Genomic DNA, 56,218 nt, shown 5'->3' on the forward strand with positions numbered 1-56,218 from the left:
GCCGGCGCGCCCGCCCGGCGTGGCAAGGTGCACCCCCTGGTCCCGCTCCTGATGCTCACCCTCTCGCTGCCCTTCATGATGGTCTTCCCCGACCTCCCCGGGCCGCAGATCGGCGTCCTGTTCCGCGTCGTCGGCGCGATACTCCTCTGCACCTCGGTGCACTGGGCCGCCGTTCAGAAGACCACCGGCGTGCTGCTTGCCGCCGTCCTGCCGAGTGCTGTCATCGCCACCTGGAACCTGTCCAGCGGAGGCCCGGCGGGTGACACTCCGGCCCTTCTGGCCAACCTGGCGATGCTCGCTCTGCTCGTCGGCACGGCGGCATGGCTCTGGCGGGTCCGTCGCGTCTGAGGCGCGTTGGACCGGGCTGGGGGACAACTGCTGAGGATCCACGACCTGTTGGCCTCGCGGTCCGCCGCGTGTGCGCGGCAGCGGATTTGGGACCATGCCTGCCATGGACGAAGCGTTGAGGACCCTGGAGCACGAGTTCCGCAGCGAGCCGGGCAGTTTCCTGATGCAGCTGCGAGGTGACCTCCGCTGGGACCGCGACGCCTTTTCGCGGCTCGAGCGCTCCCTGCGTGAGGTCTGTGAGCGCACGCAGGCCGCCGAGGACCTTCCCCGGTGGCTTGCCGAGGGGTACTACCAGGTGGCGACCGAGGTGCCTGACTGGACGAGCCATCCCGACTTTCCCCGGCCGGAGCCCGGTGAGTACTACGCCGCGTGCATCGAACGGTTGTCGGACCTTGCCGACTGGTTCTTCCGTGGGTGGCACGCCTACATCGAGCCGCACACCTGGCCGGAGTTGTAGGCACGAAGCCCGCCCTGCCGAGCGCGGGGTCGCGATAATGCGCTGATGGCGGGGAAGCGGAAGCGGCGGGAGCAGGAGCGGGAGCGGGGGCGGCGGGATGCCGTTCGGTTCGGGCCCGGGGCGGGGCGGTGGGACGTGCTCCTGGAGACCCGGGATCAGGCGGAACTGCGCGCCCACATGCAGCGCCTGCGGGCCGAGCGGCAGATCGACCGGTCGGCCGTCCGGGTGGACACGCTGTGCGGGCGGCTGGAGCGGCCGACGACCTATCGGCTGAGCCTGTTCGTCCCGGCGGATGTGCCGCCGGGACGTCAGTGATCGGTGGCGTCGTAGGTCAGGCGGGCCTGTTCGACCTTGGGCAGGTTGGTGGTCGCCCAGGTGGCCAGGGTGGCGAACAGGGGGGCCAGACTGCGGCCCAGTTCGGTGATCTCGTATTCCACCCGGGGCGGGACCTCGGGGTAGTACGTGCGCTCCACGAGGCCGTCGCGTTCCAGCTGGCGCAGGCGCTGGGTCAGCACCTTGGGGGTGATCGTGCCGATGCGGCGTTCCAGCTCGACGAAGCGCTGGCGGCCGTACTCGTTCAGGTTCAGGAGGATCGGTGTGGTCCAGCGGCTGAACACGATGTCGATGACGGGTCCCACGGGGCAGCTGAGGGGGCGTACCGCCGCGGGTGAAGGCTGCGCCTCGTCCACGGTCATGCGTCGTCTCCTTCGTGTCGCAGGGTGACCCAGTGGATGCTCTCGCCGTCCAGCAGGTAGCGCTCGAACTCGACGAACCCGTGCTTCCGCGCGAAGCGCAGACCGTCCGTGTTGGAGGCCAGGACGACCGTCTCGAAGGTTTGGGCGCCGAGGGTCCGTGCCTGGGCCAGACCTCGTGCGTACAGCTCCGCGCCGTATCCCCGGCCGCGGTGGGAGGCGAGTACGCGGGCGATCACCGTGGCCGTGGAGGAGTCGCTCTCCGGCGGGCGGACCGTCGTGCAGCCCACGAGGACGTCGTCGAGGTAGGCGACCTCCAGGTGGTTGCGCCGGACGCGCTCGCGGACGTCGTCGAGCGAGAGGAAGTGGGTCGGGACGGTCACGTTGTGGACGTGCTGCCAGTCCGTGAGCATGGCGTCGCCGACAGGCTGTTCGATACGGAGACCGGTCATCGCACCAGGATGCACCACCCGCGGCGCCCTTACCGTGGGTGCTCCGAAGTCGATCCGTGGAGTGCGGGGGGATGCGTGTGGGATGGCGGTGCACCGGTCTGCGGTGGCCCGACGAAGGGCCCGAGCTGGGGTGGCGCAGGGGCGGGGCTGCGGATGTCCGGCGGGTGAGTGTCCTCTCGTACGGGAAGGAGCTCGGTTTCCGGGCCCTCGGGGAGCGGACCTGCGTCGGGGCGCGGGGCAACGTGTGTCCGGTGGCTGCCGTGGTGCCGGCGCGCAGTACGGGGGCACGCTGTCCGGAGTGCGCGCGGCTGGACCGGGCGCATTCGGTGGCGGCCGACACGATCGCCGACGACCCCCGCACGTACCGCGTCTACCTCGCCTGGTTCGGGCCCGGGATGGTCAAGGTCGGGATCACCGCCGAGGAGCGGGGTGCGGCGCGGCTGCGGGAGCAGGGGGCCGTGGTGTTCAGCTGGCTGGGGCGCGGGCCGTTGATGGCCGCCCGGCGCACGGAGGAAGTGCTGCGGGCCGCGCTCGGGGTGCCGGACCGGATTCCGTACGCCAGGAAGCGGGCGGTGCGGGGGATGCTGCCGGGAGTCGGGGAGCGGGCCGCCGAGGTGGCCGAGTCGTACGGGCGGGCCGCGGCGCTCGAAGGGGGCGGGTGGCCGGACTCCTTGGAGCGCCTGCCGTTCGAGGCCGTCGACCACGGGGAGCTGTTCGGGCTCGGCGGGACGGAGGTGGCACGGGCGGTGACGGGGCTGGTCGACGGGGGTGTGGTGGCTGGGCGGCTGGTGGCGGCGGCGGGGCCCGATCTGCATCTGGAGACCGGTGCGGGCGGTGTCGTGGTGCTGGACACCCGGCTGGTCACCGGGTGGGATCTCACGGGGGCCGACGCGCGGGCGGGGGTCGGGGTGCCCGTCGTCGATATCGGGGGCGGCGGGGTGCAGGACGGGCTGTTCTGAGAGGGTCGGAACGCTGCGGGACGGGCTGGTGCGAGAGAGGTGGCGGACGTGGGCGGGGTTGCGGGCGTGACGGGTGACAGCGCGGATGTCGTGCGGTTCTGGGAGCGGCTCGGGCTTCCCGGGATCATCGACGTCCATACGCACTTCATGCCGGAGCAGGTGCTTCGCAAGGTGTGGGCGTACTTCGACTCGGTGGGGCCGCTGACCGGCATGGAGTGGCCGATCGCCTACCGGCACGACGAGGACGAACGGCTCGCCCTGCTGCGGTCGTTCGGGGTGCTCCGCTTCACCTCGATGATCTATCCGCACCGGGCCGGTATGGCGGCCTGGCTGAACGGCTGGTCGGCCGAGTTCGCGGAGCGGGTGCCCGACTGTCTGCACACGGCGACCTTCTTCCCTGAGGAGGGCGTGGAGGGATACGTGCGCAAGGCCGTCGAGGCGGGCGCCCGGGTGTTCAAGTCGCACCTCCAGGTCGGCGCCTACGACGCGAACGACCCCCTGCTGGAGCCCGTGTGGGGACTGCTCGCGGAAGCCGGGATTCCGGTGGTGATCCACTGCGGGTCCGGTCCCGCGCCCGGTCTGTACACCGGGCCGGAACCGGTGGGCCGGCTGCTGGCACGGCATCCGCGGCTGCGGCTCGTGGTGGCGCACATGGGGATGCCGGAGTACGCGGACTTCCTGGCGCTGGCGGAGACGTACCCCGAGGTGCGGCTCGACACGACGATGGCGTTCACGGACTTCAGTGAGGAGTTCACCCCCTTCCCCGTCGGGGAACGGGGGCGGCTCGCGGATCTGGGGGACCGGATTCTGCTGGGCACGGACTTCCCGAACATCCCCTATCCGTACGTCCACCAACTGCACGCTCTGGAGCGCCTGGAGCTGGGCGACGCGTGGTTGCGGGCCGTGTGCCACGGGAACGCGGACGCCTTGTTCGGCTGAGAAACGGGCGTACGGGCCGGGATCCCGTGACCCGTTCGTTTCTCAGGGAATTCACAGGAACGCGCAAGAGGTCTCTCAGGGGCACCTCGCAGGGTGGGGCCATGACGACGACGACCTCGCCCCAGGGGCGTACCGAACTGCTCAGGCCGGACCGCAACCCGGTCCGCGTACTCGTGGTGGACGACGAGGCTCCGCTCGCCGAGCTGCTCTCCATGGCCCTGCGGTACGAGGGCTGGGACGTGCGCAGCGCAGGGGACGGCGCAGCCGCCGTGCGCGCGGCGCGCGACTTCCGGCCCGACGCGGTGGTTCTCGACGTGATGCTGCCCGACATGGACGGGCTCGCCGTCCTCGGCAGGATGCGCCGGGAGCTCTCCGACGTGCCGGTGCTGTTCCTGACGGCGCGCGACTCGGTCGAGGACCGCATCGCCGGGCTCACCGCTGGGGGCGACGACTACGTCACCAAGCCGTTCAGCCTGGAGGAGGTCGTGGCACGGCTGCGCGGGCTGATCCGCCGGTCGGGCACGGCCGCCGCGGCGCGGAGCGATTCCACGCTCGTGGTCGGTGACCTGGTGCTCAACGAGGACAGTCACGAGGTCAGCCGGGGCGAGCAGTCGATCCATCTCACGGCGACGGAGTTCGAGCTGCTGCGCTTCCTGATGCGCAACCCGCGCCGGGTGCTGAGCAAGGCGCAGATCCTGGACCGGGTGTGGAACTACGACTTCGGGGGTCAGGCGAACGTCGTCGAGCTCTACATCTCGTACCTCCGCAAGAAGATCGACGCGGGGCGTTCCCCGATGATCCACACCCGCCGCGGGGCCGGGTATCTCATCAAGCCTGGTGAGTAGGCGCGTGCGGGTGGCCGGCCGGGTACGGAAGCCGTGGACCCTGCGGACCCGGCTCGTCGTGTCCGCCGTGTCGCTCATCGCGGTCGTGGCCGCCGTCATCGGCTCGGTGACCGCCATCGCGTTCCAGAGCTATATGTACGGCAAGCTGGACGACCAGCTGCACTCCATCGCCGTACGGGCCGAACGGCCGCCCGGTGCGCCCGCCCCCGCGGGGATCAAGGACACCGGGCCGCTGGGCTTCGTCGGGATGGGCGGCCAGCCCTTCGGCACGGTCGGCGCCGTGGTCGACGAGGGCTCGGTCACCGAGTCGAAGGTGGTCGAGTACCAGGGGCAGCGCGCGCAGGAGAACACGAGGACGCTGACCGGCGCCGAGTCTTTGGCGCTGGAGAGCGCCGGGGCCGAGGTGGGTTCCGGGGTGCACGACGTCGATCTGCCGGGCCTCGGCAGCTACCGCGTGGAGGCCGTCGGTACGTCCGACGGGGGCACGCTTCTCGTCGGCATCCCCGCCGACGAGGTGCGCAGCGATCTCACCGCCCTGATCCTCGTGGAGGTCTGCGTCACCGCGGCCGGACTCGTCGCCGCCGCCATCGCCGGCCCCGCCATGGTCGGCGTCGCCCTGCGCCCGCTGCGCCGGGTGGCCGCGACCGCGACCCGGGTCTCCGAACTCCCCCTGCACAGCGGTGAGGTGGACCTCGCCGAGCGGGTGCCGGACGCCGAGGCCGATCCGCGCACCGAGGTCGGGCAGGTCGGCGCCGCCCTCAACCGGATGCTGGGGCACGTCGGTTCGGCGCTGGAGGTGCGTCAGGAGAGCGAGACGCGGGTCCGGCAGTTCGTCGCCGACGCCAGCCACGAACTGCGTACTCCCCTGGCCTCGATACGCGGCTACGCCGAACTGACCCGGCGCGGACGCGAGGACGCCGGCCCCGACACCCGGCACGCGCTGGGGCGGATCGAGTCGGAGGCGCAGCGGATGACCGGGATGGTGGAGGACCTGCTGCTCCTGGCCCGGCTCGACGCGGGGCGTCCGCTCTCGTACGAGAGCACCGATCTGTCGCCGCTCGTCGTCGACGCGGTGAGCGACGCGCGTGTCGCCCGGCGGGCCGGGGAGAGCGGTGCGCGGGAGGAGGAGCATCACTGGCGTCTTGAGCTGCCGGAGGTTCCCGCGTCCGTGCGGGCCGATCCGACCCGGCTCCATCAGGTGCTGATCAACCTCCTGGCGAACGCCCGCACCCACACCCCACCCGGGACCACGGTCACCGTGCGCGTCCGCTCGGCGGGCGCCGGCCACCCCTGGGTGACGCTCGAAGTGCAGGACGACGGGCCGGGCATCGCGGCGGAGCTGCTGCCGCACGTCTTCGAACGGTTCGCGCGGGGCGACGCCTCGCGCTCGCGCAACGCGGGCTCCACCGGTCTCGGGCTCGCCATCGTGCAGGCCGTCGTCGCCGCGCACGACGGGCGGGTGGAGGTGCGGTCGGTGCCGGGGAACACGGTGTTCGCGGTCCGGCTCCCGGCCGATCCGGTGTACGCGGGTAGGTAGTACGGCGGGTCCGGGGGAGTCCGGACCCGCCGCGGCTCACAGCACCGGCACAGGCTCAGCACACCGGCGTGACAGCGCGGTCGACGAGCGTCGAGGGCATGCGAACCGACACCCCCTGGAGTACCTTGCCGGCCCGGGAGCACCTCCTGGCCGGAGCGGTCGACGCGGCCGGTGCACCCGTACTCGACGTCGTGGTCCCCGTCTTCAACGAGGAGAAGGATCTCGAAACCTGTGTGCGCAGGCTGCACGAGCACCTCGAGCGGACCTTCCCGTACCCCTTCCGGATCACCGTCGCCGACAACGCGAGCACCGACAGCACGCCCCAGGTGGCGGCGCGGCTCGCGGCGACCGTCCCGGAAGTGCGCTCGTACCGGCTGGAGGAGAAGGGCCGGGGGCGTGCGCTGCGCACCGTCTGGTCCCACTCGGACGCGCCGGTCCTCGCCTACATGGACGTCGATCTCTCGACCGACCTCAACGCGCTGCTGCCGCTGGTCGCGCCCCTGATCTCGGGCCACTCCGACCTCGCCATCGGCTCCCGGCTCGCGCGCAGTTCGCGGGTGGTGCGCGGCTCGAAGCGGGAGTTCATCTCGCGGGCCTACAACCTCATCCTGCGCTCCTCGCTGGCTGCCCGCTTCAGTGACGCCCAGTGCGGATTCAAGGCGATACGGCGTGAGGTGGCCCAGCGGCTGCTGCCGATGGTCGAGGACACCGGCTGGTTCTTCGACACCGAGATGCTGGTCCTCGCCGAGCGCGCCGGGCTGCGCATCCACGAGGTGCCGGTCGACTGGGTCGACGACCCCGACTCCACGGTGCACATCGTGCGGACGGCGACCGAGGACCTCAAGGGTGTGTGGCGGGTGGGGCGGGCGCTGGCCGTCGGCGCCCTGCCGCTCGACCGGCTCGCCCGGCCCTTCGGGGACGATCCGCGCGACCGCGCGCTGCCCGGGGTGCCGGGCGGGCTGGCCCGCCAGCTGGTCGGGTTCTGTGTCGTGGGCGCCCTCTCCACGCTCTTCTACCTCCTCCTGTACTCGCTGTTCCGGTCGGGCTTCGGGCCGCAGTTCGCCAACGGCGGCGCACTGCTGGTGTCGGCCGTCGCCAATACGGCAGCCAACCGGAGGCTCACCTTCCGAGTGCGGGGACGGGGCGGCGCCGTGCGCCACCAGGCGCAGGGGCTCGTCGTCTTCGCCATCGGTCTCGCCCTGACGAGCGGCTCGCTCGCCGCACTCGGCGCGGCGTCCGGCGCGCCCTCGCACGGCACGGAACTCGCCGTCCTGATCACGGCCAACCTCGCGGCGACGGTGCTGCGGTTTCTGCTCTTCCGCGCCTGGGTCTTCCCGGACCGGAGCGCCTCCGAACACGAACTGAGGAACGTCCGATGACCACCCTGTACCCCGACCATCTCCCCGCCCCGCCGCCGGGCGTCTCCGCGGGACACGGGCGTCCCCGGGCGCCGTTCCTGCGCCGCGCCCTGCGGGGCAGGGAGGACGACCCGCGCTGGGTGCGGCCCGCCGTGTTCGGCATGCTGCTCGTCGTGGGACTGGCCTACCTCTGGAACCTCAGCGCCTCCGGATACGCCAACTCCTTCTACTCCGCGGCCGTACAGGCCGGCAGCCAGAGCTGGAAGGCGTTCTTCTTCGGCTCGCTCGACTCCGCCAACGCCATCACCGTGGACAAGCCCCCGGCCACGCTCTGGCCGATGGCCCTCTCGGTGCGGATCTTCGGCCTCAACGCGTGGGCGCTCCTCGTCCCGCAGGTGCTGATGGCCGTGGCCACGGCCGGGGTGCTCCATGCCGCCGTGCGCCGCCGCTTCGGCGCGCCCGCCGGGCTGATCACGATGGCGGTCTTCGCGCTGACGCCCGTCGCCGCGCTGATGTTCCGCTTCAACAACCCGGACGCGCTCCTCGCGCTCCTGATGACCGTCACCGTCTACTGCGTGCTCCGCGCGCTGGAGAACGGGCGGACGAAGTGGCTGGTGTGGGCCGGCGTCGCCGTCGGGTTCGCGTTCCTGACGAAGACCCTCCAGGCGTTCCTGATCCTGCCGCCGCTCGCCGTGCTCTACGCGGTGTGCGCGCCCACCTCCGTACGCAAGCGGCTGGGCCAACTCGCTCTGTCCGCACTCACGATGGTGGTCGCCGGCGGCTGGTGGGTGGCGATCGTCGAGCTGTGGCCCGCCTCCTCGCGTCCGTACATCGGCGGCTCGCAGAACAACTCCTTCCTGGAGCTGACCTTCGGCTACAACGGACTCGGCCGGCTCAACGGCGAAGAGACCGGAAGCGTCGGCGGCGGGGGCGGCGGAGGCGGCCAGGGCGGCGGCTGGGGAGAGACCGGCATCGGCCGGATGTTCAACTCCGAGATCGGCGGCCAGATCTCCTGGCTGCTGCCCGCCGCGCTGATCCTGCTGCTCGCGGGCGTCTGGCTCACCCGGAAGGCGAAGCGCACGGACACCGCCCGTGCGGCGTTCCTCGCCTGGGGCGGCTCGCTGCTGATGACCGCGCTCGTCTTCAGCTTCATGGCCGGCATCTTCCACCAGTACTACACGGTGGCTCTCGCTCCGTACCTCGCGGCGCTCGTCGGCATGGGTGTCACGGTGCTGTGGGAGGAACGCGCGCTGGGATGGGCGCGGGCGGTGCTCGCCGGAACGCTCGCCGTCACCGTGTACTGGTCCTTCGTCCTGCTGGGGCGCACCCCGGACTATCTGCCGTGGCTGCGCTGGACCGTACTGGTGGCCGGGTTCGTGGGCGCGGTGGGTCTGCTGCTCGTCCCCCGGCTGGGGCGCCGGCTGTCCCTCGCCGTGGTGGGGCTGGGCTTCGCCGCGTCGCTGGCGGGGCCGACGGCGTACACGCTCAGCACGCTCGACACCGGACACCAGGGCTCGATCGTCACCGCGGGTCCGGCAGGCGCCAGCATGATGGGCGGCGGCCGGGGCGGTCCCGGTGGCGGCGGAGAGGGCCCGGGCGGCGGAATGGGCCGGCCTCCGGGCGCCGGTCAGCAGGGCCAGGGCCAGCCGGGCCAGGGTCAGGGCCAGGCAGGGCAGGGCCAGAACGGCCGGCCGCAGGGCGCGATGCCGGGCGGCGGCGCCATGCCGGGCGGAACCATGCCCGGCGGCACGGCCCCGGGCGGTGCCATGGGCGAAGGCGGCGGTGGCGGCGGGATGGGCGGACTGCTCAACGGTTCGTCCGTCAGCGCCAAGGCCGAGAAGCTCCTGAAGGCGAATGCGGGGGACTACACCTGGGCCGCCGCGGCCATCGGCTCGCAGAACGCGGCCAGCTACCAACTCGCCACCGGCGAGCCGGTCATGGCGATCGGCGGCTTCAACGGGAGCGACCCCGCTCCGACGCTCGCGCAGTTCAAGAGCTACGTCGAGGACGGCCGGATCCACTACTTCATCTCCGGCGGCATGGGCGGAGGCGGTGGCAACAGCGGCGCCTCCTCGCAGATCTCCTCGTGGGTCGAGGACCACTTCGCCGAGGTCACGGTCGGCAGCGCGACCTTCTACGACCTGACGCAGCCGGTGGACGAGGGGTGAGCGGAGGCGGGTAATCCCGCCCGGCGGTGGTCGCGAAACTGACTTGTACAGCGTACAAGGAGTGGCTTACGGTGTACGACGCCAAGCACTCCCGTACACCGTACGAGCAGCAATGGAGCTCAAGGAGCCCGTATGACGGCGACCACCGCCGAGCCGAACGACCTCGCCCCGCAGGGGCACCCGCAGCGCTGGCTGATCCTCGGCGTCATCTGTCTGGCCCAGCTCACCGTGCTGCTCGACAACACCGTCCTCAACGTGGCCATCCCGTCCCTCACCACGGAACTGGACGCCTCCACCGCCGACGTGCAGTGGATGATCAACGCGTACTCGCTCGTCCAGTCCGGTCTGCTCCTCACGGCAGGCAGCGCGGCCGACCGCTACGGGCGCAAGCGGATGCTGGTCGCCGGCCTCGCGCTGTTCGGCATCGGCTCGCTGGTGGCCGGGCTCGCGCAGTCCTCCGGCCAGCTGATCGCCGCCCGGGCCGGCATGGGCATCGGCGGGGCGCTGCTGATCACCACCACCCTGGCCGTGGTGGTCCAGATCTTCGACGACAGCGAGCGCGTCAAGGCGATCGGTCTCTGGTCGACCGTCAACTCGCTGGGCTTCGCGACCGGTCCCCTCATCGGGGGGATCATGCTCGACCACTTCTGGTGGGGAGCGATCTTCCTCATCAACATCCCGGTCGCGATCGTCGGCCTGATCGCCGTCCTGCGTCTCGTGCCCGAGTCCAAGAACCCGCAGGGCGACCGGCCCGACCTGCTCGGCGCGCTGCTCTCCACCGTCGGGATGACCGCCGTCGTGTACGCGATCATCTCCGGTCCGGAACACGGCTGGACGTCCGGCCAGGTCCTGCTCACCGCCTTCGTCGGGGTCGCGGTCCTCACCGGATTCGTGCTGTGGGAGCTCCACATCCCGTACCCGATGCTGGACATGCACTTCTTCCGGAACCAGAAGTTCATCGGGGCGGTCGCGGGCGCGATCCTGGTGGCCTTCGGGATGGGCGGTTCGCTCTTCCTGCTGACCCAGCACCTGCAGTTCGTGCTCGGGTACGGGCCCCTGGAGGCCGGACTCCGTACGGCGCCGCTCGCGCTCACCGTGGTCGCGCTCAACCTCACGGGTCTGGGCGCCCGCCTCGTACCGAAGCTGGGGACGCCCGCCACCATCGCCGCCGGGATGAGCCTGCTGGCCGCCGGTCTCGGTGCCATCGCGGTGCTCGGCAGCGACGGGTACGGCGGCATGCTCCTCGGCCTGGTCGTCATGGGTGCGGGCATCTCGCTCGCGATGCCCGCCATGGCGAACGCCATCATGAGTGCCATTCCGCCCGAGAAGGCGGGCGTGGGTGCCGGGGTCAACGGCACGCTCGCCGAATTCGGCAACGGGCTCGGCGTCGCCGTGCTCGGTGCCGTACTGAATTCGCGGTTCGCCGCCCTGGTGCCCGCCGCCGTGGGAGCCGCCTCGCTGCCGGCGGCACTCGCCGCCGCGGACGGCGAGGGGGAGCGGCAGCGCATCACGGACGCCTTCGCCTCCGGTCTGGAGACCAGCCAGCTGGTCGGCGCGGTGGCGGTGCTCGCGGGCGGACTGCTGGCCGCGGCGCTGCTGAGGAGGGCCGAGCGGATGGAATCGGAGCCCTCCGGCCCTGCCGTGAAGGACCCGGCTGCGGCAGACTCGGCCGGAACAGCGGCATAGCATCGGAGGGGACGCGTACCGGACCGTGACCGTCCGGTATGCGGCCCCACCGTCCCCGGTCCGTCCCGTCCGGCAGAACGAGGAGAGTGCGCCATGGTGTCCGCGGCCGACCGCGTGAAGAACCCCGCCCGGACCAGCGTGTGGCTGGATCAGCGGGTTCCCGCGCGCACCCGCAGGTCCGAGTCGCCCGTGGGCCTGGACCGGGACCGGATCACCGCCGCGACGGTGCGGCTGCTGGACGCGGAGGGCCTCGCCAAGTTCTCCATGCGCCGGCTCGCGGCGGAGCTGGACGTCACCGCGATGTCCCTCTACTGGTACGTCGACACCAAGGACGACCTGCTGGAACTGGCGATGGACTCGGTCTTCGCCGAGATCGTGACCCCCGACGAGGCCGCGGACTGGCGCGACCGGCTGCGGGAGGTCGCGCGCAGTTACCGCGAACTGCTGGTCCGTCACATCTGGGTGTCCCCGCTGGCCGGCCATTTCCTCAACATCGGCCCGCACGCGATGCTCTTCTCGTACGCCGTCCAGGACATCGTCCGGGCCACCGGGCTGCCGCCGAAGAACCAGACGGGGGCGCTGGCCGCCGTCTTCCAGTTCGTGTACGGATTCGGCACCATCGAGGGCCACTTCGTCGAGCGGTGCCGGGAGGCGGGGCTCAGCCAGGACGAGTACTTCCAGCAGGCGATGGGCACCATCCGGGCCGAGCCGCACCTCGAGAAGCTGGTCGCGACGTCGCTGGAGACGATGGAGGCGCGCGGCGGCGGCTCGGTCGACGAGATGCGCGAGCGGGACTACGTGTTCGCCCTCGACCTGCTGATCGCGGGCATCGAGACGATGCGGGCGCGCGCCGAGGCCGCCGCCCAGTAACCGGACCGCCCGCTCAGTAGCCCCGGCCCACGTCCACGGCGAGTGCGGGGACCCGGCCCGCGCGCAGGTCCTGCCAGCACGTCTCGAAGTCCCTGACGACGTCCTCGTCGGCGGTGATCCCCGCGGAGTGCGACGTGATCACCGTCCGGGGCAGTCGCCAGCAGCTGTCGTCGGGTGCGGCGGGCTCCTCCGGAAGCACGTCGAGCACGGCCCGTCGTACGGTCCCGGCGCGCAGGGCCGCCCCCAGCGCCTCCATGTCCACGGTCGCCCCGCGTCCGACGTTGACGAACGTCGCGCCCCGCACGGCGGCGAAGCGGGCCGCACCGAAGTGCCCCGCCGTCGCGTCGGTCAGCGGCAGGGCGCCGACCACCCAGCGCGCCGCGCCGAGCGCCTCCGCCTCCCGGCCGGCCTCGTCCGCCCCGATCACCCGGTCGAAGCCCGGCGGAGGTACGGCCCGCGGGCTGCGGGCCACCCCCACCGTCCGGATGCCGCACCCGCGCAGCAGCCCGGCGACCGCCGAACCGATGCGACCGGTGCCGTAGACCAGCGCCTGCTGTCCGCTGGCGAGCTCGGAGGGGATGCGCCGCCACTCGGCCCGCGCGTGCTGCGCGGCGAACTCCGGTACGGACTGGCATTCGGCGAGCACCCAGGCCAGGACGTACTGGGCGATCCGCTCGCCCATCCGGCCCACCGTCCGGGTGAGCAGCGTGTCCTGCGGCCAGGTCCCGGAGCCGAGCAGGGCGTCCGTACCGGCGTTGACGCTGTGGAACCACACGAGGTGCCGGCCGCGCAGCGCGTCCGGCAGAGAGGCGCCCACGTGGATGTACGGACCGTCCGGGGCGTCCTCGGACGCGCGCACCGCCGGGCGTCCGGTGATCCGCTCCAGCTCGCGCACCACGGGCTCGCCGACCGTCGGCGCGACCAGCAGCCGGGCGCGCGCGAGCAGTTCGGGGGCGGGCGGCACGGGAAGGGGATCAGTCATACGAGGTGTCAGCCGCCGGTTGCGAGGTGGGCCGGGAAGCCGCCGGTGGCGATGGGGCCCCAGCGCTCCGGAGTGATCCGGATGATCGACTTGCCCTGCTTGACCATCGCCGCCCGGTACTCGTCCCAGTCCGGGTGCTCGCCGGAGATGTTCCGGAAGTACTCGACGAGCGGCTCGACCGAATCCGGTGAATCGATCACCTCGGCCGAGCCGTCGATCTGCACCCAGGGCCCGTTCCAGTCGTCCGACAGGACGATCACGCTCACGCGGGTGTCCCGTTTGGCGTTACGGGTCTTCGCCCGCTCCGGATAGGTCGAGACGACGATCCGGCCCGAGTCGTCGACGCCGCAGGTGAGCGGGGAGCCCTGGGGGCGGCCGTCGGACCGGGTGGTCAGCAGGATCGCCCGGTGCCGGGGCCTGACGAACGCCAGCAGCTCGTCGAGTTCCACGGCGGTGTTGGTCGCGATGTGGGGTGCCATGCCTGCGACCCTACGACGCTCCCGGACGGTTACGACGGCAGGGACTCGCCCTGCACCGCCTGGATGTCCAGCTCGACGCGGAGCGTCGTGCCGATCGCCGAAATGCCCGCCCGTACCACCTGGTTGTAGTTCATGGCGAAGTCGTCGCGGCGCAGTTCGGTCGTCGCGTGGAAGGCCGCGCGCACCCCGCCCCAGGGGTCGGGTCCCGTGCCCAGATAGCTGAGGTCCAGGTCGACGGAGCGCGTGACGCCGTGCAGCGTGAGTTCCCCGTGGACGGTCCAGCGGTCGGGGCCGGCCGGGGTAAGCCCGCCGGAGCGGTAGGTGATCTCCGGGAAGCGGTCCACGTCCAGGAAGTCGGGCGAGCGCAGGTGCTTGTCCCGCATGCCGTTGCCGGTGTCGATGCCGGCCGCGCCGATGACGGCCTCGACCCGGGACTTCTCGACGTCCGGCGCGATCTCGATCCGGCCGGTGAAGTCGGTGAACCGGCCGTGCACGCTGGAGATCCCCAGGTGCTGCGCGACCGCGCCCACCGAGGAGTGCGCGGGGTCCAGCGACCAGATGCCCGGAGGCGGAAGTTCCGCCCCGCCCTGGCGGGCCATGACGACCGTGCCCGCGTCGATCCGGCCGCCCGCCGTGACGAGCGCGGTGGAGGCGGTGGGGGCGTATCCGACCGCCGTGACGATCACCGTGTACGCGCCGGCCGGCAGGGGGTTCTCGGTGCGGACCGCCCCGTCCTCGTTCGCGGCGGCGCGCAGCACCTGGGTGCCGGTCATGTCGGTGACTGTCACGACCGCGTGCTGGACCGCCCAGCCGTCCCGCGTCCGTACCTGTGCGCGAAGTGCCATCCCGTTTCTCTCTCCTTGCTCCATGACCCGGAGGGTCAATGAGTCGGGCCCCGGGGACGGGTGCGGCAGGCCGTCCCCTGCCTGCCGCACCCGCCACCGGGGCCCGTTTCCGCCGGCCGGGACAGCCTCTCCGCTGGAAGTGCTGTCCCGCCAGGGGTCTTTGTTGCCCGTGTTAACCGAGTTACCCGAGTGACACGGTTACTCGCCGGGGTGGGCGAGCTCGATGTCGTGGCCGTCGACTCCGTGACCGGCCACGGTCAGGGCGCCGGCCACCGGCGGGTAGCCGGTCGCGACGACCGAGTACTCGCCCGCGTCCAGGTCGGTGAAGGCGTACGCCCCGTCCTCCCCGGTCGTCGCGGTGGCGACCACGTTGCCGGCCGCGTCGATGAGCGTGACGCGGGCGTCGGACAGGAGGCTCCGGGCGGACCCGGCCCGTACGACACCCTGGACCAGCGCACCGGCCCGCAGCGCCGCCTCGACCCGGGTGACGCCCTGGCCGCCGATCTCGACGGGCAGGGCCAGCGGGCGGAACCCGGCGGCGTTCAGGGCGACGGTCACCGCGCCCGGGACCAGCTCGCCGAAGGCGAACTCGCCCGCCTCGCCGGACGTGCCGGTCGCCAGGACATCGCCGCGCACATCGGTCACGACGACCATGGCGCCCTGGACCGGAGCCCCGGTCTCCTCGGCCCGCACGGTCCCGGTGAGACCGCTCGTGCCGACGAGGAGGATGTCGTACGTGACGGGCTCGTCGCCGACGACCACGGTGGACGCCTGCGGCTGGAAGCCGTCGGCGGACGCGATCAGGACGTACGAACCGGCGCCCGGCGCGTCCAGGACGTAGCCGCCGTCGGCCTGGGCGACGGAGCGCCCCAGCTGCCGGCCGGCCGGTGAGATCAGCGTGACGGCGGCCCGGGCGACGGGTACGCCCTCGGCGCCGCGCACCACTCCGCGTACCGCCGTGCCTCCCGGCGTCTCCACCGGAGCGTCGAGGGTGGCGACCGAGGTGACCCCGGCGGCTGCCTCGGCGACCTGGGCCGCCGTTCCGGACACCGGCTCGGCGGGTGCCGGGACGGCCTCGGCGGCGGCGGGGGTCTCGCTCGACGCACTCGTCTTCAGCGCGACCTCCTTGATGAAGATCGTCACGACGAAGGCGATGAGCGCGGCCGGCGCCGCGTAGAGGAAGACGTCGCCGACACCGTGGCCGTACGCGGCCTCGACGACCGTGCGGAACGGGCCGGGCAGGGTGTCCAGGTCGGGGATGCCCCCGCCGGCCGTACCGCCGTGGCCCATGGCCGCGCCCTCGGGACCGAGGTCGGCCAGGCCGTCCTTGACGTAGTGGGTGACGCGGTTCGCCATGACGGCGCCCAGCGCCGAGACGCCGATCGCACCACCGAGCGAACGGAAGAACGTGACGACGGAGCTGGCGGAACCGAGGTCGGCGGGAGCCACCTGGTTCTGCGTGGCGAGCACCAGGTTCTGCATCATCATGCCGACGCCGAGGCCCATCACGAACATGTAGACCGCGATGTGCCAGTACTCCGTGTCGTACCGGATGGTGCCCAGCATGCCGAGCCCGGCCGTGACCAGGAAGCCGCCGCTGACCAGCCATGCCTTCCAGCGCCCGGTCTTGGTGATGACCTGGCCGGAGATCGTCGAGGAGAGGAAGAGCCCCGCGATCATGGGGATCGTCATGACGCCGGACATCGTCGGCGACTTGTCGCGGGCGAGCTGGAAGTACTGGCTGAAGAACACGGTGCCCGCGAACATCGCGATACCGACGAACAGCGAGGCGACCGAGGCCAGCGTGATGGTGCGGTTGCGGAAGAGGCGGAGCGGGATGATCGGCTCGCTCGCCTTCGACTCGACGAGCAGGAAGAGCCCGATGAGCACGACGGTGCCGCCGAGCATCGCGTACGTGGGTCCGGAGATCCAGTCGTACTTGTCGCCCGCGAAGGTCACCCAGAGCAGCAGCAGGGAGACGGCGGCGCTGATGAAGAAGGCGCCCGCCCAGTCGACCTTGACCTCGCGCTTGACGACCGGGAGCTTCAGCGTCTTCTGGAGGACGACGAGTGCGATGACCGCGAACGGCACGCCCACGTAGAAGCACCAGCGCCAGCCCATCCAGCTGGTGTCGGTGATGACGCCGCCGAGCAGCGGACCGCCGACGGTGGCGACGGCGAAGACCGCGCCGAGGTAGCCGCTGTAACGGCCGCGCTCGCGCGGGGCGATCATCGCGGCCATGACGATCTGGGCGAGGGCGGAGAGGCCGCCGACGCCGATGCCCTGCACGACACGGCAGGCGATCAGCATGCCGCTGCTGGTGGAGAGACCGGCGACGACCGAGCCCGCGACGTAGATGACCAGCGATATCTGGACCAGCAGCTTCTTGCTGAACAGGTCGGAGAGCTTGCCCCACAGCGGGGTGGTGGCGGTCATGGCCAGCAGCGAGGCCGTCACGACCCAGGTGTAGGCGCTCTGGCCGCCGCCGAGGTCGGAAATGATCTCGGGCAGAGCGTTGGAGACGACCGTCGACGACAGGATCGCGACGAACATGCCGAGCAGCAGCCCGGTCAGCGCTTCCATGATCTGCCGGTGTGTCATCGGCGTGCCGTCGGAGGCTTCGGAGCCCCCGTGCTTGGCGTGGCCGCCCCGCACACCGGTCGGTGTGGTCGTAGCCATTGAGTTCCTTCTCTTTGCATCTGTTACATCGATGTACGGGTGTGCGAATCCTCGGCGTGCCGCGTGCGGCAGTCCCCGCTGTGCTTTCCGGGAAGGCACTCACCGGAGCCGCGACAGGCGAAGCTGTCACGCAGCCGGGACAGCAGCGCGTTCAGCCGGCCGACGTCGTCGTCGGACCAGTCGATGAGTTTCTGGGCGAACATCTCGGTCGTCCGGCGGCTCAGCTCGTCGAGCTGCTCGCCTCCCGCCGGGGTCAGCCGCAGGATGCGGGACCGCTTGTCGGCGGGGTCCGGGGACCTCTCTATCCAGCCTCGTTCGGCCACGTGAGCGACATGACGGCTGGTCACCGACATGTCCACGGCCAAGAGCTCGGCAAGTCTGCTGATCCGCATCTCGCCGTGTTCCGCCAGGAGTGCCAGCACCGCGGCGGAGCCGCCGGGGCACTCGGGGGGAAGGGTGCGGGCGAGACCGCGCTTGACGGCGCCGACCGCGCTGAGCTGCCGGGCCAGTTCCTGGTAGTGACTCCGAGCGGCCATGGGCCCTCCCGACACTCGGCGCCAACTAATTGCTTAGGGCAACCATAGAAGCCGATGGTTGCTGCAGGCAAACGAAAAGACCCTTGCAGAAGTAAAGGAACGCAAAAGGCTCCGTACGGTCCGGGTCAAACGCGCAGCGTGCGGCGCCGACCCCTCGCCGACTGTGACGCCTGCCACCCGGCTGGGCCGGGAACGCCGACCGGATCACCGGCCCCGCGGCACCCGGGGGTTGGGTGGTAACGCCGAGTTCGCTAGGGTCCTGGCCCATGGCACACAACCCCCACGCCCCTCAGCAGGGCCCCGAGGGCACCAACGACCCGGCGGGCAGCACCCAGATGTTCCGCGCTTTCGTCGACGAGGGCGAGCCGCAGCGCCGGCAGCAGCCGGCCGCGACCTCCTCCGGGCCGAAGGCCGGGATGATCGCGGCTGTCGTCGCGGTGATCGTCGTCCTCGGCGCGGTCGCCTGGCTCGCGCTCGGCTGACCTCTCCGGTCCCCCACGCAGGTGGGGGTCACTTCCATGCGGCGGTGACGTCCTGGGTCTCGATCCGCATCCCCAGGGGCACCCGCCAGGCGTCCACACAGACGGTGTACGTCTTCTTCCGCACCGCTCCCGCGTCGATGGGCGCGGGAAGCGGCTGCGTCGACTCGACGGTCGCCCAGTCGACCCCGAGCGCGCCGATGACGTGCGTCTCGAAGGTGACGGTGCCCGATCGGACCGGCGAACCGCCGGTGTTGCGGAACTCCACGGTCACCTTCTCGCACCAGCGTTCGTCCGCCTCCGCGGGCACCGGGTCGCCGACCTGGAGTGCGGCGGGGGTGGCGGGTGTGGTGGGGCCGGGGCTGCCCGAGGGCGGCGGGGTGCTCCCCGTATCCCCGGAGCCGCCGCTGCCGCCGGAACCTCCGGCGCTTCCCGGTTCCGCGCTGCCGGTACCGCCCGTGCCTCCGGTGCTCCCTGAGCTTCCCCGGCCGGGCTCCGAGCCGCCCGTTCCGCTGCCGGGTCCCGTGGTGGCGGTACGTCCCCCGGCTCCCGGTGCGCCGTCCGGTACGCCGGGCGGCCCGTCGTCCGTGGCCGTCCCGGCCCCGTCGGTACGGGCGCCGTCCTTCCCGCTGCCGTCCCCGTCGCTCTCCGCGCCCGGGGAGTCCATCGGGATCAGCGTGACCTTCCCCGAGGGCTGGCCGGCCTCCTTCGGAGCCTCGGCCGGGCCGGCACCGGCCGCGCCGACCGCCACGTAACCGTCGTCACCTGCGCCGTTGCCGCAGGCGGCAAGGGTGCCGCCCAGGCACAGCACGGCCGCCGAGGCGACGATCACGGAGCCCCGGCGGCCGGTCGGGCGATATGTCTGACGTCGCATCGCGCCAGTGTGGCTGACGGTCCGTCAATTCGGAACCCTCGCGCGGAAGTGCGGGGCCGGACAGACTCTGGGTCCGTCCGGACCTGCTTCGTCGGACGGGCGTCAGTCGGCGATGAGCCCTTCCCTGAGCTGGGCGAGCGTGCGGGTCAGCAGGCGCGAGACGTGCATCTGCGAGATGCCGACCTCCTCGCCGATCTGGGACTGCGTCATGTTGGCGAAGAAGCGCAGCATGATGATCTGCCGCTCGCGCGGGGCGAGTTTGGCCAGCAGCGGCTTCAGGGACTCGCGGTACTCGACGCCTTCCAGGGCCGTGTCCTCGTACCCCAGGCGGTCGGCGAGCGAGCCCTCGCCGCCGTCGTCCTCGGGCGAGGGGGAGTCCAGCGACGAGGCGGTGTAGGCGTTGCCCACGGCCAGGCCGTCGACCACGTCCTCCTCGGAGACGCCGAGCGCCTTGGCCAGCTCAGGGACGGTCGGCGAGCGGTCCAGCTTCTGGGCGAGCTCGTCGCTGGTCTTGGTGAGGGCGAGCCGCAGCTCCTGGAGGCGGCGCGGCACGCGCACCGACCACGAGGTGTCGCGGAAGAAGCGTTTGATCTCCCCGACCACGGTCGGCATGGCGAAGGTCGGGAACTCCACGCCCCGTTCGCAGTCGAAGCGGTCGATCGCCTTGATCAGGCCGATGGTGCCGACCTGGACGATGTCTTCCATGGGCTCGTTGCGGCTGCGGAACCGCGCCGCCGCGTACCGCACGAGCGGGAGATTGAGCTCGATGAGCGTGTCCCGCACATAGGCCCGCTCCGGGCTGTCCGTTCCGTCGGGGCCCGGTGCGGGACCCAGTGCGGCGAGCCGCAGGAACAGGGAGCGGGACAGCGTGCGGGTGTCGATGGCTTCCGACGAGCTGGTGAGCACGGTCGGTGCCGGCACGCTCTTCGTGAGCGTGAGCACCTTCGAGCTGCCCTGTTCTGCGGACATGCCACCCCCTTGAGGTCGCGGACGGTCGCGGTGGCCGCGACCATCGGAGGAACGCAGCCTCCACCTGAATACCGGAGGGGAGGCTGCGGCAAACGCGGTTCCAGCAGAATGTCACATGTCGGCAACACGCTGTAGTGACATGTCGACAAGTCAGCGTCATGTCTGTGCAGGAAACAGGGGGTGTGAGGCTTTTACGCCGCCCGAACCGGATCAGGCACGATCTACCCGATCCGGTTACGCCTCGATCCTATTTGCGGATCGGAGTCGCGCGAAGCTTCTGGCCAGCAGTCTTGACACATGCATCTGGGAAACGCCCAATTCCGCGCTGATCTGTGACTGGGTCAGATTGCTGTAATAGCGCAGCAGCAGGATGCGCTGCTCGCGCTCGGGCAGCTGGACGAGCAGATGCCGTACGAGGTCGCGGTGCTCGACCCCCGCGAGGGCCGGGTCCTCGTACCCGAGCCGGTCCAGGAGTCCTGGCAGCCCGTCACCCTCCTGCGCGGCCTCCAGTGAGGTCGCGTGGTACGAGCGGCCCGCCTCGATGCAGGCGAGGACCTCGTCCTCGGGGATCTTGAGCCGCTCGGCGATCTCCCCCGTGGTGGGGGAGCGGCCGTGAGCGGTCGTCAGGTCCTCGGTGGCACCGGTGACCTGGACCCACAGCTCGTGGAGCCGCCTCGGTACGTGGACGGTCCGTACGTTGTCCCGGAAGTACCGCTTGATCTCGCCGACCACCGTCGGCATCGCGAAGGTCGGGAACTGGACGCCGCGTTCCGGGTCGAAGCGGTCGATCGCGTTGATCAGGCCGATGGTGCCGACCTGGACGACGTCCTCCATCGGTTCGTTGCGGCTGCGGAAGCGGGCCGCCGCGTACCGCACGAGCGGCAGGTTCGCCTCGATCAGGGCCGCCCGGACCCTGCCGTGTTCGGACGTGCCCGGTTCCAGCCCCTTGAGCCGGCCGAACAGCACCTGCGTGAGAGCCCTGGTGTCCGCGCCCCGGGTCCTTGCGGGCGCGGCGGGATCGGGTGTCTCGGTCTGGATGTCGTCGGTCTGGACGTTCTGGGGAGGCACTTGAGGCGCTGTACTGGCCGGCACGGTGACGCCACCCCTTTGCGGTCAACTACGGTCAACTCATCCGTCAAAAGCGGTCATAGCATCACAAGACATGTCCACTGTGTGCAAGCACCGCATGTACCCGTGTTGAGGATGAGTCGGTTTAAACGCAAAGAAAAACCCCTCACCTGAGTGGTGAGGGGCCAGGCGGACCAAGGGTCCGTCACGTGTCAGAACGGATAGTCGGCGATCACCCAACTGGCGAATTCGCGCCACTGGCCGGCCGCGGCCTGATGGGCCGGATGCTCGATATAGCGCTTCAGGGCGTCCTCGTCGGTGACCGCGGAGTTGATCGCGAAGTCGTAGGCGATCGGCCGGTCGGTGATGTTCCAGGCGCACTCCCAGAACTCCAGCTCCGGGATCTGCCCCTCGAGCTCCTGGAAGGCCCTCACTCCGGCGACGACCCTCGGCTCGTCCCGCTCGACGCCGTCGTTCAGCTTGAACAGGACCAGATGGCGGATCATCGGGTTCTCCTACTTGATGAGCTCGGACATGAAGTCGCCGACGCCCTGGGCGGCACTCGCTATGCCCTCGAACCCTACCTGGACAAGATCAGCGGCCCGTTCGGGGGACGTGATGATCGTGTACAGCACGAAGACCGAAACCATGTAGAGCACGATCTTCTTCGCTTGCACCACAGCCACTGCCTCTCCCGTTCGCTCCCCTGTACGGTCGGGCGATTCTAGCCGCACGAATGGCCGTATCCCGAGGATGTTTCCGATCACGGACCAGATCACTGACACGGTCTTTAGGGACCAAGGACCCTGCGATGGGGGCCCTTCGCCCGGCGATGCGGCTTTCGTACGGAGGCAGGATGGGGAACGAGCCCGGCGGATCCGACAGGAATCCGCAGGGCGAGGAACAGGACCTCTCTGTGGGGTCCGCGCCGCGACCGTCCCCCCGGGCAGCGGCGAGGACCAGTAGGCCCTGTTCTCATCGGGGGAAGCGGCTTGTCCCCCCGATGCCGCTTCCCCCGACCTGATCTCCCCGGAATGCTCGAAGGGCCCGACGCGATGCGTCGGGCCCTTCGTTGTGAGCGGTAGCGGAGGGATTTGAACCCTCGGTGAGTTTCCCCACACTCGCTTTCGAGGCGAGCTCCTTCGGCCGCTCGGACACGCTACCGAGAGAGAGCTTAGACCATCCCGGGCCGTGATCAGAAATCAGATCTCAGAGCGTGCGGAAGAAGGCCGTCAGCTGGGCCGAGCACGCCTCCTCCAGCACTCCGGCGACGACCTCGGGCCGGTGGTTCAGCCGGCGGTCCCGTATGACGTCCCAGAGGGAGCCGGCGGCGCCGGCTTTCTCGTCCCGCGCCCCGTAGACCACCCGGTCGACCCGGGACTGCACGAGGGCGCCCGCGCACATCGTGCACGGTTCCAGGGTGACCACCAGGGTGCAGCCGGACAGCCGCCACTCGCCGAGCGCGGCGGCGGCCCGGCGGATGGCGAGCACCTCGGCGTGGGCGGTCGGGTCCCCGGTCGCCTCGCGTTCGTTGTGGCCCGCGGCGAGCAGTGAGCCGTCGGGGCCGAGGATCACGGCGCCGACCGGCACATCGCCGGCCAGCGCCGCCTGCGCGGCCTCGTCCAGGGCATGGCGCATGGGTGCCTGCCACGGGTCCCGTACGGGGTCGTGGAGAGGCGGTGAGAGGGGTGGGGGTGGTGGTGCGTTCACCCGCGGACCCTAACGGACGGACTCCATGACCTCGGCCGCTCCCAGCGCGTCCGCGATCTCCACCAGCGCATCGGTGCGCAGGGTCAGCAGCTCCTTCTCCGAAAGGCCGAAATCGGCGAGGAGTCCGAGGTCCCCGAGCGGTCCCGCTGGTACGGCGTCCAGGGGGGTGTCGTCTTCGTCGACCACCGGATCGGCCCGGTCGTCCACGGCGGCGCCTTCGGCCGCTTCCGGTTCGCCGTCCTCCGTGCCGTCGAGGTCGACGAGCTCTTCCAGTTCGGCGATCTCGTCCTCGGCCCCCGGTTCGCGGCCGAGCAGTTCGTCGGTGAGCAGGATCTCCCCGTACGAGGAGCGAGCGGCGGCGGACGCGTCCGAGACGTAGATACGGGGGTCCTCCTCACCGTCCACCCGGACGACGCCGAACCAGGCGTCCTCCTGCTCGATGTAGACCAGGACCGTGTCCTCGTCCACCGAGGCGTCCCGGGCCAGATCGGTCAGATCGGACAGGGTCTCCACATCGTCCAGCTCCGTGTCGCTCGCTTCCCACCCGTCTTCGGTGCGCGCGAGCAGTGCGGCGAAGTACACCGTGACTCTCCCACTTGTCATAGGTGAATCGGTCCGACGGGAGGGCAGCCGTTGTTCCGGCTGCTCTGTGCCCGCCCAATCGGCATCGTGGCAGAAACAGCGGCGGAGCGAGACCTCTTCGACCGTTGCGTCGGCCATCAGTTGTGGGAGTGCCTGCTCGGCGGGGGGTCCTCGCGGGGCGGTCCACCGGCCCGCGACGTGGCGGTCACCAACGGAATGTGCGCATCCGCATCGCTTGGCGCATCCGGGCTGCACGGGCCCTGCGGGGCTGGACCCGGTCGCGCAACTGCTTGGCCTCGTGGAGCTCACGGAGGAACTGTGCGCGGCGCCTGCGGCGCGCCGTTTCGGTCTCCCGGATGTCCGGCGCCTCCGGCGCGTCGTCCGGCGCGTCCCTCGGGACGCGTGCGGCACGCGCGCGCTTCGGCTGCTCCCCGTCCGCCATCGACACACCACCCCAATGCTGGGTCCGTATGCCACCACCTTCCCTCCGAACAGGTGGTTGATGCCAGCGCAGAGTGCCGGGAGGCACGGCTACTGTTGACGTCATGCGGATCCACGTCGTCGACCACCCGCTGGTGGCGCACAAACTCACCACGCTGCGCGACAAGCGCACCGACTCCCCGACCTTCCGGCGCCTCGCCGACGAGCTGGTCACCCTGCTCGCCTACGAGGCCACCAGGGATGTGCGCACCGAGCAGGTCGACATCGAGACCCCGGTGACGCCCACGACCGGGGTCAAGCTCTCGTACCCCCGGCCCCTCGTCGTCCCGATCCTGCGTGCCGGTCTCGGCATGCTCGACGGCATGGTGCGGCTCCTGCCGACGGCCGAGGTCGGCTTCCTCGGCATGATCCGCAACGAGGAGACGCTCCAGGCGGAGACGTACGCGACGCGGATGCCGGAGGACCTCTCGGGCCGCCAGGTCTATGTCCTGGACCCCATGCTGGCCACCGGCGGCACGCTGGTCGCGGCCATCCGGGAGCTGATCAAGCGCGGTGCTGACGATGTCACCGCGGTCGTGCTGCTCGCGGCGCCCGAGGGCGTCGAGGTGATGGAGCGCGAGCTGGCGGGCACGCCCGTCACCGTGGTCACCGCCTCCGTCGACGAGCGGCTCAACGAGAACGGCTACATCGTGCCGGGGCTGGGCGACGCCGGTGACCGGATGTACGGCACGGTCGACTAGGGCCTCTCGTGCGGACCCCCGGCGGCCGGAACGGCTGCCGGGGCCCGAGGGGCTCCGGCAGGCCCGTGTCAGCAGGACGAAGGGGCCGGGGCCGGCTTCGTGAGAGCGGTCAGGGCGGTCGCGGCGGCCCCGGGTGTGTTGAACGCCTTGAACTTCGTGCCGAGGATCAGGTCGACGTCCGCCGTCCGGCGGGCATCGGTCTTCTGCAGGCTCCCCGGCAGCTGGGTGCCGAGCACCGGGAACGGGCCGTTCGCCGCCGCAGGGGCGCCCAGCAGCATCGCTGTGCCGGGGACCTTCTTGTCGTACGCGGCGGGGGCGTTGCCCACCTTGCCGATGGTGAAGCCGCGCTTCTTCAGCTCGTCGGCGGCGGCCTTCGCGAGCCCGCTGCGCGGGGTCGCGTTGTAGACGTTCACCTTGATGCCGGCCGGCCTGGGCAGCACCTTCGCGGGCGCCGCCGGCTTGGACGAGGCGCACTTCTTCTTGTGGTCGGCGGCGACGGCTTTCTTGTCGCCGCCGGTGAAGACGTCGATGAGCTGCAGCGTGCCCCAGCCGGCCAGGCCGAGGGCCACCACTGCGGCCACGGCCGTCAGGACGAGCCTGCGGCGGTGACGGGGGCGGCGCATCCGCGGGTACGTGTTGCCCGTGATGCGGTACTTTCCGCCCATGCCGGGGGGAGTGAGCATGCTCATGGGCGAAGCGTAGTGCGACCCGGCGACGATGCGTACTAAATGATCAATGGATTGCACCCACCCGAGCCGGAAAGCACCCGAAAGGCCCGACGGGGGCCACGGGTGGCGGCGGGAGGGGTCAGCCGAGTTCGAGGACGCGGGCGTGCAGCACCTGGCGCTGCTGGAGTGCCGCGCGGACCGCGCGGTGCAGTCCGTCCTCCAGGTAGAGGTCGCCCTGCCACTTCACGACGTGCGCGAAGAGGTCGCCGTAGAACGTGGAGTCCTCGGCGAGCAGGGTTTCGAGGTCCAGCTGCCCCTTGGTGGTGACGAGCTGGTCGAGGCGGACCGGACGCGGGGCGACATCCGCCCACTGTCGGGTGCTTTCCCGGCCGTGGTCGGGATATGGCCGCCCATTTCCGATGCGCTTGAAGATCACACGGAAAGCCTACCGGCCAAGGGGCACCGGGCGCAGCCGGGGAACCGGACTGTGATGGCGGTCGAAACCGGCAAAACCTCCGAAGGTGGAGCGCTCTGCCACGGCGGGCGCGCGGCGTTCCGGCCGATGGCGCCGTCGGCCGGCGCCGGCCGCCCGTTCGGTGCGCCCGGCCGGGGTGGTGCCGGCCGGGCGCACCGATTCCCCCGAAAGGGAGCGGCGACGGCACGCCGCGGCCGGGTGCTGCCCCGCCCGCGGCGTGCCGGTCACCGTGCCGGCCTGGTGCCGGTTACTCGGTGACGCCGTGCGAGTGGCCCTCGCGCAGTCCGCCGCCGCTGCCGGGCTCACCGGTCGTGGGCTCGGCCGGGACCGGACGGGTCAGCGAGCGCAGGTCGTAGGCGTAGGTGCCGACGGCGTTGGCGATCACATCGATGTTGGTGTCGAAGAGACCCATGTCGATGTTGGCCAGGTCGTCGCAGGCCGCGTGGTAGCAGGGGTCGTACGCCACTCCCGCCTCGCCGCCGAACTTCTCCGCCTGGGCGGGCGTCTTGATGCCCTCGGCGCCGGTGTCCGTACCGCCCGACGGGATGCCGGCCTCGACGAACGGGCCGTAGTCGGAGCGCCCGGTGAAGTCCGTGCCCTCGTGGCCCTTGCCCTTCCCGTCGAGGAAGTCGTTGATGTCGCGCTCCAGTTGGGCGGAGCCCTCGGGGCCGGCGCCCGCGCCCACTCCGTCGGAGTTGTCGCCGTCGAAGACGAACTGCACTCCGTTCGGCGAGGCGATCATGTCGAAGTTGAGGTAGAGCGCGATCTGTTCGCGCTGCTCGTCGGTGAGGCCGGCGACGTACGCCTCCGAGCCGAGGAGGCCGTTCTCCTCCGCCGACCACCAGGCGAAGCGCACCTTGTTGGCGGGGGTGCGGTGGGTCTTGGCGAGTTCCAGGGCGACTTCGAGGAGGCCGGCCGAGCCGGAGCCGTTGTCGTTGATGCCGGGGCCCTCGGTGACCGAGTCCAGGTGGGCGCCGAGCATCACCGTCTTCGCCGCGTTCCCGCCGCGGGTCTCCGCGACGACGTTGCGCGTGGTGCGCTCCTCCTGGAACTCGCGGATCTCGAAGGAGACCGTCACCTCGCCCTTGGCCAGGTCGGCGGCGAGCTTCTCGCCCTCGGCCAGGGTGAGTCCGCCGGTGGGGATCTTCCCCGACGGGACGTCGCCGAGGGTGCCGGAGAGCACCCCCTCGACGTTGTTGTAGATGACCGCTCCGGCCGCTCCGGCGGTGGCCGCCGTCGCCTGCTTCTGGGCGAAGGAGCAGCCGCCGCGCTTGATCAGCGCGATCTTGCCGGTGAAGGTCTGCGAGGCGTAGTCCGACGCCTCGCAGCCGGTGGTCTCGTCGAGGGGGACGGCCACCAGGGCCGCGCGTACGCCGCCGACCTCGGTGGACTTGGTGTACGTCATCGCCTTGATGGTGATGTCGCGCGGGGTGGGCGAGACGACGGAGAGCTTCTCGGCCAGGGTCTCCGTGTACACGAAGTCGAAGGATTCGTACCCGACGTCGTACCCGGCCTTGCGGAGCAGCTGGTAGACGTAGGCGGCGGATGCGTCGTGGCCCAGCGAACCGGCCGCGCGGTGACCGTCCGCGGATTCGGCTATCGCCTGGAACCGCTGCAGGTGCCGGTACGCGTCGTCCGCGGACGAGCTCCTCACCAGCTTCCGCGACAGCTTGGCCGCGTCCTTCGCGGGATCGTGCGAGGACGGGTGCCCCTGGTGCGGGGATGCGGCCAGGAGGAGCGGTGTGGCCAGCGCGGTTGCGGCCACAACAGCCATGGCTCTGCGACGAGTTGCGTGCACAGGAGTCCTTCCGGTGTGAACAGATGTGCACGAAAGCTAGCGAGCGCGGCGCCATCTGGGAACTGTTGTGGCTCGTTGTGATCCGGTGTGTGGCTGGTTCGTGATCACTTCTTGGTCCCGGGCTTCCCGGCCTTCCCGCCGGACGCGGTCTTTTTGGCAGCCGCCTTCGCCTCCTGCTTGTACGCCCGCACCTGGGCGAGCGACTCGGGACCGGTGATGTCGGCGACCGAACGGTGCGAGCCGGCCTGGCCGTACGGGCCCGCCGCCTCGCGCCAGCCCGTGGGTCGTACACCGAACTGCTTGCCCAGCAGCGCCAGGAAGATCTGCGCCTTCTGGGTGCCGAATCCGGGCAGCGCGTTGAGCCGTTCAAGGAGTTCGGCCCCGGTCGCCGCGTCCGCCCACACGGCGCTCGCCTCGCCCCCGTACTCCGCCACGAGGAACTGGCACAGCTGCTGCACCCGCTTGGCCATGGAGCCGGGATACCGGTGCAGGGCCGGTTTCTCGGTGAAGAGCGCGGTGAACGCGTCCGGGTCGTACGCGGCGATCTCTTCCGCGTCCAGGTCGTCGCCGCCCATCCGCTGCCCCAGGGTGTACGGGCCGGTGAACGCCCACTCCATCGGCACCTGCTGATCGAGCAGCATGCCGACGAGAGCGGCCAGCGCGCTGCGGCCGAGCAGCTCGTCCGCCTCGGGCTGCTGGGCGATCCGCAGGGTGACGTCCTTGCCGTCGTGGCTCTTGGTCATTCTTTGATCATCGCGAGAGCGGGGGGTGTCGGCGAGTCGGATTGCTGCCGATGGCTCAGAGCTCCAGGTGGGCGCCGGTGCCGTCCGTGAAGGCGGCGCGCATCCGGCGGTCGTGCGTGACGACCACCAGCGTGCCGGTGTACTGCGCCAGGGCCGCTTCGAGCTCCTCGACCAGGGCGGGCGCGAGATGGTTGGTCGGCTCGTCGAGGAGCAGGAGGTCGGCCGGGGCGGTGACCAGGGCGGACAGTTCGAGTCTGCGCCGCTGGCCGGTGGAGAGTGCGCGTACGGGCGTGGCCAGGTCGCTCGTACGGAACAGGCCCAGCGGGAGCAGTTCGGCGGCGGCCTCCTCCTCGTCGTCGTGGTGCCGGGCGGCGGCGAAGGCCGCGAGGACGGTGCGGTCGTCGTCGGGGAGCGCGGTGTGCTGCCGGAGGAAGCCGACGCGGCCGGGGCGGCGGACCGTGCCCCGGTCGGGGACCAGTTCACCGGCGAGGACCTGGAGCAGGGTGGACTTCCCCGCCCCGTTGGGTCCGGTCACCAGGAGACGTCCGCCCGGTTCGATGCTCAGGGCGTCGAGGGCGAGGCGGCCCGGCACCCGCACCCCGGTCAGCTCGGTGCGGCCCGCGGCCGTGCTGCGGACCCGGCCGGTGAACCGCAGGGGCTGCGGGGGCGGGGGCACCGGGTTCTCGGTGAGCCGGTGCAGGTGTTCGCGGGCGTTGCGGATACGGCTCATCGCACCGTGCGCCCGTGAGCGGGCCCGGAAGGCGCCCGCGCCGCTGAAGGAGGCGGGTGCCTTGCGGGGGATGGCGGAGAGCAGCCCGATGTTCGAGTCGGCGAGGGCGGAGTGCCGGGCGATGTCCTCGCGCCACTGCTCGTACTGCCGGTTCCACCGGGCCCGCGCGGCGGCCTTCGCGGTGAGGAAGCCCTGGTAACCGTTGCCGTAGCGGGCCACCGTGTGCCGTGCCCCGTCGACCTCGAGGACGGTGCTGGTGACCCGGTCGAGGAAGGCGCGGTCGTGGGTGACGGCGACGACGGTGCCGCGGTGGGCGAGCAGATGCCGCTCCAGCCAGGCGACCGCTTCGTCGTCGAGGTCGTTGGTCGGCTCGTCGAGCAGCAGCAGTTCGGGGGAGCCCGCCAGGGTCGCGGCGAGGTGCAGCCGGGAACGCTGTCCGCCGGACAGGGTGGCCAGCGGGCGGCCGCGGTCCGGTGCGGCGCGTTCGCCGAGCCTGCGCAGGACGATCTCGACCCTGCGGTCCGCATCGCGCCCGCCGCGCGCCTCGTAGGCGGTGACCAGCTCGCCGTACGCGGCGAGTTCCCCGGGGTCCGCGTGGTGCAGGGCCGACTCGGCCTCGCGGATGCGGCGTTCCATCGTGCGGAGTTCGGTCAGGGCCAGGTCGATGGCGTCGCCGACCAATGCGGTGGCGGGCAGGCCGGAGACCTGCGGGAGGTAGCCGGTGCCGCCGGGGGCGGTGACCAGGAGGGTGCCGTTGTCCGGGTGTTCGCGGGCCGCGAGGAGCCGGAGCAGCGTCGATTTTCCGGAGCCGTTGTCTCCGACGACGCCGATCCGTTCGCCGGGGCGGACCGTGAGGGTGACCCGGTCGAGGACGGTGCGGTCCCCGTAGCGCTTGGAGACCTCGGTGAGGACGAGCGGGGCGGTGGCGGAGGTGACTGGCGGCAAGGGCGGCTTCTTCCGTGGACGACAGGACGGGAAAACGAGACGAGACGTACCGTCTCGTTTTGAGAGTAGCCCTTCGTGCGGGCGGCGGCAAGACGTTTCGTCCCGCGGAGGTTCCGTGCCGCGGGAGAAGGGGTTGACCTGGAGTGCACGCGAAGATCCAGACTCCCTCCCGGAGCCCGCACCCGACGGGCCGCAGGAGGGGGAACTCCCATGCGTTACCGCACGATCGGCACCACTCCGGAGACCCGTCGCAAGGTAAGCGTCCTGAGCCTGGGCGCCATGCTCTTCGGCACGGCCACCGACGAGGAGACGTCCTTCGCGATCCTCGACCGGTACGTGGAGGCGGGCGGCACCTTCGTCGACACCTCCAACAACTACGCGTACTGGTTCACCGGCAGCCGCGGCGGCGAGAGCGAGAACGTGCTCGGCAGGTGGCGCCGCAGCCGGGGTGTCGGGGACGAGATCGTCGTCGCCACCAAGCTCGGCGCGAGCCCGCTCGCCGAGGGCACCGGCTACCTCGACAACGCCGAAGGGCTCTCGGCCAAGGCGGTCCGGACCGCCGCCGAGCAGAGCCGGGAGCGGCTCGGCATGGCGAAGCTGGACGTCCTCTACGCGCACATCGAGGACCCGGCGGTCCCGCTCGAAGAGACCGTCGAGGGGCTCGCGGCCCTGGTCGCCGAGGGCACGGTCGGCCTGCTCGGCGTGAGCAACCACAGTGCGTGGAAGGTCGAACGGGCCAGGAACATCGCCGCGGCGGCCGGACTGCCCGCGTACGAGGTCCTGCAGTACCACCACACGTACCTGCGTCAGCGCACCGATCTGCCGAGCCAGATCTCCGGCGGCAGCCAGGGCGTGGTCGGCGGGGACATGCTCAGCTACCTCCGCGCCGAACCCGGACTGGCGATGGTCGCCTACTCGCCCCTGCTCGCGGGCGGTTACGTCCGTACGGACAAGCCGTTGAGCCCCGCGCACGACCACCCCGGCACGCCCGCGCGTCTGGCGGCGCTGAAGGAGGTGGCCGAGGAGACCGGCGCCACCGTGAACCAGGTGGTGCTGTCCTGGCTGATCGGGGCCGAGGTGCCGATGATCCCGCTGGTCGGCGCGTCATCGGTGGCGCAGCTCGACGAGAGCCTGGCCGCCGTGGACCTGGACCTGACGCCGGAACAGCGCACGAAGCTGGACGCGGCAGGCTGACCGTCCGGCGCGGGTCAGGGGGCCAGCCTGGCCGCCCGCATGCGCAGGTAGCGGACCTCGGGCTCGCTCAGGGTGAGCGCGGCGGCCCGCCCGTAGGCGGCCCGCGCGCCCTCCCGGTCCCCGGCCCTCTCCAGCAGATGGGCCCGTACGGCATCCAGCCGGTGGTGGCCCGACAGCCGGTCCTCCAGCGCGTCGAGCTCCGCGAGACCGGCGCGGGGGCCGCGCACCATGGCGACGGCGACCGCCCGGCCGAGCTGGGCCATGGGGTCGTCGGCGGCGCGTCGCACGAGGACGTCGTACAGCGCGAGGATCTGCGGCCAGTCGGTGTCCTCGGCGCGCTCCGCCTCGTCGTGGAGCGCGGCGATCGCCGCCTGCACCTGGTAGGCGCCGGCGGGCCCCTCGGACAGGGCCTCGGCCACCAGGGCGGTGCCCTCCTCGATCGCGGGGCGGTCCCAGCGGGTGCGGTCCTGCTCGTCCAGCGGAATCAGTTCGCCCTGCGCACCGGTGCGGGCCGCGCTCCGGGCCTCGGTGAGCAGCATGAGGGCCAGCAGGCCCGTGACCCTGCCCTCCCGGGGCAGGAGCGCGCGTACGGAACGGGTGAGCCGGATCGCCTCGCGGGCGAGGTCCGCACGGTGCAGATCGTGGCCCGAGGTCGCCGTGTACCCCTCGTTGAAGATCAGGTAGAGCACCTGGAGCACGGCGGCGAGCCGCTGGTCGAGGTCCTCGGGCACCGGACGCCGAAACGGTGTGCCCCGCACCTTCTGCTTCGCCCGGCTGATCCGCTGCGCCATGGTCGCCTCGGGCACCAGATGCGCGCGGGCGATCTCGGCCGTCGTCAGACCACCCACCGCACGCAGGGTGAGCGCGACCTGCGCCGCCGGGGACAGCGCCGGGTGGCAGCAGAGGAAGAGCAGGGTGAGCGTGTCGTCGTCCGACGGGGCGCGGCTCTCACCGGGTGGCAGGGCCGTGAAGGCGTCCCGGGGGGTGAGCGCCGCCGCCGTCTCCTCGCGCCTGCGGCGGGCCGATTCGCTGCGGAGCTGGTCCGTCAACCGGCGCGAGGCGATCCTGATGAGCCAGCCGCGCGGGTTGTCCGGCACCCCGTCGGCCGGCCACTGGCGGGCCGCCGCGAGCAGTGCCTCCTGTACGGCGTCCTCGGCAGCGTCGAAGTGTCCGTACCGGCGTACGAGCGCGCCGAGGACCTGCGGCGCGTGCCGGCGCAGCAGGTCCTCGACCTCGGTCGTACCGCTCACACGGGACCTCTCAGGACGACGCTCCCGGTCCTTCGTCGATCGGCCGGATCACCACGGGATAGACGGGTGCGCCCTCGGGCTGCGGACATTGGACGATCCGGGAGGCGATCTCGGTGACCCTCTCCAGATTCTCGCAGTCGAGGACCCAGTACCCGGCGAGGAGTTCCTTCGTCTCGCCGTAGGGACCGTCCGTGATCACCGTCCGGCCGTCGTCACCGAGACCGACGAAGCGGGTCTTCGCGGGTTCGCCCAGGCCCTGGCCGTCCACCATCTCGCCGCTCTCCGCGAGGTCGTCGTTGAGCCCCTGCATGAAGGCGTACATCTCCTGCACGTCCTTCTTGCTCCAGGCCGGGCTCTGCGGGGAGCCCTTGCCGCTCATGGCGTCGTAGTCGGCCTGTGAGCCCTGCACCATCACCAGGTACTTCATGATTCCCTCTCCTCGGTCGGCACCGCCCCCCGTGGGCGGCTCTCACAGGGGACGTCGGAACCGGGCGGGGATTCTCGACACCGCGCGCAAGACTTTCCGGAATCACTCGGCGGCCGAGCGGCACCGGGTCCGGCCGGGGTGCCCGGCCGGGCCTGACAGTAGAGTTCGGCTGCGTCATTCCCCGATCACCGAGGTACCGGCCTTGTCTTCCGCACCCTCCATATCGTCCGAACCACCCGTCCCGCAGTCCTCGCGTGCCGTGAGCGTCGTGGGTATCGGTGCCGACGGATGGGCGGGCCTGCCCGACGCCTCACGTGAGGCGCTCCTGACGGCCGACGTACTGATCGGCGGCGACCGGCAGCTCGCGCTTCTCCCGCCGTCCTGCGCGGGCCGGCGCGTGCCCTGGCCCTCGCCGCTGAGACCGGCCGTCCCGGGGCTCCTCGCCGCGCACGCCGGACGCACCGTGGCCGTACTGGCCAGCGGCGACCCCATGTTCTACGGCATCGGCCGCGCCCTCACCGAGGAGCTGGGGGCCGGAACGCCGCACATCCTGCCCCACCCCTCCTCGGTCTCCTACGCCTGTGCCCGGCTCGGCTGGCCGCTGGAGGACACCGAGGTCGTCACCCTCGTCGGCCGTCCGGCGGCCCGGCTGGCCGCCGCCCTCCACGACGGGCGCCGACTCCTCGTCCTGAGCGCCGACGCGTCCACGCCCGCCGCCGTCGCCGCCCTGCTGTGCGAACACGGCTTCGGGCACAGCCGGATGCGGGTCCTCGAACAGCTCGGCGGAGAGCGCGAAGCCTGCGCGGAGGGAGTCGCCGAGACGTGGGGCCACCCGCCGGGCGACCCGCTGAACGTCGTCGCCGTCGAGTGCCGGCGCGCACCGGACGCCCTGCGCCTCGGCGCCGTGCCGGGGCTGCCCGACGAGGCGTACGAACACGACGGCCAGCTCACCAAGCGGCATGTACGGGCCGCGACGCTCGGCGCGCTCGCGCCCGCCCCCGGTGAACTCCTCTGGGACATCGGCGGCGGCTCGGGATCGATAGCCGTCGAGTGGATGCGGACCGCGCCGTCCTGCCGGGCGGTCAGCGTCGAACGCGACCCGGCCCGGGCCCTGCGCATCGCGCGCAACGCGGACCGGCTCGGCGTGCCCGGTCTGCGGGTCGTCACCGGCCGGGCGCCCGACGCACTCGCCGGACTCCCCGTGCCCGACGCCGTGTTCATCGGCGGCGGGCTCACCGTGCCCGGCCTGCTCGACGCATGCTGGGACGCGCTCCCCGCCGGCGGCCGGCTGGTCGCCAACACGGTCACCCTCGAATCCGAGGCGCTGCTCGCCGAGCGATACCGCGTGCACGGAGGCGAGCTGGTGCGCCTGGCGGTGGCCCACGCCGTTCCGGTCGGTGGCTTCACCGGCTGGCGCCAGGCCATGCCCGTAACCCAGTGGTCCGTACGCAAACCCTCAGGAGACAACACATGACCGTGTACTTCATCGGCGCGGGCCCGGGTGCGGCCGACCTGATCACGGTGCGCGGCGCCCGCATCCTCGCCGCGAGCCCGGTCTGTCTGTACGCCGGCAGCCTCGTACCGCGCGAACTGCTCGACGACTGCCCGCCGGACGCCCGGCTGGTGGACACCGCGCAGCTCGACATCGAGCAGATCACCGCCGAGCTGGTGCGGGCCCACGAGGCCGGGCACGACGTGGCGCGGCTGCACTCGGGCGACCCGTCGGTCTTCAGCGCGGTCAACGAGCAGATGCGACGGCTCGACGAGGCGGACGTGCCGTACGAGGTGGTGCCCGGCGTGCCGGCCTTCGCCGCGGCGGCGGCGGCGCTGAAGCGGGAACTGACCGTCCCGACGGTCGGTCAGACCGTGATCCTCACCCGGATCGCCCAGCGGGCGACCGCGATGCCGGAGGGCGAGGACCTGGCGACGCTCGGCCGCAGCGGTGCGCTGATCGTGCTGCATCTCGCCGCGCGGTACGTGGACCGGGTGGTCGAGGAACTCCTGCCGCACTACGGAGCCGACTGCCCGGCCGCGGTGGTGGCCATGGCGTCCCGGCCGGACGAGCTGATCCTGCGCGGGTCGCTGGACTCCATCGCGGAGCAGGTGAAGGCGGCAGGGGTGATCCGGACCGCGGTGATCATGGTGGGCCGTACGTTGGGGGCGGAGCAGTTCCGGGACAGCCACCTGTACTCGCCGGAGCGTGACCGGCACGTCTGCTGAGCCCCCGAGGGCCCGGCTCCCACCGCCTCACCGGACGTCGCTGCGCCCCACCACCGTCCCCGCGCGGTCGATGCAGATGACGTCCACCGCCACCGGCGCGCCCCGCAGCACCGACAACGCCTGGTCCCGCGCGGCCACGGCGACCAGGTCGCCCAGGGGCACGCCGGCCGCCAGGCACAGCTGGAGCGCCGCCAGGCCCGTGTTCGCGGTGGCGATCCGCTCCGCCAGCGCCTCGTCCGCACCGCCGGTGCGGGCCAGTTCGGCGAGGAACGGCTTGTCGACCTGGGAGCGGGCCGAGTGCAGGTCGAGATGGCCCGCGGCGAGCTTCGACAGCTTCGCGAACCCGCCGCACACCGTGAGCCGGTCCACCGGATGCCTGCGGACGTACTTCAGCACCGCACCCGCGAAGTCCCCCATGTCCAGGAGCGCGATCTCCGGCAGCCCGTACTCGGCCACCACCGTCTTCTCCGAGGTCGAGCCCGTGCACCCCGCCACATGGGTGTGACCGGCGGCCCGGGCCACGTCCACCCCGCGGCGGATCGAGTCGATCCAGGCCGAGCAGGAGTACGGCACGACGACCCCGGTCGTACCGAGGATCGACAGACCGCCCAGGATGCCGAGACGCGGGTTCCAGGTGGAGCGGGCGATCTCCTCGCCGTGGTCCACGGAGACGGTGATCTCCACGTCCCCGGAGCCGCCGTGCTCTGCCGCCACCCGCGCGATGTGCTCGCGCATCATCTGCCGGGGCACGGGGTTGACGGCCGGCTCCCCGACGTCGAGCGGCAGCCCCGGCAGGGTGACCGTGCCCACGCCCGGGCCGGCCCTGAACACCACCCCGGAACCGGGCTCGGAGCGGCGCACGGTGGCCCGTACCAGCGCTCCGTGCGTCACGTCCGGGTCGTCGCCCGCGTCCTTGACCACCCCGGCCATCGCCCGGTCCGCGGACAGCTCCTCCACCGCCAGCGCGAACGCGGGCGTCTGCCCCCTGGGCAGCGTGATCGTCACCGGATCGGGGAAGTCGCCGGTCAGCAGCGCCGTGTACGCGGCCGTGGCCGCGGCGGTCGCGCAGGCACCGGTGGTCCACCCCGGCCGCAGACCGGTGTGTTTGAGTTGGGCGCTGCGCCCGCCCTTCGCCTCACTGCTCATGGATGGACCATCCGATGCGTCTGCATGTACTCGTGCTCGGCGGCACGACGGAAGCCCGGCGGCTCGCCGGGTCGCTGGTGGACACCCTGCCTGCCGGAACACGGGTGACCAGTTCGCTCGCGGGCCGTGTCGCCCGCCCCGTGCTCCCGCCCGGCGAGGTGCGGATCGGCGGCTTCGGCGGAGCCGGGGGCCTGGCCGAGTGGCTGCGGGCGCACCGGGTGGATGCCCTCATCGACGCCACCCATCCTTTCGCGGAGACGATCAGTTTCAACGCGGCTTCGGCCGCCGCCACCGCCCATGTTCCCCTGCTGGCGCTGCGCCGCCCGGGCTGGGTGCCCGTGGCGGGCGACCGGTGGCACCCGGCCGGCTCCCTGGACGCCGCCGCCGGGCTCCTGCCCGCGCTGGGCCGCCGTGTTTTCCTCACGACGGGGCGGATGGGACTTGCCGCCTTCGCGGGGCTGGACGAGCTGTGGTTCCTGATGCGTTCGGTGGACGCCCCCGAAGCGCCGTTCCCGGCCCGGATGGAGGTCCTGCTGGACCGGGGCCCGTTCACCCTCGACGGGGAACGGGAGCTGATCCGCAGCCGCCGCATCGACGTCGTGGTCACCAAGGACAGCGGCGGCGACGCGACCGCCCCCAAGCTCACCGCCGCCCGGGAGGCCGGAATCCCCGTGGTCGTGGTCGGCCGGCCGCCGGTACCCGAGGGGGTCCCGGTGGCCGGCACACCGGAGCAGGCCGTGGCCTGGCTGCGGGAGACGGTGGCGGCCCGTCCTTAAGGGGCGTCCGGGTACCGCCGCGGCGTCCAGACGATCTGCCGGCCGTCTCCCCGCCGCACCCACTGGGTCTGCGAGGACCCGACGATGAGGATCGTCCGCATGTCGACCTCGTCCGGGTCGAGATCGGCCAGGCGTACCGTACGGACGCTCTCCGCAGGCCCGCCGACGTCCCGGCCCAGCACCACGGGGGTGTCCGGGGAGCGGTGTTCCAGCAGCAGGTCGCGGGCCTTGCCCACCTGCCAGGTCCGGGTGCGCGAACCGGGGTTGTACAGCGCCATCACGAGGTCGGCCGTGGCCGCGGCGCGCAGCCTCTCCGCGATGACCTCCCACGGCTTGAGGCGGTCGGAGAGGGAGATCGTGGCGTAGTCGTGGCCCAGCGGGGCGCCCGCGCGGGCGGCGGCGGCGTTGGCCGCGGTCACACCCGGCAGCACCCGTACCGCGATGTCCTTGTACAGGTCCTGCGACGCGACCTCCAGCACCGCCGTCGCCATGGCGAAGACCCCCGGGTCACCGCCCGACACCACGGCCACCCGTCGGCCGCGCCCGGCCAGGTCGAGGGCGAACTCGGCACGCTCCGACTCGACCTTGTTGTCCGAGCCGTGGCGCGACTGGCCCGGCCGGACCGGGACCCGGTCCAGATACGTCGTGTAGCCGACCACGTCGTCGGCCGCGGCCAGCGCACCGCGCGTCTCCGGCGTCAGCCACAGCGGCCCCGCGGGGCCGGTGCCGACGACGACGACCTCGCCGGAGCCGGGCGCCCGTTCGGGGCGCGGCGCGTCGATACGGCTCGGCAGCACCGCGACGGCGAAGTACGGCACCGAGTCGGCGTCCGTGTCCGCGAGGTCACCGGTGCGTTCGCCGGCCATCGTGGCCCGCTCGACGTACCGTGCCTCGGGCAGCCGCCCGGACGCCTCGAAGGCACGGCGAACGGCGGGGAACGTACGGCCCAGCTTCATCACCACCGCGGAGTCCGTGGCCGCCAGACGTGCCGTCAGCTCCTCCTCGGGCAGCGTGCCGGGCAGGATCGTCAGCACCTCCTCGCCCTCGACGAGCGGGGTCTGGAGGCGCGCCGCCGCGGCGCTGACCGAGGTGACACCGGGGATGACCTCGGTGTCGTACCGGTCCGCGAGCCGCTTGTGCATGTGCATGTACGAGCCGTAGAAGAGCGGGTCGCCCTCGGCGAGCACGGCGACGGTGAGTCCGGCGTCGAGATGCACCGCGAGGCGGGCCGCGGCCTCGGCGTAGAACTCCTCCAACGCGCCCCGGTAGCCGCCCGGGTGGTCGGTGGTCTCCGTGGTGACGGGGTAGACCAGCGCCTCTTCGATGTGGTCGGCACGGATGTGCTCGGCCGCGATGGAACGGGCGATGGAGCGGCCGTGACGGGCGCTGTGGTAGGCCACGACGTCGGCTTCGGCGATGACCCGGACGGCCCGGATCGTCATGAGGGACGGGTCGCCGGGACCCAGGCCCACGCCGTACAGCCGGCCGGTGGTCCGTGTGCTGGGCTGCGTGCTCACGGTCACTCCTCCTCGCTGGCGATGGCGTTCAGGGCCGCTGCCGCGATCGCGCTGCCGCCGCGACGGCCGCGCACGATCAGGTGCTCCAGGCCGGACGGGTGCGCGGCCAGGGCGTCCTTGGACTCGGCGGCTCCGATGAAGCCGACCGGCACGCCTATGACGGCCGCGGGGCGCGGGGCGCCCTCCTCGATCATCTCCAGCAGCCGGAAGAGCGCGGTGGGGGCGTTGCCGACGGCGACGACGGCGCCCTCCATGCGGTCCCGCCACAGCTCCAGGGCGGCGGCGCTGCGGGTGGTGCCCAGCTTCGCCGCGAGGTCCGGCACGGCCGGGTCGGACAGGGTGCAGATCACCTCGTTGTCCGCGGGCAGCCGCTTGCGGGTGACGCCGCTCGCGACCATGGCCACGTCGCAGAGGATCGGCGCACCGGACCGCAGCGCGGCACGGGCGTGCGCCACGGCGTCCGGGGAGAAGGCGAGATCGCGTACGAGGTCGACCATGCCGCAGGCGTGGATCATGCGGACGGCGACCTGGCTCACGTCGGCGGGCAGCCCTGCCAGATCCGCCTCGGCGCGGATGGTGGCGAAGGACTGGCGGTAGATCGCCGGTCCGTCCTTCTCGTACTGATGCACAGTGCCTTCGCTTTCTCTGTAGGGATGGTCGGGGTGGTGACGGATGGTCATGCGCGGTCGCCGGTGGCGCGACGGCCGCTGCCGCGGGCCGTGGCCACCGCGGCGGCGAGTGAGGACGAGCCGGGCGGGACGGTCACGGGGTCGTGCGGGCCGCCGTCCCGTACGACGGTGACGCGGTGCCCGCCGTCGGCGGTGGCCACCACGTCGACCCACTCCCCGTGCGGGTGGCCGCACCGGCGTTCGCACCCGGACCAGTACACGGGCAGCCGTCCGGGCGGTCCGACGGCGGCGCCCGCTTCGGCCCGTACGTCGGCCAGCGACTTGGCGCAGCCGGGCCGCCCGATGCAGGCGCCCACACCCGTCCAGGGGGAGGCGTCGCCGGTGATCAGACCGGCTGCGCCGAGGGCGGCCAGGAGCTCGGGGACGCGGTCCGCGGGGGCGCCGGGCACGACGACGCCGCGCCACGGGGTGAACCGCAGCTCGCCGCCGCACTGCCGGGCGGTCCCGACGAGCAGCTGCCACTGGGCCGGGGCGAGCCGCCCCAGCGGTACGCCTGCGGAGAGCGCGACGGCGCCGTGCGGGCCCGCGGGTACGGGGCCGGGAGGCGGCGCGACGGCGAGGGACGGGCGGGGCAGCTCGGCCGGGGAGGTCCCGGAGAGTTCCTGCGCGATACGGGCCGGGAGTGCGGCGCGGACGTCGTCGGGCAGGTCCTTGACCCGCCAGGCGCCGGAGTCCCGGGCGGCTTCCAGGAAGGTCTCGGCGGCCACGAGGGCGGCGGCGGGGGCGGTGGCGCCGGTGGCCGGCAGGCGCAGGACGGTGTCGTGGCCGCCGATCCGCAGGACGGCCCCGCCGTCGGCGGGGGACGCGATCAGGGTCACATCGGCGCCGAGGGCGTCCACGTCGCCGCGGCCGTCGTCGAGGGCGAAGAGGAAGCGGCCGGAGAGGCCGGTCGCGCGGTCGCTCCGGCAGAGCAGCCGGTCCAGTTCGGTCAGCCACGGGCGGATGTCCGGCAGTTCGCGGTCGTCGAGACCCGAGAGCGGCGACGCGACGATGTTCCGTACGCGTTCGTGGCGTTCGGAGGGCAGGAGTCCGGCGTCGCCGAGCACCTGGGCGAGCTCGGTGCCGCAGTCCGGGGCGAGGCCGCGGAGCTGGGCGTTGCCGCGCGAGGTGAGGTGAACGTCACCGTCGCCGAGCCGGCGGGCCGCCTCGTGCAGGGCCTCCGCCTGAGCGACGGTCAGGACCCCGCCGGGTATCCGGACCCGGGCGAGCGCACCGTCGTCCGCCCGGTGCAGCCGCAGTGAGCCGGGGCAGGCATCACCGCTGCTCCGGGCAGAGGCGGCGCCCTGGGACCGGGGCGAAAGGGCGGATGCGGACATGGCGGCGAGCATACCGACCATCACACCGGCGTCGGCCGGGCCCGCCGCGATGGCCGGGACCGGACGCTGAACGGCCTGCAATGTCCGGTGGACGGGCCCGGAGGCCCTCCGGCCCGGCTGCCCGGAACCGGCACGGCCTCCCGCGCCGCCGACGCGCGGCGGGTGGCGCGGGCTCACGAACGGTCGACGCACGCCAGTGGCAGGGACCCTGAAGCGCCGACCACGACACACAACCCCAGCCATTTTTCCGGCCACATGCGGAGAACCCGGATCCCGCACCCCGCCCCAACCCCCGGCCCCCGCCGTCCCGTCCGGCGTCCGAGCACGGCGCCCAGCAGGTGGACCGGCCACCGCCGCGGGTCCCGGGCCGGCTCCGGACCCGCTCACCACAGCACCTGCGGCCCGTCCGCCGGAACCCGCGGCCCGCCCGGCCTCCGAGGACAAGATCCCGGGCGCCCCCCACCCGTACACCCCCGCCGCTTAGGATGCAGGCGGCGGTCCACTCGGCCCGCCAAGGGGAGGAAGCCCGGTGAGATTCCGGCGCGGTCCCGCCACTGTGAGCCCGGTCGAGAACACCGGCCGGGCGAGTCAGGAACTCCCTTTCCCCGCATGCCCGGTCCGTTCGAGCAGGGGAACCCGATTCCGACACCGCCCGGGGCGTGGACACCCCGAGGAAGGCTTGACGCAGCATGATTCTGCTTCTGTCGACGTCCGACACCGACCTGCTGAGCGCACGCGCATCGGAAGGCCCGGTCAGCTACCGCTACGCCAACCCCTCCCGGCTCCCGCTCGACACCCTTCCCCAGCTCCTCGACGGCGTGGACCTCGTGGTCGTCCGCCTGCTCGGCGGCGTACGCGCCTGGCAGGACGGGCTCGACCAGCTGCTCGCCACCGGCCGCCCCGTCGTCGTGCTGACCGGCGAACAGGCGCCCGACGCCCAGCTGATGGCCGCCTCCACCGTCCCGATCGGGATCGCCGCCGAGGCGCACGCCTACCTCGCGCACGGCGGCCCCGCCAACCTGGCGCAGCTGGGCCGGTTCCTGTCCGACACCGTCCTGCTCACGGGACACGGCTTCGACCCGCCCGCCCCGGCCCCGGCCTGGGGCCCGCTGGAGCGGACCGCCCGCCCGATGGACGAGGACGCGCCCACCATCGCGGTGCTCTACTACCGCGCCCACCACATGAGCGGGAACACCGCGTTCATCGACTCCCTCTGCTCGGCCGTGGAGGACGCGGGGGCCCGCCCCCTGCCGCTGTACGTCGCCTCGCTCCGTACCCCCGAGCCCGAGCTCATCGACGAACTCCGCGCCGCGGACGCCATCGTGACCACGGTCCTCGCCGCGGGCGGCACCCGGCCCGCCGAGGCATCCGCGGGCGGTGACGACGAGTCGTGGGACGCGGGCGCGCTGACCGGCCTCGACGTACCGATCCTGCAGGCGCTCTGCCTGACCGGTTCGCGCAGCGACTGGGAGGACAACGACGAGGGCGTCTCCCCGCTGGACGCCGCGAGCCAGATCGCGGTCCCGGAGTTCGACGGCCGGCTGATCACCGTGCCGTTCTCCTTCAAGGAGATCGACGAGGACGGCCTGCCCGCGTACGTCGCGGACGCCGAACGCGCCGCGAGGGTCGCCGGAATCGCCGTACGGCACGCGAGGCTCCGCCACATCCCGGCCGCCGAGAAGCGGATCGCGCTCGTCCTCTCCGCGTACCCGACCAAGCACTCCCGTATAGGCAACGCGGTCGGTCTCGACACCCCCGCCAGCGCCGTCGCGCTCCTGCGCAGGCTCAGGGCCGAGGGGTACGACTTCGGCCCCGAGGAGGAGATCCCCGGCCTCGTCTCCGGCGACGGCGACGAGCTCATCTACGCCCTGATCGAGGCCGGCGGCCACGACCAGGAGTGGCTCACCGAGGAGCAGCTGGCCCGCAACCCGGTCCGGATTCCGGCGGCCGACTACCGCCGCTGGTTCGCCACGCTGCCGGCCGAGCTGCGCGAGGCCGTCGAGCAGCACTGGGGCCCGGCCCCCGGCGAGATGTTCGTGGACCGGTCGCACAACCCCGAGGGCGACATCGTGCTCGCGGCCCTGCGCCGCGGCAATCTGCTCGTCCTCATCCAGCCGCCCCGCGGTTTCGGCGAGAACCCGATCGCGATCTACCACGACCCCGATCTGCCGCCCTCGCACCACTATCTGGCCGCGTACCGCTGGATCGCCGCGTCCGCCGAGGACAAGGGCTTCGGCGCCGACGCGATGATCCACCTCGGCAAGCACGGCAACCTGGAGTGGCTGCCCGGCAAGAACGCCGGACTCTCCGCGGCCTGCGGCCCCGACGCGGCCCTGGGCGACCTGCCGCTGGTGTACCCGTTCCTGGTGAACGACCCCGGCGAGGGCACCCAGGCCAAGCGCCGGGTGCACGCCACCCTTGTCGACCACCTCGTGCCGCCGATGGCCCGCGCCGACAGCTACGGCGACATCGCCCGGCTGGAGCAGCTCCTCGACGAGCACGCCCAGATCGCGGCGATGGACCCGGCGAAGCTCCCGGCGATCCGCGCACAGATCTGGACCCTCATCCAGGCCGCGAAGCTCGACCACGACCTGGGGCTCGAAGACCGGCCCGAGGACGAGGGCTTCGACGAGTTCATCATGCATCTCGACGGCTGGCTCTGTGAGATCAAGGACGTCCAGATCCGCGACGGTCTGCACGTCCTGGGCGGCGCCCCGACCGGCAAGGAGCGCGTCAACCTGGTCCTGGCGATTCTGCGCGCCCGGCAGATCTGGGGCGGTACGGCGTCGCTGCCCGGCCTGCGCGAGGCCCTCGGCCTCGACGAGTCGGCGGCCACCCGCACCGCGGCCGACGAGATCGAGGAGCAGGCCCGCGCCCTGGTCCAGGCGATGGAGGACGCGGACTGGGAGCCGTCGGCGGTGGCGGCCGTGGCCGCGGGACTGCCCTCGGCGGTCGCCGACATCCTCGACTTCGCCGCCCGTGAGGTCGTCCCGCGCCTCGCCGCGACGACCGACGAACTCGACCACACCGTGCACGCGTTGAACGGCGGGTTCGTGCCCGCCGGTCCCTCCGGGTCCCCGCTGCGGGGTCTGGTCAACGTCCTGCCGACGGGCCGCAACTTCTACTCCGTCGACCCGAAGGCCGTCCCCTCCAAGCTCGCCTGGGAGACCGGACAGGCCCTCGCCGACTCGCTGCTGGAGCGCTACCGCGCGGACAACGGCGACTGGCCCACCTCGGTCGGTCTGTCGCTGTGGGGCACCAGCGCGATGCGCACGGCGGGCGACGACATCGCCGAGGCGTTCGCGCTGCTCGGGGTCCGCCCGCTGTGGGACGACGCCTCGCGCCGAGTCACGGGCCTGGAGCCGATCCCGTACGAGGAGCTCGGCCGGCCGCGCATCGACGTCACGCTGCGCATCTCCGGCTTCTTCCGCGACGCGTTCCCGCACACCATCGGCCTCCTCGACGACGCGGTGCGACTGGCCGCCTCGCTCGACGAGCCCGCCGAGCGGAACCACGTACGCGCGCACACCCAGGCCGATCTGGCCGAGCACGGCGACGAGCGCCGCGCCACCACCCGTATCTTCGGCTCCCGCCCCGGCACGTACGGCGCGGGTCTGCTCCAGCTCATCGACTCGCGGGACTGGCGCACCGATGCCGACCTCGCCGAGGTGTACACGGTGTGGGGCGGCTACGCGTACGGCCGTGAGCTGGACGGACGTCCGGCCCGCGACGAGATGGAGACCGCGTACAAGCGCATCGCCGTGGCCGCGAAGAACACCGACACCCGTGAGCACGACATCGCGGACTCGGACGACTACTTCCAGTACCACGGCGGCATGGTCGCCACGGTCCGCGCGCTGAAGGGCACCGCCCCGGAGGCGTACATCGGCGACTCGACGCGCCCCGAGACGGTCCGCACCCGGACGCTGGTCGAGGAGACCTCGCGCGTCTTCCGGGCCCGGGTCGTCAACCCCAAGTGGATCGAGGCGATGCGCCGCCACGGGTACAAGGGGGCCTTCGAACTGGCCGCCACCGTCGACTACCTCTTCGGGTACGACGCGACGACGGGCGTCGTCGCCGACTGGATGTACGACAAGCTCACCGAGACGTACGTCCTGGACCCGACGAACCGCGAGTTCCTCCAGCAGGCCAACCCCTGGGCGCTGCACGGCATCGCGGAGCGCCTCCTGGAGGCCGAGTCGCGCGGGATGTGGGCCAAGCCCGACCCCGCGGTCCTCGACGCCCTGCGCAAGGTCTTCCTGGAGACGGAAGGCGACCTGGAGGGCGAGGACTGAGACCGGCGCCCGGCGCCGAGCACGCGTACGGCCCCTGGGAACCGTCGGTTCCCAGGGGCCGCCGCATGCCGTGCGTGCCGTGCTCGTGGTGGAGCAGGGTCAGTTGGCGTTCACCAGGTCGTGCGCGGGCACCTTCACCGTGCGTGCGCCCGGCGTGCCGCCCAGGATCACCTTGCGCAGGGCGCTGTTGTTCTTGAGGTTGGTCTCCTTGAGCCGCTTCTCCGGGTTGGCCAGCACCTGGATGTAGTAGGTGCCGTTCGCGAGACCGGTGATGTCGAAGGACTGGCCGGGCAGGTCCTGCGTGTAGGTGTCGCCGGATCCCACGTCGAGGACCTCACGCACGGAGATCGAGTTCTCCTGGCCGCACGCGGTCGAGAGGTCGGTGTTGTCCGGGTGCCAGTTGGCGTTCTTCACCGTGTAGTCGACGGCGTCGGTGTTGGCCAGGCAGAACGCCTCCTTGCCGCTGCGCACCGTCTCCTTCTTGTCGGCCTTGAGCAGCCGATAGCTGGCGAAGTCGGTGAAGTGCCAGTGCTCGTGGCCCGGGCGGGGGTCCCACTCCATGGTGCCGGTGGGCGTGTAGCCGACCTGCTTGCCCTTGGCGTCGTAGAAGTACTGGTAGGCGTCCATCAGCTTCTTGCCCGGGGAGCGGAAGCCGTCCACCACGAGCTGCGCGGGGCCGGCGTTCCACACGTTGGCGCTGAAGGCGAGGTAGTCCTTGCCCTTCACGTTCTGCTCGCCGTCGCTGACCGTGATGCCGTAGGCCGGCAGCGAGCGGAGGTCCGGCTTGGGGACGTCCGGGACGCTCGCCTTGCCCTTCGGCCGCGCCGCGTTGGGCGCGACGGCGGGAGCCTTCCTGGAACCGTCCGTCTGCCCGGGGGCGTCACCCATGGCCGACGCCCGCAGCGCGCTCTTCTTGAGCGACCAGGGGAGAGCCGGCGGTGCGGGGGTGTGGGGTCCGTGACCCACGTTGTACGAGGGACCGGCGCCGCTCGTCGCGGAAGCGGGGGCCGGTGAGCGCATCGCACCGTGACCGGCGTGCCCGGCCATGGGGGACGCGCCGCTCCGCAGGCCCTCCGAGCCGCCCTCCTCATAGCTGCGCTCGCGGACCGTCACCTTGATGGTCCGGGGCTGGTCGGCGATGCCGAAGAGGTCGCGGTACTTCTTGGTCACGGAGACCTTGGCGGTGTACTTGCCGGGCTTCAGGTCGACCGGAGCGCCGTAGTAGCCCGCGTACGTGTTGGACGCCCAGCCGTTCTCGACGCCCCACACCGAGCCCAGGGTGAACGGGTTGACGGGGCAGCTCTCCGGGTACTTCGACGTGGACGGGGCGTCGGGACGTACCCGCCCGGAGGCGTTGTTCGGGCAGAAGGCTTCCGTCCGGTTCGCCACGGCCTTGCCGGCCGCGTCGGTGATGACGATCCTGGCGAAGCCCGGGAGCCCCGCGAAGTCCTTCACCACGCCGCGGGGAAGAGTCTTGGTCCGGGTCTTCTTCCCCTCGCGGATGATCTGGGTGGCGACGACCGGGTCCTTGTACGACTTACGGGTCACCTTGAGCTCGAAGGGCCCGTTCTCGGCGGTGACGTACGTACCGAGGTCCAGATAGACGCCGGGGTCTTCCTTCCACGAGTCGAGAGTCACCGACGTGGAGGCCGCGATGAGGCTGAGCTTCGGCGTGGTCGACGCCTTCTCGGCTTCGGGCGCGGCTGCCACGACTCCGGCGGTCACGGTGATGGCCGCGGCTGCGGCCATCGTCGAGCGCCACAGACGGGTCTGGCGGGATGTGGTCATTTTCCCCGTACTCCGTTTCTTGCACGGATTCCGCATACCTGCTGGGAGCGGAACTGTTTCCCCGGCTGTGGAGAGTCGGCGAACGGCATCAGAGGTTGTCTGCGGACCCAGGAGTCACCCATCGTTGGCCGAAAAGCGAAGCGAATACGTGGGATCAAGCCGTAGTGCGGCGGTTTCCGAGGTGCGGGGTGCTCGGGTGTAGTAATGCGGACCTGTGGCCGCCGTCGCTCCACCGCGTCGACGGTCAAGTGCGTCGTGCCAGAGCGAGGTCGGGCAGCTCACCGCGGCCTCCGGGGTGAGCCCGCGAGGTGGACGCGAAGGAGCCTGGCCACTTCCTGGGCGGCCTCCTCCGGAATCCAGTGGCCGATACCGGCCAGGGTGCGGAAGGTGTACGGGCCGGTCACGAACCTGCGCGTGAGCTCGGCGCCCGTGCGGCCCAGCGCGGGGTCGCGGTCGCTCCGCACGAACAGGGTCGGGACGGCGACCTTGGCCAGACGGCCCGGAGGGTTGAACGGCATGGCCCGGTACCAGTTGAGGGCCGGGGTGAGGGCGCCCGAGTTCACCAGGAAGTCCATGTCCCTGAGGAGGCGTGCCTCGGTCTGGCCGGCAGCCATCCGCCGCGCGGCGGGGCGGGGCCCGGCGGCCGGGTTGATGCGGCGTACGAACAGCTCGGGCAGCCAGGGGAGTTGGATGAAGAACATGTACCAGGACATCAGGAGCTGACGGCTGGTGAAGAGGGCCCGCATGAAGGCGGCGGGATGGGGGACGGACAGGGCGGTCAGGGTGGCGACCGTGTCCGGCCGGGTGGCGGCGAGTGTCCAGGCGACCGCGGCGCCCCAGTCGTGCCCGACGACGTGCACCTTGCCGTCGCCGGGTTCGGCCGCCTCGATGAGGGCGAGCACGTCCTCGGTGAGATGGGACAGGCGATAGGCGAACCTGCCGCGCGGCCGGGCCCGGGCCGAGTAGCCGCGTTGGGTGGGCGCCAAGGTGCGGTACCCCGAGGTGTGCAGCAGCGGTGCGAGCAGGTCCCAGGAGCTCGCCGTCTGAGGAAACCCGTGCAGGAGCACCACGACGTCCCCGTCGAGCGGACCCTGGTCGACGACGTCGAACACCAGGCCGCCGCGCTCGAAGGACGTGAGCCGGCGCCCGCCGGTGCCGCGTCCCGCCGTCATGAGTGGATCCACTGGCCGTGGAAGGTGTAGCCGAGGCTTTCGGGGACGGGCAGCGTGCAGACAGGTCCGTCGGCGACGGACTCGGCGTCGAAGACGACGATGTTCGTGTTTCCGGGGGCGAGGTCGGTCTCGTACGCGATGAGCCAGCCCTGCTCGTCGAGCCGGCCGCGGTCGCGGGGGACGAAGAGGGGCTCGCCGACCAGATGGCCGGGGCCGTAGTCGTGGAGGTCGGCCTCACCGCGCTCGGTGTCGTAGCGCGCGACCGCCGAGAACGCCACGCCCGCTGTGGCGTCGCCGCCGGCGGCGCCGTAGACATTGCGGTGGGCGGTGGTGGAGCGGCGGGGGTCGATGGTGGGCCACTCGAGGGGCAGCCCGTGGAGCTGGTGGGCCTCGACCGTGCCGGAGGCGCCGACGCGGTAGCGCCACAGGCGGCCGACGGGGAAGCAGGACGGGTCGGTGAGATGGCTCAGGCTGGAGATGGCCTCGTGCATGACGGTCCAGGACCGGAAGCGGACCAGATCGAAGAAGATGTCGTCGCCGTCGTCGTAGGCACCGGCGAAGTGCCACTGGAACCACGGATCGGCTTCGACGGTACGGACCGGGCCACCGTCCCGGGGGACGAGCAGGATGCGGGTGGGGGCGCCGAGGCGGTGACCGTCCGCGAGGTGGCCCGCAGGGCGGGCGTCTCCCCTTCGGCACCCTTCCGGCACTTCTCCGACCGGGCCGCACTGCTGGCCGCGGTCGCCGAGGCCGTCGCGATGGATTTCGGTGCGATCCAGATGGCGGCGGTGGAATCGGCCGACTCCATCCCGTTCCGGGCCCTGGGCACCGCGTTCGTGCAGTACGCACTGGACCACCCGCACCGGTTCGCGCTCCTGCGAGGCGCCCTCTTCGGCGCGACCAGGACACCGGCCCTGGAGGAGGGGCACCGCGCCTTCACCGGCGGAATCGTCGAGCTGGTCATTGCCGGACAGCGGCGCGGCGAACTGCGGCAGGCCGATCCCGAACTGATCAGAATCGCCGCTCAGGCAGTGTCCTACGGCCTCTCGCAGATGTTCGTCGACGGCTACCTCGACGCTTCACGGGCCGACGTACTGATCAACCAGGTCGTCGACCTGTTCGGCCTGGGCGTACTCGCGCCCGACAGCGACGCCCGCGCATACGAGGGCGGGGGCGACGAAGCCTCCTGATTCCCGAATGAGCCTCTACGGCTGACCTGGGAAAGTCGACCCGCCTCCCTCTCCGTCTGCCGCTCCCGGTGCCGGTCGTCATCGACCTGGCCGAGCCGGTCAAGCCGCTCGGCGTGTGCGTCGCCTGCAATGACGGTGCCGAGTCGGGGCTCAGAGGCCGTCCAGCACGTTGTTGACCAGGTCCACGACCCGGTACTTCACCTGGTGCCACCGGTTGCAGTACCGCTTCGGCCGCCACCAACGGCCCTGCTTGATCGGCCGCTTGCACCACTTGCACGGCTTCCGCCGCAGCGTGACGTCCAGTCCCCCCATGCCGCGACCTTAGCGGCACTCCGTAAAGGGAAGATCATGGATTCATGGCCCGCACCGGCCCCGTCGTCCGACTCCCGGACGGCACCTGTCGGTGTCCTCACCGCGGTCGCCGCGAACCTCGCGCTGCTCGCGTTCTTCGCCGCCGCCTGACCCAACCCCTGCGCCAGCACAGCAAGGGCTGAGGCAACGTCGAAGGGCCCCGCAGCAAGCTGCGGGGCCCTTCGACGTATTGCCCGGTGAGAGCAATGGCGGAGGATACGAGATTCGAACTCGTGAGGGGTTGCCCCCAACACGCTTTCCAAATGTTCGTCTGGGGGTTCGGCGGAGATCGTAGGTGTCTCGACCTGCGGCGGAGTGGTCGGGACTACTCCGTCTGGACGGGTCTGGACGGGGGTGAATGCAACCAGTACTGCAACCGCCGAGCAGGTCTGCCGTGGACCACGCTAAATGCGCGCCGCGTGTTGTGTCACGGAGGGGCATGGCCATGACTCCGTTGTGCACAAGGGGATGGTTTCCTGCGTGGCCGTTCCCCGTGCTGACGAAGATGCGCCGAGGCAGTGGGCCACAGGGGAACGACGTAGCACCCCGGTCGGCCGAAGCCGGTCGAGGCGCTGCACCCGACTCGAACCCACAACCAGCGGATTAAAAGTCCTGGCGGGGTCCTGCCGGGACTTCCGTCAGCTTCCGCACTGTTCCAGAAACGCCTGGTCGGAGGCGTGAAACATCCCGGCAAGTCCAGAACCGTGCGCGTCGTGCCAGCACGTCCGCTCACGCATCGCTCACGCATCCAGGTCCCCGGTGACGAGGGCCAGGTCAGAATGTCCAGGGGCTCAGGGTGAGACAAGAGCATTATGACGAAGGCTCGATGGCACTTGGGCCGAGTAGGCGATGCCCAGGCTCCACTTGCTGCCACACCACTCCGGGTACGTGCTCACGATCGCCCGCAACTTGGTTGGGGGAGGTCCTGCGGTACGTACCGGTCCGGCACATGTGTCTCGGCAACTCGGGCCGCTCAGCGACCTTGTTGGCCTATGCTGATGGCCGGTCAGACGGGTGGGGGGCGATGGCAGCGCCGGATGAGACGAGGCCAGAAGCAAGGACCGAGCGACACGAGTTCGCGCTAGAACGGTACCGGTACATTCTGCAGCAGATCCATGCAGTGAATGAGAACGCGCACCGCTTCCTTGCGATCTATCAGACGCTTGCTACCACTCTGGTCGGCGCGACTCTTGCGCTCTTTGTTGGGTACCGCAACTGGGGGGTGGCACCAGCCACCGCCCGGGGTGGAGTGATTGGGCTACTGACCCTCACTACGGTGGTCGCCGCATTCACTGTCACGCTGATAGTGGTGGGTGCCTTCGCCTGGCTCGACTACCGCAACGAAGAGTGCGACATCACCGATGAGATGGTCGGGCCGGGCTTTCGTAAGCGCCCACGTCCAGGCAACCTCACGCGTTGGTACGAAACTTACGTGCTGTTGTTCATCGCCGTCTCGGTGATCACTATGTGGGTGCTTGCCGGATTCTTTATTCTGCCGGCAATGAGGTGACCGTTCCCAGTGTCCGAGCACGACTTCGCCAGCACACCCCTGTGGCAGGAGACCCTTGCCGTGCGTCCGCGCAAGGACGATCACCACAGCCAACGGGAGCGATTGCGCGCGTCGTATCTGGCGCTGCGAGACAATGCGGCTGTACTGCTCGCGGAGAATGCGCGCAGTTTGCCCGACTTCACGGTCCATGACATCAGCCACGTGGACGCGCTGTGGGAGACGGCCGGTCTCATGTGTGGTAGCCAGGTCGGGCTGAATCCGGCTGAGGCATACGTGCTGGGCTGTGCCTTCGCGCTGCACGACGCCGCGATGGGGGCGGCGGCATACGGGATGAGTGTGCCCGAAGCGCTGGGCCAACAGCGGTGGCGTGATCTGGTGTCAGTCGCCTACTTTCACCGGCAGGGATGTTGGCCGGATCAGGAGCAACTGGACGCCCCACCTGCCGAGATCGCCGAAGCGTGTCAGGCCACCGCTATCCGCGAAACGCATGCGGAGCAGGCCCGGCAGCTGGTGGATCAGCCGTGGCGGTCCAGTGCGGGCAACGAGATCTTCCTCATCCAGGACGTTCAACTCCGCGAAGCGTACGGTCCGCTAATCGGTGATCTGGCAGCCAGTCACTGGTGGTCAGTGGACAAGCTTGCCGATCAGTTCCGCCAGCCGAAAGGCTCGCTGACCTGGCAGCCAGCGGAGTGGACCATCGAGCCGCTTAAGCTGGCCTGCATCCTCCGGCTTGCCGACGCAACCCAGATCGACAGCCGCCGCGCCCCAACGTTTCTGTTCTCCCTGCGTAAGCCGCAAGGTATCGCCCGTGCACACTGGCGGTTCCAGGAACACATCAGCCGCCCACACCTGGACGGCGACCGGATCACTTACACCTCGCTGCGCCCATTCCCCCCACACGACGCTACTGCCTGGTGGCTGGCCTTGGACTACCTGCGGAGCATCGACCAGGAGTTGAAGAAGGTCGATGCCCTCCTCTACGACCTCAACCGCAACCGACTCGCGGCTCGCGCAGTTGCCGGAGTTGATTCCCCCGAGCGCTTCGCTGAACTGTTCCCGGTGTCGGACTGGCGGCCCATTGATGCCACGGTCAAGGTCAGCGATGTCCCTGCTCTGGTAGAAACACTGGGCGGAGAGCAGCTGTACGGCAAGGAACCCGAGGTGGCCGTTCGCGAGCTGATCCAGAATGCCCAAGACGCCGTCCTCGCTCGCCGCGCTGTAGAACCCGACTTCACCGAGGGCCGTATCGACGTACGTCTCATCGAGACCGACGGTTCCTGGTGCCTGGAGATCTGCGATAACGGCATCGGCATGGACGAGGAGACCCTCGTCCGTGGACTGCTCGACTTCGGAACTAGCGGCTGGAGTTCCACCCGCATCCGCAGTCGGCTCCCTGGTCTGGCCAGCGGTGGATTCCAGCCCACGGGCCGGTTCGGCATCGGCTTCTTCTCTGTCTTCCTGCTCGGCAGCCACGTCGAACTGATCACCCGTCGCTACGATGCCTCTGTGGCAGACGCACGCCGACTAGCCTTCGACAGTGCAGCTCGGCGGCCGCTACTCACGCCACTGGCCGAACGCGGCCGCGCCGCGCCGGGCACAACTGTGCGCGCCATGCTCAAGACGAATCCCTACGACATCCAGGGGCTCCTCACCAGGACCAGCGACGACAGGCTTGGTCAGCTCATCCGACGGCTGGTCCTGGAGAACACTGTCCCAATCCGCATTTGGGAGCCGGACGCAGCCGAACCTGAGACGATTCATCCCTTCACACTGGACTCGGGAGCACCAGATGAAGTCTTCGATCGCCTCTACCCATCCCTGACCGACAGCTGGCGCGTCGGTCAAGAGAAGCAGCGCCTCGAATTACGCGACGCCTTCGTCGAGAGGGCAACAGAATTACTGGACGAATCAGGACGGCGCATCGGACTGGCCACACTCTGGACCGACCTGAATTTCCAAGGGCGAGGCGACTTTCGTGGGATCGTCCCAGTGAGCGGCTTTCTGGCTGACCAGACATACGCCTTCGCGGGATATCTCGCCGGCCAGCCCAGCCGGGCCTCGCGGGACAAGGCAGGTCTCGTCGCCAATCAGGATCAGATTCGTCGATGGCTGCGCACCCAGGAAAAAAAGCTGCGCGATATCGGGCACTTCGGCGACGCGGTTCAGCTGGAACTTGCCAGCATGTTGCACAATGCGTTCAAGTGTCTGTCTGACGACATCGCCTTTGCCATAACGGCACAGGGTCTGCTCTGCCCGGCAGACATCGCTGCATGGGCCACGCAGCGGAACGAAGTCTTCATCGCCTCAGGGCCGAACGTGGCCGTCAGAACCCGACCTCCGCAGGTTTATCACTACCTGTCCGGACGAAATGTTGTGCTCCCTAACAACTGGGTTGTCCTCTCTCAGAGATCAGCTTATCCGCCACTGGCTGACGCATTCCCGGATATCCTGAATCGTGATACCGAATACGAGTTCGCGCGCAACCATTCAACGCTCACGTGGGAAAAGCTCTGGTGGCGCATGTCAGGCGGCCTTTACGGGCCGTTCATGCATGCCCTATGCAAAGCGTGGTCCTGCACTATCGAGGCACTCCTTGCCCCTGTCGAGCAGCGCCACTGGTCGGACTCCTGCTGCCTGGATGATGAGTCACTAGATCCTGTCTGGGGCTACCTACTCAAGCGGCCTACCAACACCAGTTGAAAGCAACTGAATTCGTTCGCACAACTTGGTGCGACGGGGCGCTCCGTGGGGACCGCCCCGGACTTCGGCCTTCGACATCGCGCGCGGAGGCTACTCGTTGGCAGCCAAGTAGCTGAGGCCGAGGCACGTGGGCCTTGGCTAACTAGATGTCCAGGGGGAGGATTGGTGTCATGGACGCAGGAAGAACCGGGCGGACTCTCCGGATCACATATCAAGGGCCGCCAATGCTGGCCGGTGTCCTCGCGCAGATCCTTAGAGAGGACGGTCAGTGCGAGGTCGACTTCGAGCCGCCACAGGAGACCCGGGATGCCTTGGGTGCTGCTGGCCTTGCCGTTGCCACGGTGCAGTTTCTTGTACAGACGTCCGGAATGGATGATCGAATTAAGGAAGCGATCAACAAGTTCCTTCAAAAGTTCAGCAGGGCTCAACCGCAGGTCCAAATCGATGGGGAACCGACGGCGAGCGACGAGCTGGCTACATCGTCTATTGCTGACGAACTTGCCAAGCTGGCGTCACTACACGCTGATGGTCACTTGACCGACCAGGAGTTTTCGGAAGCCAAAGCGCGAGTCCTTCAACGTGGCTACTGAGGCGTGAACGCGTGAACTCCCCGAATGTCGACGGCGACTGCTTGCACCGCAGAGGGTAGTCAGCATGGCGTCAGCTGCCTCGTTGTGGACTCGCTGGTCTTCCTTGACGCTCAAGCTTCTTCTCTGAGCCGCTAACCGGGTGCTGTACGCAAACATCGTCGCCCAGGCCATCCGGAGCTCAACCCACGAGTGCTGTGATGGCGTTCCTAAGCGTCCCGACGAGCGAGGCCAGGGACGCTACCGATCCGATCGCGAGGCTCAGCATTTCCAGGGTCTCGGTGAGCCGGCGGGCATCCGGGGCGGGGCTTTGCAGTTCTTCGTCAATCCTGGCGACGGCCTGCCGGCAACCGTCAATGCTGTGCACCTCCCCTGCGTGCGCGTCCAGTGCCGCCGTGAACTCGGCGAGGCTGGCCTGCGCGGCCAGAAGCCTGGGATCGTCGGCCCCTCCGCCCGCGACGTGGACCTGCCGCATGTCGCCGCCGACCCTGCCCGTGTTGACCTGGTTACTGCTACCGGTGACGTGGGTGCCGCCGCTGTCGCTTCCTCGCCCAAATCGCATGACTATCCTGCTTTCTCAGTTCCGTCTGTTGGACCGGGCGAGTTGCCTTGCTGGTGCATGCTCCCGCCCAAGTTCCCGGTGTTGACCTGGTTGTTGTCGCCGCTGATGAAGTTCTGCGTGATGGCGACGGCCTGACGCTGAAATTCCCCGATGGCGAGCCCGTGGTCAGAGAGGAATGCGCCCACGGTGCTGAACATGCGTGTCTGCAGGATCGACACGTAGCGTTGTACGTCCTCTGTCTGATGCATGTCCTCGGTCGTGACACGGCTGCAGTGCTCCCGCAGACTCACTGGCATCCCGTCGTCCTTCTGCGGCACGATCGCGGCGGCTGTGACGGCTGCACTCAGGAGCCCGAGGCCGCGCCCAATGATGTTGTAGAGCCGTACAGCCAGTTCAACAGTGTCGCCGCAGGCATGGAGCGGAGCTTCGGCCACCTTCCTCGCGAGCTCCCATCCCTTGGCGGGCCCTGCATCCACCGAGGGAAGAAGAGGCGCAAGGACATGAGGGCGGGTGACAAAGTGGAGGGTGTTTCCCTCCAGCGCGGCATGCGCGAAGACAGTGACGACGATCTGGCCATCCCAGCTGACGACTTGGGCGGCAAGGTACCTGCGGGAGAAGTGTCCGGTCGGCGCCTCCCGGGCCTCAGTACACATCTCCGTCGCCTCCGGCCACTCGGCCTTGGCGTTGCCATCGACGTCGCGGCTCAGCTTCTTCCATCGGTTCTGGGGGATGCCGAGGAACTCGGCCACGTCGCAATTTGGCAGCGCGTGAGTCTCTACGAGAACCCCACTCAGGTCCTCCAACTCGTCCCGCACCTTGTCAAGCAGTTCGTCGGCCTCGAACTTCTGGTATCCATCGAGGTCGGTGTCGCCGACCTCACTCAAGGGCTCCTTGCCCTCGTCGGTGACGCGGGCTGATGCCAGCTGGATTCGGGTTGCGCCCCTCCGCCATGCGTCGAGACCGGCGCCGACGAAGCGGTCGGCCCTTCCCTCGTTGCGGTACCCAATGGTCTGCCACTGTTCAGTGACCGCGCACTCGTCGATCTTCCTGGCTGCGAACGGGGCAAGATTGGGACGCTTGGCGATGTTTGCACGGCCAGGACGCAGCGACTGCAGGTAGGCATGGCAAGCCCAGCGGTCCAGCAGATACACCGCAGTCGCAGCGATCAGCAGGTGTGGCGCGACGTGCAACCCGTCGGTCGCGGCTTCGCGCAGCATCGGGATACGCGGTCTGGCGAGGGTCCATAGAACAAAGACAGCTGCCGCGAGAAGAGCCGTTGACACCAGCGAGCGGAATCCCCACTGCAAGATCGCCTGGCCCCGGCGTCCACCGATTAGCTGCCAAAGCAGCATCGCAACAGCGACCGCGGCCAGCCCTCGCGGGTGGAGGACGCCCAGGTAGAACAGCGCTGACACCAGTGCCGCGCCGCGTAGCCGTTGCTGTCGCCGTGCCGCGATGCTGTGCGTAAGCACGG

Annotated in this window: 54 protein-coding genes, 1 tRNA gene and 1 riboswitch (2 of these 56 cut by a window edge); of the genes, 22 read left to right on the forward strand and 33 right to left on the reverse strand. The window is 70.8% G+C overall.

What is annotated here, in order from left to right; all coding sequences use genetic code 11:
• The 3 genes from OG230_RS18515 to OG230_RS18525 all read left to right on the forward strand — a co-directional run.
• Positions 1-348, forward strand: partial view of an HAAS signaling domain-containing protein gene (locus tag OG230_RS18515; protein WP_328904844.1) — the 3' portion only. The gene continues 249 nt to the left of window position 1, outside the view; 348 of the gene's 597 nt are visible here — the last part of the coding sequence; its start codon lies off the left edge, out of view; the stop codon is at positions 346-348.
• A gap of 103 nt (positions 349-451) precedes the next feature.
• The gene (locus OG230_RS18520) at positions 452-805 is read left to right on the forward strand and encodes a hypothetical protein (protein ID WP_328904845.1); all 354 of its coding nucleotides are present in this window, start codon (positions 452-454) and stop codon (positions 803-805) included.
• A gap of 45 nt (positions 806-850) precedes the next feature.
• On the forward strand, positions 851-1,120 hold the full coding sequence (locus OG230_RS18525) for a hypothetical protein (protein WP_328904846.1): 270 nt from the start codon (positions 851-853) through the stop codon (positions 1,118-1,120).
• Here OG230_RS18525 and OG230_RS18530 read toward each other — a convergent pair.
• Positions 1,114-1,500, reverse strand: a complete 387-nt coding sequence (locus tag OG230_RS18530) for a winged helix-turn-helix transcriptional regulator (RefSeq protein ID WP_328904847.1) — start codon at positions 1,498-1,500, stop codon at positions 1,114-1,116. The two genes, OG230_RS18525 and OG230_RS18530, sit on opposite strands and share 7 nt — an antisense overlap.
• Positions 1,497-1,949, reverse strand: a complete 453-nt coding sequence (locus tag OG230_RS18535) for a GNAT family N-acetyltransferase (RefSeq protein ID WP_328904848.1) — start codon at positions 1,947-1,949, stop codon at positions 1,497-1,499. The genes OG230_RS18530 and OG230_RS18535 overlap by 4 nt, the downstream gene beginning before the upstream one ends.
• A 71-nt stretch (positions 1,950-2,020) precedes the next feature.
• On the opposite strand from OG230_RS18535, the gene OG230_RS18540 reads away from it, so the two are divergent.
• The 8 genes from OG230_RS18540 (at position 2,021) to OG230_RS18575 (ending at position 12,311) form a co-directional block, all read left to right on the forward strand.
• Positions 2,021-2,908, forward strand: a complete 888-nt coding sequence (locus OG230_RS18540) for a DUF2797 domain-containing protein (RefSeq protein WP_328904849.1) — start codon at positions 2,021-2,023, stop codon at positions 2,906-2,908.
• Positions 2,909-2,956: 48 nt separating this feature from the next.
• Positions 2,957-3,847 (forward strand): amidohydrolase family protein, encoded by an 891-nt coding sequence (locus OG230_RS18545; protein ID WP_443051333.1) that lies wholly within the window; start codon positions 2,957-2,959, stop codon positions 3,845-3,847.
• A 101-nt stretch (positions 3,848-3,948) separates the two neighbouring features.
• Positions 3,949-4,692, forward strand: coding sequence for a response regulator transcription factor (locus OG230_RS18550; RefSeq protein WP_328904850.1), 744 nt, complete (start codon positions 3,949-3,951; stop codon positions 4,690-4,692).
• Positions 4,685-6,229 (forward strand): ATP-binding protein, encoded by a 1,545-nt coding sequence (locus OG230_RS18555; protein WP_328904851.1) that lies wholly within the window; start codon positions 4,685-4,687, stop codon positions 6,227-6,229. The genes OG230_RS18550 and OG230_RS18555 overlap by 8 nt, the downstream gene beginning before the upstream one ends.
• 98 nt (positions 6,230-6,327) lie before the next feature.
• The gene (locus OG230_RS18560) at positions 6,328-7,608 is read left to right on the forward strand and encodes a bifunctional glycosyltransferase family 2/GtrA family protein (protein ID WP_328904852.1); all 1,281 of its coding nucleotides are present in this window, start codon (positions 6,328-6,330) and stop codon (positions 7,606-7,608) included.
• Positions 7,605-9,755 carry an ArnT family glycosyltransferase gene (locus OG230_RS18565; RefSeq protein WP_328904853.1) on the forward strand — a complete coding sequence of 717 codons (2,151 nt, stop codon included), beginning with the start codon at positions 7,605-7,607 and terminating at the stop codon, positions 9,753-9,755. The genes OG230_RS18560 and OG230_RS18565 overlap by 4 nt, the downstream gene beginning before the upstream one ends.
• 132 nt (positions 9,756-9,887) lie before the next feature.
• Positions 9,888-11,441, forward strand: a complete 1,554-nt coding sequence (locus OG230_RS18570) for an MFS transporter (RefSeq protein WP_328904854.1) — start codon at positions 9,888-9,890, stop codon at positions 11,439-11,441.
• 93 nt (positions 11,442-11,534) lie between these two features.
• On the forward strand, positions 11,535-12,311 hold the full coding sequence (locus tag OG230_RS18575) for a TetR/AcrR family transcriptional regulator (protein WP_328904855.1): 777 nt from the start codon (positions 11,535-11,537) through the stop codon (positions 12,309-12,311).
• Between the two features lie 13 nt (positions 12,312-12,324).
• Here OG230_RS18575 and OG230_RS18580 read toward each other — a convergent pair whose 3' ends face one another.
• From OG230_RS18580 to OG230_RS18600, 5 genes are all read right to left on the reverse strand, one after another.
• Positions 12,325-13,293 carry an NAD(P)-dependent oxidoreductase gene (locus OG230_RS18580; protein ID WP_328904856.1) on the reverse strand — a complete coding sequence of 323 codons (969 nt, stop codon included), beginning with the start codon at positions 13,291-13,293 and terminating at the stop codon, positions 12,325-12,327.
• Positions 13,294-13,301: 8 nt separating this feature from the next.
• Positions 13,302-13,772, reverse strand: coding sequence for a PPOX class F420-dependent oxidoreductase (locus tag OG230_RS18585; RefSeq protein WP_328904857.1), 471 nt, complete (start codon positions 13,770-13,772; stop codon positions 13,302-13,304).
• 29 nt (positions 13,773-13,801) lie between these two features.
• Positions 13,802-14,617, reverse strand: coding sequence for a YceI family protein (locus OG230_RS18590; protein ID WP_328904858.1), 816 nt, complete (start codon positions 14,615-14,617; stop codon positions 13,802-13,804).
• Between the two features lie 198 nt (positions 14,618-14,815).
• Positions 14,816-17,296, reverse strand: a complete 2,481-nt coding sequence (locus tag OG230_RS18595; RefSeq protein WP_328904859.1) for an MFS transporter — start codon at positions 17,294-17,296, stop codon at positions 14,816-14,818.
• Between the two features lie 23 nt (positions 17,297-17,319).
• Positions 17,320-17,832, reverse strand: coding sequence for a MarR family winged helix-turn-helix transcriptional regulator (locus OG230_RS18600; RefSeq protein ID WP_328904860.1), 513 nt, complete (start codon positions 17,830-17,832; stop codon positions 17,320-17,322).
• Between the two features lie 266 nt (positions 17,833-18,098).
• On the opposite strand from OG230_RS18600, the gene OG230_RS18605 reads away from it, so the two are divergent.
• The gene (locus tag OG230_RS18605) at positions 18,099-18,314 is read left to right on the forward strand and encodes a hypothetical protein (RefSeq protein ID WP_328904861.1); all 216 of its coding nucleotides are present in this window, start codon (positions 18,099-18,101) and stop codon (positions 18,312-18,314) included.
• A 28-nt stretch (positions 18,315-18,342) separates the two neighbouring features.
• On the opposite strand, the gene OG230_RS18610 is transcribed toward OG230_RS18605, so the two are convergent.
• From OG230_RS18610 to OG230_RS18650, 9 genes are all read right to left on the reverse strand, one after another.
• A complete protein-coding gene (locus tag OG230_RS18610) occupies positions 18,343-19,185 on the reverse strand; it encodes a hypothetical protein (protein WP_328904862.1) in 843 nt (280 codons plus the stop codon).
• A 102-nt stretch (positions 19,186-19,287) separates the two neighbouring features.
• Positions 19,288-20,154, reverse strand: coding sequence for an RNA polymerase sigma factor SigF (locus OG230_RS18615; RefSeq protein ID WP_328904863.1), 867 nt, complete (start codon positions 20,152-20,154; stop codon positions 19,288-19,290).
• A gap of 234 nt (positions 20,155-20,388) precedes the next feature.
• A complete protein-coding gene (locus OG230_RS18620; RefSeq protein WP_328904864.1) occupies positions 20,389-21,246 on the reverse strand; it encodes an RNA polymerase sigma factor SigF in 858 nt (285 codons plus the stop codon).
• 188 nt (positions 21,247-21,434) lie between these two features.
• Positions 21,435-21,728, reverse strand: a complete 294-nt coding sequence (locus OG230_RS18625; RefSeq protein WP_328904865.1) for a Dabb family protein — start codon at positions 21,726-21,728, stop codon at positions 21,435-21,437.
• 9 nt (positions 21,729-21,737) lie between these two features.
• Positions 21,738-21,908, reverse strand: a complete 171-nt coding sequence (locus OG230_RS18630) for a hypothetical protein (protein WP_328911648.1) — start codon at positions 21,906-21,908, stop codon at positions 21,738-21,740.
• 393 nt (positions 21,909-22,301) lie between these two features.
• Positions 22,302-22,386 (reverse strand) — tRNA-Ser (locus OG230_RS18635).
• A gap of 45 nt (positions 22,387-22,431) precedes the next feature.
• Positions 22,432-22,860, reverse strand: coding sequence for a tRNA adenosine(34) deaminase TadA (gene tadA, locus OG230_RS18640; protein WP_328904866.1), 429 nt, complete (start codon positions 22,858-22,860; stop codon positions 22,432-22,434).
• 81 nt (positions 22,861-22,941) lie between these two features.
• Positions 22,942-23,514, reverse strand: coding sequence for a tRNA adenosine deaminase-associated protein (locus OG230_RS18645; protein WP_328911441.1), 573 nt, complete (start codon positions 23,512-23,514; stop codon positions 22,942-22,944).
• Positions 23,515-23,719: 205 nt separating this feature from the next.
• A complete protein-coding gene (locus OG230_RS18650; RefSeq protein ID WP_328904867.1) occupies positions 23,720-23,956 on the reverse strand; it encodes a hypothetical protein in 237 nt (78 codons plus the stop codon).
• 103 nt (positions 23,957-24,059) lie between these two features.
• Here OG230_RS18650 and upp point away from each other — a divergent pair, with 103 nt between their 5' ends.
• A complete protein-coding gene (upp, locus tag OG230_RS18655) occupies positions 24,060-24,695 on the forward strand; it encodes a uracil phosphoribosyltransferase (RefSeq protein ID WP_056793563.1) in 636 nt (211 codons plus the stop codon).
• Between the two features lie 68 nt (positions 24,696-24,763).
• On the opposite strand, the gene OG230_RS18660 is transcribed toward upp, so the two are convergent.
• The 5 genes from OG230_RS18660 to abc-f all read right to left on the reverse strand — a co-directional run bounded on the left by OG230_RS18660 (position 24,764) and on the right by abc-f (position 30,054).
• Entirely contained in the window at positions 24,764-25,360 is a 597-nt protein-coding gene (locus OG230_RS18660; protein ID WP_328911442.1) for a LytR C-terminal domain-containing protein, read from the reverse strand.
• 142 nt (positions 25,361-25,502) lie between these two features.
• Positions 25,503-25,799, reverse strand: a complete 297-nt coding sequence (locus OG230_RS18665; protein WP_003955420.1) for a type II toxin-antitoxin system VapB family antitoxin — start codon at positions 25,797-25,799, stop codon at positions 25,503-25,505.
• Positions 25,800-26,085: 286 nt separating this feature from the next.
• On the reverse strand, positions 26,086-27,612 hold the full coding sequence (locus OG230_RS18670; RefSeq protein ID WP_328904868.1) for a M28 family metallopeptidase: 1,527 nt from the start codon (positions 27,610-27,612) through the stop codon (positions 26,086-26,088).
• 128 nt (positions 27,613-27,740) lie between these two features.
• Positions 27,741-28,379 (reverse strand): HhH-GPD-type base excision DNA repair protein, encoded by a 639-nt coding sequence (locus OG230_RS18675; protein ID WP_328904869.1) that lies wholly within the window; start codon positions 28,377-28,379, stop codon positions 27,741-27,743.
• Between the two features lie 55 nt (positions 28,380-28,434).
• The gene (gene abc-f, locus OG230_RS18680; RefSeq protein ID WP_328904870.1) at positions 28,435-30,054 is read right to left on the reverse strand and encodes a ribosomal protection-like ABC-F family protein; all 1,620 of its coding nucleotides are present in this window, start codon (positions 30,052-30,054) and stop codon (positions 28,435-28,437) included.
• A gap of 210 nt (positions 30,055-30,264) precedes the next feature.
• Between abc-f and OG230_RS18685 the strand changes: the two genes are divergently transcribed.
• Positions 30,265-31,248: an aldo/keto reductase gene (locus OG230_RS18685; protein ID WP_328904871.1), complete on the forward strand. Its 984-nt coding sequence runs from the start codon at positions 30,265-30,267 to the stop codon at positions 31,246-31,248.
• A gap of 14 nt (positions 31,249-31,262) precedes the next feature.
• Here OG230_RS18685 and OG230_RS18690 read toward each other — a convergent pair whose 3' ends face one another.
• Complete coding sequence (locus OG230_RS18690; protein WP_328904872.1) at positions 31,263-32,498, reverse strand: RNA polymerase sigma factor; 1,236 nt, start codon at positions 32,496-32,498, stop codon at positions 31,263-31,265.
• 10 nt (positions 32,499-32,508) lie between these two features.
• Positions 32,509-32,925, reverse strand: coding sequence for a YciI family protein (locus OG230_RS18695; protein WP_328904873.1), 417 nt, complete (start codon positions 32,923-32,925; stop codon positions 32,509-32,511).
• A gap of 202 nt (positions 32,926-33,127) precedes the next feature.
• Here OG230_RS18695 and cbiE point away from each other — a divergent pair, with 202 nt between their 5' ends.
• Positions 33,128-34,399 (forward strand): precorrin-6y C5,15-methyltransferase (decarboxylating) subunit CbiE, encoded by a 1,272-nt coding sequence (gene cbiE / locus OG230_RS18700; protein ID WP_328904874.1) that lies wholly within the window; start codon positions 33,128-33,130, stop codon positions 34,397-34,399.
• The gene (gene cobM, locus OG230_RS18705; protein ID WP_328904875.1) at positions 34,396-35,145 is read left to right on the forward strand and encodes a precorrin-4 C(11)-methyltransferase; all 750 of its coding nucleotides are present in this window, start codon (positions 34,396-34,398) and stop codon (positions 35,143-35,145) included. Before cbiE ends, cobM begins: the two co-directional genes overlap by 4 nt.
• Before the next feature lie 27 nt (positions 35,146-35,172).
• On the opposite strand, the gene OG230_RS18710 is transcribed toward cobM, so the two are convergent.
• Positions 35,173-36,291 carry a cobalt-precorrin-5B (C(1))-methyltransferase gene (locus tag OG230_RS18710; RefSeq protein ID WP_328904876.1) on the reverse strand — a complete coding sequence of 373 codons (1,119 nt, stop codon included), beginning with the start codon at positions 36,289-36,291 and terminating at the stop codon, positions 35,173-35,175.
• Positions 36,292-36,311: 20 nt separating this feature from the next.
• On the opposite strand from OG230_RS18710, the gene OG230_RS18715 reads away from it, so the two are divergent.
• A complete protein-coding gene (locus tag OG230_RS18715) occupies positions 36,312-37,067 on the forward strand; it encodes a cobalt-precorrin-6A reductase (RefSeq protein ID WP_328911443.1) in 756 nt (251 codons plus the stop codon).
• Here OG230_RS18715 and OG230_RS18720 read toward each other — a convergent pair.
• From OG230_RS18720 to cobG, 3 genes are read right to left on the reverse strand one after another with little or no spacing between them, the layout of a single operon-like run.
• Positions 37,064-38,590 (reverse strand): precorrin-2 C(20)-methyltransferase, encoded by a 1,527-nt coding sequence (locus OG230_RS18720; protein WP_443051334.1) that lies wholly within the window; start codon positions 38,588-38,590, stop codon positions 37,064-37,066. The two genes, OG230_RS18715 and OG230_RS18720, sit on opposite strands and share 4 nt — an antisense overlap.
• A complete protein-coding gene (locus OG230_RS18725; protein WP_328904878.1) occupies positions 38,587-39,213 on the reverse strand; it encodes a precorrin-8X methylmutase in 627 nt (208 codons plus the stop codon). The genes OG230_RS18720 and OG230_RS18725 overlap by 4 nt, the downstream gene beginning before the upstream one ends.
• A 47-nt stretch (positions 39,214-39,260) precedes the next feature.
• Complete coding sequence (gene cobG, locus OG230_RS18730; protein ID WP_328904879.1) at positions 39,261-40,601, reverse strand: precorrin-3B synthase; 1,341 nt, start codon at positions 40,599-40,601, stop codon at positions 39,261-39,263.
• 465 nt (positions 40,602-41,066) lie between these two features.
• A riboswitch (cobalamin riboswitch) is annotated at positions 41,067-41,207 on the forward strand.
• Positions 41,208-41,278: 71 nt separating this feature from the next.
• Between cobG and cobN the strand changes: the two genes are divergently transcribed.
• Entirely contained in the window at positions 41,279-44,884 is a 3,606-nt protein-coding gene (gene cobN, locus OG230_RS18735) for a cobaltochelatase subunit CobN (RefSeq protein WP_328904880.1), read from the forward strand.
• 99 nt (positions 44,885-44,983) lie between these two features.
• Here cobN and OG230_RS18740 read toward each other — a convergent pair whose 3' ends face one another.
• The 3 genes from OG230_RS18740 to OG230_RS18750 form a co-directional block, all read right to left on the reverse strand.
• The gene (locus OG230_RS18740; protein WP_328904881.1) at positions 44,984-46,672 is read right to left on the reverse strand and encodes a lysyl oxidase family protein; all 1,689 of its coding nucleotides are present in this window, start codon (positions 46,670-46,672) and stop codon (positions 44,984-44,986) included.
• A 278-nt stretch (positions 46,673-46,950) separates the two neighbouring features.
• Positions 46,951-47,844, reverse strand: coding sequence for an alpha/beta fold hydrolase (locus tag OG230_RS18745; protein WP_328904882.1), 894 nt, complete (start codon positions 47,842-47,844; stop codon positions 46,951-46,953).
• Entirely contained in the window at positions 47,841-48,473 is a 633-nt protein-coding gene (locus OG230_RS18750) for a carotenoid oxygenase family protein (RefSeq protein ID WP_328911444.1), read from the reverse strand. The genes OG230_RS18745 and OG230_RS18750 overlap by 4 nt, the downstream gene beginning before the upstream one ends.
• On the opposite strand from OG230_RS18750, the gene OG230_RS18755 reads away from it, so the two are divergent.
• Positions 48,405-49,034: a TetR/AcrR family transcriptional regulator gene (locus OG230_RS18755; protein WP_328904883.1), complete on the forward strand. Its 630-nt coding sequence runs from the start codon at positions 48,405-48,407 to the stop codon at positions 49,032-49,034. The genes OG230_RS18750 and OG230_RS18755 overlap by 69 nt on opposite strands.
• 150 nt (positions 49,035-49,184) lie before the next feature.
• Here OG230_RS18755 and OG230_RS18760 read toward each other — a convergent pair whose 3' ends face one another.
• Positions 49,185-49,346, reverse strand: a complete 162-nt coding sequence (locus OG230_RS18760) for a hypothetical protein (RefSeq protein WP_328904884.1) — start codon at positions 49,344-49,346, stop codon at positions 49,185-49,187.
• 1,063 nt (positions 49,347-50,409) lie between these two features.
• On the opposite strand from OG230_RS18760, the gene OG230_RS18765 reads away from it, so the two are divergent.
• From OG230_RS18765 to OG230_RS18775, 3 genes are all read left to right on the forward strand, one after another.
• The gene (locus tag OG230_RS18765; protein ID WP_328904885.1) at positions 50,410-50,895 is read left to right on the forward strand and encodes a hypothetical protein; all 486 of its coding nucleotides are present in this window, start codon (positions 50,410-50,412) and stop codon (positions 50,893-50,895) included.
• A 9-nt stretch (positions 50,896-50,904) separates the two neighbouring features.
• Positions 50,905-53,595: an HD domain-containing protein gene (locus tag OG230_RS18770; protein WP_328904886.1), complete on the forward strand. Its 2,691-nt coding sequence runs from the start codon at positions 50,905-50,907 to the stop codon at positions 53,593-53,595.
• Between the two features lie 170 nt (positions 53,596-53,765).
• Positions 53,766-54,185: an SHOCT domain-containing protein gene (locus tag OG230_RS18775; protein ID WP_328904887.1), complete on the forward strand. Its 420-nt coding sequence runs from the start codon at positions 53,766-53,768 to the stop codon at positions 54,183-54,185.
• A 178-nt stretch (positions 54,186-54,363) separates the two neighbouring features.
• Here OG230_RS18775 and OG230_RS18780 read toward each other — a convergent pair whose 3' ends face one another.
• The gene (locus OG230_RS18780) at positions 54,364-54,744 is read right to left on the reverse strand and encodes a DUF5955 family protein (RefSeq protein ID WP_328904888.1); all 381 of its coding nucleotides are present in this window, start codon (positions 54,742-54,744) and stop codon (positions 54,364-54,366) included.
• A gap of 2 nt (positions 54,745-54,746) precedes the next feature.
• Positions 54,747-56,218 carry the 3' portion of a hypothetical protein gene (locus OG230_RS18785; protein WP_328904889.1) on the reverse strand. 412 nt of this gene lie beyond the right edge of the window, so only the last 1,472 of its 1,884 coding nucleotides appear in the window; its start codon lies off the right edge, out of view; its stop codon occupies positions 54,747-54,749.

The sequence above is a fragment of the Streptomyces sp. NBC_00234 genome (assembly GCF_036195325.1).
Taxonomy (GTDB): domain Bacteria; phylum Actinomycetota; class Actinomycetes; order Streptomycetales; family Streptomycetaceae; genus Streptomyces.

Coding starts and splice junctions, on each gene's coding strand:
- OG230_RS18520 (WP_328904845.1), top strand. CDS start 452: ATGGACGAAGCGTTGAGGACCCTGGAGCACGAGTTCCGCAGCGAGCCG.
- OG230_RS18525 (WP_328904846.1), top strand. CDS start 851: ATGGCGGGGAAGCGGAAGCGGCGGGAGCAGGAGCGGGAGCGGGGGCGG.
- OG230_RS18530 (WP_328904847.1), bottom strand. CDS start 1,500: ATGACCGTGGACGAGGCGCAGCCTTCACCCGCGGCGGTACGCCCCCTC.
- OG230_RS18535 (WP_328904848.1), bottom strand. CDS start 1,949: ATGACCGGTCTCCGTATCGAACAGCCTGTCGGCGACGCCATGCTCACG.
- OG230_RS18540 (WP_328904849.1), top strand. CDS start 2,021: ATGCGTGTGGGATGGCGGTGCACCGGTCTGCGGTGGCCCGACGAAGGG.
- OG230_RS18550 (WP_328904850.1), top strand. CDS start 3,949: ATGACGACGACGACCTCGCCCCAGGGGCGTACCGAACTGCTCAGGCCG.
- OG230_RS18560 (WP_328904852.1), top strand. CDS start 6,328: ATGCGAACCGACACCCCCTGGAGTACCTTGCCGGCCCGGGAGCACCTC.
- OG230_RS18565 (WP_328904853.1), top strand. CDS start 7,605: ATGACCACCCTGTACCCCGACCATCTCCCCGCCCCGCCGCCGGGCGTC.
- OG230_RS18570 (WP_328904854.1), top strand. CDS start 9,888: ATGACGGCGACCACCGCCGAGCCGAACGACCTCGCCCCGCAGGGGCAC.
- OG230_RS18575 (WP_328904855.1), top strand. CDS start 11,535: ATGGTGTCCGCGGCCGACCGCGTGAAGAACCCCGCCCGGACCAGCGTG.
- OG230_RS18580 (WP_328904856.1), bottom strand. CDS start 13,293: ATGACTGATCCCCTTCCCGTGCCGCCCGCCCCCGAACTGCTCGCGCGC.
- OG230_RS18585 (WP_328904857.1), bottom strand. CDS start 13,772: ATGGCACCCCACATCGCGACCAACACCGCCGTGGAACTCGACGAGCTG.
- OG230_RS18590 (WP_328904858.1), bottom strand. CDS start 14,617: ATGGCACTTCGCGCACAGGTACGGACGCGGGACGGCTGGGCGGTCCAG.
- OG230_RS18595 (WP_328904859.1), bottom strand. CDS start 17,296: ATGGCTACGACCACACCGACCGGTGTGCGGGGCGGCCACGCCAAGCAC.
- OG230_RS18600 (WP_328904860.1), bottom strand. CDS start 17,832: ATGGCCGCTCGGAGTCACTACCAGGAACTGGCCCGGCAGCTCAGCGCG.
- OG230_RS18605 (WP_328904861.1), top strand. CDS start 18,099: ATGGCACACAACCCCCACGCCCCTCAGCAGGGCCCCGAGGGCACCAAC.
- OG230_RS18610 (WP_328904862.1), bottom strand. CDS start 19,185: ATGCGACGTCAGACATATCGCCCGACCGGCCGCCGGGGCTCCGTGATC.
- OG230_RS18615 (WP_328904863.1), bottom strand. CDS start 20,154: ATGTCCGCAGAACAGGGCAGCTCGAAGGTGCTCACGCTCACGAAGAGC.
- OG230_RS18625 (WP_328904865.1), bottom strand. CDS start 21,728: ATGATCCGCCATCTGGTCCTGTTCAAGCTGAACGACGGCGTCGAGCGG.
- tadA (WP_328904866.1), bottom strand. CDS start 22,860: ATGCGCCATGCCCTGGACGAGGCCGCGCAGGCGGCGCTGGCCGGCGAT.
- OG230_RS18650 (WP_328904867.1), bottom strand. CDS start 23,956: ATGGCGGACGGGGAGCAGCCGAAGCGCGCGCGTGCCGCACGCGTCCCG.
- upp (WP_056793563.1), top strand. CDS start 24,060: ATGCGGATCCACGTCGTCGACCACCCGCTGGTGGCGCACAAACTCACC.
- OG230_RS18660 (WP_328911442.1), bottom strand. CDS start 25,360: ATGGGCGGAAAGTACCGCATCACGGGCAACACGTACCCGCGGATGCGC.
- OG230_RS18670 (WP_328904868.1), bottom strand. CDS start 27,612: ATGGCTGTTGTGGCCGCAACCGCGCTGGCCACACCGCTCCTCCTGGCC.
- OG230_RS18675 (WP_328904869.1), bottom strand. CDS start 28,379: ATGACCAAGAGCCACGACGGCAAGGACGTCACCCTGCGGATCGCCCAG.
- OG230_RS18685 (WP_328904871.1), top strand. CDS start 30,265: ATGCGTTACCGCACGATCGGCACCACTCCGGAGACCCGTCGCAAGGTA.
- OG230_RS18695 (WP_328904873.1), bottom strand. CDS start 32,925: ATGAAGTACCTGGTGATGGTGCAGGGCTCACAGGCCGACTACGACGCC.
- cobM (WP_328904875.1), top strand. CDS start 34,396: ATGACCGTGTACTTCATCGGCGCGGGCCCGGGTGCGGCCGACCTGATC.
- OG230_RS18710 (WP_328904876.1), bottom strand. CDS start 36,291: ATGAGCAGTGAGGCGAAGGGCGGGCGCAGCGCCCAACTCAAACACACC.
- cobG (WP_328904879.1), bottom strand. CDS start 40,601: ATGCTCGCCGCCATGTCCGCATCCGCCCTTTCGCCCCGGTCCCAGGGC.
- cobN (WP_328904880.1), top strand. CDS start 41,279: ATGATTCTGCTTCTGTCGACGTCCGACACCGACCTGCTGAGCGCACGC.
- OG230_RS18740 (WP_328904881.1), bottom strand. CDS start 46,672: ATGACCACATCCCGCCAGACCCGTCTGTGGCGCTCGACGATGGCCGCA.
- OG230_RS18745 (WP_328904882.1), bottom strand. CDS start 47,844: ATGACGGCGGGACGCGGCACCGGCGGGCGCCGGCTCACGTCCTTCGAG.
- OG230_RS18760 (WP_328904884.1), bottom strand. CDS start 49,346: ATGGGGGGACTGGACGTCACGCTGCGGCGGAAGCCGTGCAAGTGGTGC.
- OG230_RS18765 (WP_328904885.1), top strand. CDS start 50,410: ATGGCAGCGCCGGATGAGACGAGGCCAGAAGCAAGGACCGAGCGACAC.
- OG230_RS18775 (WP_328904887.1), top strand. CDS start 53,766: ATGGACGCAGGAAGAACCGGGCGGACTCTCCGGATCACATATCAAGGG.
- OG230_RS18780 (WP_328904888.1), bottom strand. CDS start 54,744: ATGCGATTTGGGCGAGGAAGCGACAGCGGCGGCACCCACGTCACCGGT.